The sequence below is a fragment of the Mariprofundus sp. EBB-1 genome (genome assembly GCF_003665155.1).
In the GTDB taxonomy this organism is placed as follows: domain Bacteria; phylum Pseudomonadota; class Zetaproteobacteria; order Mariprofundales; family Mariprofundaceae; genus Mariprofundus.
The window spans coordinates 1-57,671 of record NZ_RCFQ01000003.1 but is presented as its reverse complement, the minus strand read 5'-3'; the positions used below and the strand labels follow the sequence as shown (position 1 = coordinate 57,671).

The 57,671-nt window shown below is 48.8% G+C and carries 51 protein-coding genes; 31 read left to right on the top strand and 20 right to left on the bottom strand.

Annotation, left to right across the window (positions count from 1 at the left end; translation table 11 throughout):
- Positions 1 to 156 precede the first annotated feature (156 nt).
- The 3 genes from D8Y20_RS02090 to glmM are packed head-to-tail and all read left to right on the top strand — an operon-like array spanning position 157 to position 2,986.
- Positions 157 to 951, top strand: coding sequence for a diadenylate cyclase (locus D8Y20_RS02090; protein ID WP_121541382.1), 795 nt, complete (start codon positions 157 to 159; stop codon positions 949 to 951).
- The gene (locus D8Y20_RS02085) at positions 951 to 1,646 is read left to right on the top strand and encodes a YbbR-like domain-containing protein (RefSeq protein WP_121541381.1); all 696 of its coding nucleotides are present in this window, start codon (positions 951 to 953) and stop codon (positions 1,644 to 1,646) included. The genes D8Y20_RS02090 and D8Y20_RS02085 overlap by 1 nt, the downstream gene beginning before the upstream one ends.
- Positions 1,640 to 2,986, top strand: coding sequence for a phosphoglucosamine mutase (gene glmM, locus D8Y20_RS02080; protein ID WP_121541380.1), 1,347 nt, complete (start codon positions 1,640 to 1,642; stop codon positions 2,984 to 2,986). The genes D8Y20_RS02085 and glmM overlap by 7 nt, the downstream gene beginning before the upstream one ends.
- 12 nt (positions 2,987 to 2,998) lie before the next feature.
- Here the strand turns inward: glmM and D8Y20_RS02075 are convergent, their stop codons facing one another.
- The 9 genes from D8Y20_RS02075 to D8Y20_RS02035 all read right to left on the bottom strand — a co-directional run bounded on the left by D8Y20_RS02075 (position 2,999) and on the right by D8Y20_RS02035 (position 10,894).
- Positions 2,999 to 4,327, bottom strand: coding sequence for an anthranilate synthase component I family protein (locus D8Y20_RS02075; protein ID WP_121541379.1), 1,329 nt, complete (start codon positions 4,325 to 4,327; stop codon positions 2,999 to 3,001).
- Positions 4,328 to 4,459: 132 nt separating this feature from the next.
- Positions 4,460 to 5,704, bottom strand: a complete 1,245-nt coding sequence (fabF, locus tag D8Y20_RS02070) for a beta-ketoacyl-ACP synthase II (RefSeq protein WP_121541378.1) — start codon at positions 5,702 to 5,704, stop codon at positions 4,460 to 4,462.
- A 6-nt stretch (positions 5,705 to 5,710) separates the two neighbouring features.
- Positions 5,711 to 5,950 carry an acyl carrier protein gene (gene acpP, locus D8Y20_RS02065; RefSeq protein WP_121541377.1) on the bottom strand — a complete coding sequence of 80 codons (240 nt, stop codon included), beginning with the start codon at positions 5,948 to 5,950 and terminating at the stop codon, positions 5,711 to 5,713.
- Between the two features lie 105 nt (positions 5,951 to 6,055).
- Positions 6,056 to 6,796, bottom strand: a complete 741-nt coding sequence (gene fabG / locus D8Y20_RS02060; protein ID WP_121541376.1) for a 3-oxoacyl-ACP reductase FabG — start codon at positions 6,794 to 6,796, stop codon at positions 6,056 to 6,058.
- Positions 6,797 to 6,809: 13 nt separating this feature from the next.
- A complete protein-coding gene (fabD, locus tag D8Y20_RS02055) occupies positions 6,810 to 7,751 on the bottom strand; it encodes an ACP S-malonyltransferase (protein ID WP_121541375.1) in 942 nt (313 codons plus the stop codon).
- A gap of 145 nt (positions 7,752 to 7,896) precedes the next feature.
- Positions 7,897 to 8,916: a beta-ketoacyl-ACP synthase III gene (locus D8Y20_RS02050; RefSeq protein ID WP_121541374.1), complete on the bottom strand. Its 1,020-nt coding sequence runs from the start codon at positions 8,914 to 8,916 to the stop codon at positions 7,897 to 7,899.
- Positions 8,913 to 9,950, bottom strand: a complete 1,038-nt coding sequence (gene plsX / locus D8Y20_RS02045) for a phosphate acyltransferase PlsX (RefSeq protein WP_121541373.1) — start codon at positions 9,948 to 9,950, stop codon at positions 8,913 to 8,915. Before plsX ends, D8Y20_RS02050 begins: the two co-directional genes overlap by 4 nt.
- Positions 9,951 to 10,088: 138 nt before the next feature.
- Entirely contained in the window at positions 10,089 to 10,271 is a 183-nt protein-coding gene (gene rpmF, locus D8Y20_RS02040; protein WP_121541372.1) for a 50S ribosomal protein L32, read from the bottom strand.
- Positions 10,272 to 10,336: 65 nt separating this feature from the next.
- Positions 10,337 to 10,894 carry a DUF177 domain-containing protein gene (locus D8Y20_RS02035; protein WP_121541371.1) on the bottom strand — a complete coding sequence of 186 codons (558 nt, stop codon included), beginning with the start codon at positions 10,892 to 10,894 and terminating at the stop codon, positions 10,337 to 10,339.
- A gap of 527 nt (positions 10,895 to 11,421) precedes the next feature.
- On the opposite strand from D8Y20_RS02035, the gene D8Y20_RS02030 reads away from it, so the two are divergent.
- The 17 genes from D8Y20_RS02030 (at position 11,422) to lpxC (ending at position 30,459) form a co-directional block, all read left to right on the top strand.
- On the top strand, positions 11,422 to 11,895 hold the full coding sequence (locus D8Y20_RS02030) for a division/cell wall cluster transcriptional repressor MraZ (protein WP_236075190.1): 474 nt from the start codon (positions 11,422 to 11,424) through the stop codon (positions 11,893 to 11,895).
- 1 nt (position 11,896) lies between these two features.
- Positions 11,897 to 12,892: a 16S rRNA (cytosine(1402)-N(4))-methyltransferase RsmH gene (gene rsmH, locus D8Y20_RS02025; protein ID WP_236075189.1), complete on the top strand. Its 996-nt coding sequence runs from the start codon at positions 11,897 to 11,899 to the stop codon at positions 12,890 to 12,892.
- Positions 12,892 to 13,155, top strand: coding sequence for a cell division protein FtsL (locus D8Y20_RS02020; RefSeq protein ID WP_236075188.1), 264 nt, complete (start codon positions 12,892 to 12,894; stop codon positions 13,153 to 13,155). Before rsmH ends, D8Y20_RS02020 begins: the two co-directional genes overlap by 1 nt.
- The gene (locus tag D8Y20_RS02015; protein WP_121541368.1) at positions 13,152 to 15,062 is read left to right on the top strand and encodes a penicillin-binding transpeptidase domain-containing protein; all 1,911 of its coding nucleotides are present in this window, start codon (positions 13,152 to 13,154) and stop codon (positions 15,060 to 15,062) included. The genes D8Y20_RS02020 and D8Y20_RS02015 overlap by 4 nt, the downstream gene beginning before the upstream one ends.
- Positions 15,055 to 16,605, top strand: coding sequence for a Mur ligase family protein (locus tag D8Y20_RS02010; RefSeq protein ID WP_121541367.1), 1,551 nt, complete (start codon positions 15,055 to 15,057; stop codon positions 16,603 to 16,605). Before D8Y20_RS02015 ends, D8Y20_RS02010 begins: the two co-directional genes overlap by 8 nt.
- Positions 16,602 to 17,984, top strand: a complete 1,383-nt coding sequence (gene murF, locus D8Y20_RS02005; RefSeq protein WP_121541366.1) for a UDP-N-acetylmuramoyl-tripeptide--D-alanyl-D-alanine ligase — start codon at positions 16,602 to 16,604, stop codon at positions 17,982 to 17,984. Before D8Y20_RS02010 ends, murF begins: the two co-directional genes overlap by 4 nt.
- Positions 17,974 to 19,044 (top strand): phospho-N-acetylmuramoyl-pentapeptide-transferase, encoded by a 1,071-nt coding sequence (mraY, locus tag D8Y20_RS02000; RefSeq protein ID WP_121541365.1) that lies wholly within the window; start codon positions 17,974 to 17,976, stop codon positions 19,042 to 19,044. Before murF ends, mraY begins: the two co-directional genes overlap by 11 nt.
- Positions 19,041 to 20,456, top strand: a complete 1,416-nt coding sequence (gene murD, locus D8Y20_RS01995) for a UDP-N-acetylmuramoyl-L-alanine--D-glutamate ligase (protein ID WP_121541364.1) — start codon at positions 19,041 to 19,043, stop codon at positions 20,454 to 20,456. The genes mraY and murD overlap by 4 nt, the downstream gene beginning before the upstream one ends.
- Entirely contained in the window at positions 20,449 to 21,660 is a 1,212-nt protein-coding gene (ftsW, locus tag D8Y20_RS01990) for a putative lipid II flippase FtsW (protein WP_121541363.1), read from the top strand. Before murD ends, ftsW begins: the two co-directional genes overlap by 8 nt.
- Entirely contained in the window at positions 21,657 to 22,799 is a 1,143-nt protein-coding gene (murG, locus tag D8Y20_RS01985; protein WP_121541362.1) for an undecaprenyldiphospho-muramoylpentapeptide beta-N-acetylglucosaminyltransferase, read from the top strand. Before ftsW ends, murG begins: the two co-directional genes overlap by 4 nt.
- The gene (gene murC / locus D8Y20_RS01980) at positions 22,796 to 24,169 is read left to right on the top strand and encodes a UDP-N-acetylmuramate--L-alanine ligase (protein WP_121541361.1); all 1,374 of its coding nucleotides are present in this window, start codon (positions 22,796 to 22,798) and stop codon (positions 24,167 to 24,169) included. The genes murG and murC overlap by 4 nt, the downstream gene beginning before the upstream one ends.
- On the top strand, positions 24,166 to 25,104 hold the full coding sequence (gene murB / locus D8Y20_RS01975; RefSeq protein ID WP_121541360.1) for a UDP-N-acetylmuramate dehydrogenase: 939 nt from the start codon (positions 24,166 to 24,168) through the stop codon (positions 25,102 to 25,104). The genes murC and murB overlap by 4 nt, the downstream gene beginning before the upstream one ends.
- Entirely contained in the window at positions 25,101 to 26,036 is a 936-nt protein-coding gene (locus D8Y20_RS01970) for a D-alanine--D-alanine ligase (protein WP_121541359.1), read from the top strand. The genes murB and D8Y20_RS01970 overlap by 4 nt, the downstream gene beginning before the upstream one ends.
- Positions 26,033 to 26,800, top strand: a complete 768-nt coding sequence (locus D8Y20_RS01965; protein ID WP_121541358.1) for a cell division protein FtsQ/DivIB — start codon at positions 26,033 to 26,035, stop codon at positions 26,798 to 26,800. The genes D8Y20_RS01970 and D8Y20_RS01965 overlap by 4 nt, the downstream gene beginning before the upstream one ends.
- Positions 26,800 to 28,032, top strand: coding sequence for a cell division protein FtsA (ftsA, locus tag D8Y20_RS01960; RefSeq protein WP_121541357.1), 1,233 nt, complete (start codon positions 26,800 to 26,802; stop codon positions 28,030 to 28,032). Before D8Y20_RS01965 ends, ftsA begins: the two co-directional genes overlap by 1 nt.
- Before the next feature lie 66 nt (positions 28,033 to 28,098).
- Positions 28,099 to 29,286 carry a cell division protein FtsZ gene (gene ftsZ, locus D8Y20_RS01955; protein ID WP_121541356.1) on the top strand — a complete coding sequence of 396 codons (1,188 nt, stop codon included), beginning with the start codon at positions 28,099 to 28,101 and terminating at the stop codon, positions 29,284 to 29,286.
- Between the two features lie 273 nt (positions 29,287 to 29,559).
- Positions 29,560 to 30,459, top strand: a complete 900-nt coding sequence (gene lpxC / locus D8Y20_RS01950) for a UDP-3-O-acyl-N-acetylglucosamine deacetylase (protein ID WP_121541355.1) — start codon at positions 29,560 to 29,562, stop codon at positions 30,457 to 30,459.
- A 114-nt stretch (positions 30,460 to 30,573) separates the two neighbouring features.
- Here lpxC and ampD read toward each other — a convergent pair whose 3' ends face one another.
- Positions 30,574 to 31,116, bottom strand: a complete 543-nt coding sequence (gene ampD / locus D8Y20_RS01945) for a 1,6-anhydro-N-acetylmuramyl-L-alanine amidase AmpD (RefSeq protein ID WP_121541354.1) — start codon at positions 31,114 to 31,116, stop codon at positions 30,574 to 30,576.
- A gap of 132 nt (positions 31,117 to 31,248) precedes the next feature.
- On the opposite strand from ampD, the gene D8Y20_RS01940 reads away from it, so the two are divergent.
- Both D8Y20_RS01940 and D8Y20_RS01935 read left to right on the top strand, forming a co-directional pair.
- On the top strand, positions 31,249 to 32,157 hold the full coding sequence (locus D8Y20_RS01940; RefSeq protein ID WP_236075187.1) for a cation diffusion facilitator family transporter: 909 nt from the start codon (positions 31,249 to 31,251) through the stop codon (positions 32,155 to 32,157).
- Complete coding sequence (locus D8Y20_RS01935; RefSeq protein WP_121541353.1) at positions 32,154 to 33,068, top strand: type II and III secretion system family protein; 915 nt, start codon at positions 32,154 to 32,156, stop codon at positions 33,066 to 33,068. The genes D8Y20_RS01940 and D8Y20_RS01935 overlap by 4 nt, the downstream gene beginning before the upstream one ends.
- A gap of 106 nt (positions 33,069 to 33,174) precedes the next feature.
- Here D8Y20_RS01935 and D8Y20_RS01930 read toward each other — a convergent pair whose 3' ends face one another.
- From D8Y20_RS01930 to D8Y20_RS01895, 8 genes are all read right to left on the bottom strand, one after another.
- Positions 33,175 to 35,178, bottom strand: a complete 2,004-nt coding sequence (locus tag D8Y20_RS01930) for a sodium-translocating pyrophosphatase (protein ID WP_121541352.1) — start codon at positions 35,176 to 35,178, stop codon at positions 33,175 to 33,177.
- Positions 35,179 to 35,283: 105 nt separating this feature from the next.
- Positions 35,284 to 35,823: an inorganic diphosphatase gene (gene ppa / locus D8Y20_RS01925; RefSeq protein ID WP_121541351.1), complete on the bottom strand. Its 540-nt coding sequence runs from the start codon at positions 35,821 to 35,823 to the stop codon at positions 35,284 to 35,286.
- A gap of 31 nt (positions 35,824 to 35,854) precedes the next feature.
- Complete coding sequence (ychF, locus tag D8Y20_RS01920; RefSeq protein ID WP_121541350.1) at positions 35,855 to 36,949, bottom strand: redox-regulated ATPase YchF; 1,095 nt, start codon at positions 36,947 to 36,949, stop codon at positions 35,855 to 35,857.
- 68 nt (positions 36,950 to 37,017) lie between these two features.
- Positions 37,018 to 37,599, bottom strand: coding sequence for an aminoacyl-tRNA hydrolase (gene pth / locus D8Y20_RS01915; RefSeq protein WP_121541349.1), 582 nt, complete (start codon positions 37,597 to 37,599; stop codon positions 37,018 to 37,020).
- Between the two features lie 6 nt (positions 37,600 to 37,605).
- A complete protein-coding gene (locus D8Y20_RS01910; RefSeq protein ID WP_121541348.1) occupies positions 37,606 to 38,241 on the bottom strand; it encodes a 50S ribosomal protein L25/general stress protein Ctc in 636 nt (211 codons plus the stop codon).
- A 263-nt stretch (positions 38,242 to 38,504) separates the two neighbouring features.
- Positions 38,505 to 42,635: an NACHT domain-containing NTPase gene (locus tag D8Y20_RS01905; RefSeq protein ID WP_147434006.1), complete on the bottom strand. Its 4,131-nt coding sequence runs from the start codon at positions 42,633 to 42,635 to the stop codon at positions 38,505 to 38,507.
- On the bottom strand, positions 42,557 to 43,813 hold the full coding sequence (locus D8Y20_RS01900) for an ATP-binding protein (protein WP_121541346.1): 1,257 nt from the start codon (positions 43,811 to 43,813) through the stop codon (positions 42,557 to 42,559). The genes D8Y20_RS01905 and D8Y20_RS01900 overlap by 79 nt, the downstream gene beginning before the upstream one ends.
- Before the next feature lie 269 nt (positions 43,814 to 44,082).
- Positions 44,083 to 44,922, bottom strand: a complete 840-nt coding sequence (locus D8Y20_RS01895) for a peptidylprolyl isomerase (RefSeq protein ID WP_121541345.1) — start codon at positions 44,920 to 44,922, stop codon at positions 44,083 to 44,085.
- A 98-nt stretch (positions 44,923 to 45,020) separates the two neighbouring features.
- Between D8Y20_RS01895 and D8Y20_RS01890 the strand changes: the two genes are divergently transcribed.
- From D8Y20_RS01890 to hemC, 7 genes are all read left to right on the top strand, one after another.
- The gene (locus D8Y20_RS01890; RefSeq protein ID WP_121541344.1) at positions 45,021 to 46,724 is read left to right on the top strand and encodes a carbon starvation protein A; all 1,704 of its coding nucleotides are present in this window, start codon (positions 45,021 to 45,023) and stop codon (positions 46,722 to 46,724) included.
- 150 nt (positions 46,725 to 46,874) lie between these two features.
- A complete protein-coding gene (locus D8Y20_RS01885) occupies positions 46,875 to 47,297 on the top strand; it encodes a hypothetical protein (RefSeq protein ID WP_147434005.1) in 423 nt (140 codons plus the stop codon).
- Positions 47,298 to 47,494: 197 nt separating this feature from the next.
- Positions 47,495 to 49,087, top strand: coding sequence for an ABC-F family ATPase (locus D8Y20_RS01880; protein ID WP_121541465.1), 1,593 nt, complete (start codon positions 47,495 to 47,497; stop codon positions 49,085 to 49,087).
- Positions 49,088 to 49,158: 71 nt separating this feature from the next.
- A complete protein-coding gene (locus D8Y20_RS01875) occupies positions 49,159 to 50,508 on the top strand; it encodes a pitrilysin family protein (RefSeq protein ID WP_121541342.1) in 1,350 nt (449 codons plus the stop codon).
- Positions 50,505 to 51,845, top strand: coding sequence for a pitrilysin family protein (locus D8Y20_RS01870; protein WP_236075186.1), 1,341 nt, complete (start codon positions 50,505 to 50,507; stop codon positions 51,843 to 51,845). Before D8Y20_RS01875 ends, D8Y20_RS01870 begins: the two co-directional genes overlap by 4 nt.
- Positions 51,846 to 51,879: 34 nt before the next feature.
- Positions 51,880 to 52,413 carry a 16S rRNA (guanine(966)-N(2))-methyltransferase RsmD gene (gene rsmD, locus D8Y20_RS01865; protein ID WP_121541341.1) on the top strand — a complete coding sequence of 178 codons (534 nt, stop codon included), beginning with the start codon at positions 51,880 to 51,882 and terminating at the stop codon, positions 52,411 to 52,413.
- A gap of 27 nt (positions 52,414 to 52,440) precedes the next feature.
- Positions 52,441 to 53,376 (top strand): hydroxymethylbilane synthase, encoded by a 936-nt coding sequence (hemC, locus tag D8Y20_RS01860; protein ID WP_121541340.1) that lies wholly within the window; start codon positions 52,441 to 52,443, stop codon positions 53,374 to 53,376.
- A 21-nt stretch (positions 53,377 to 53,397) separates the two neighbouring features.
- Here hemC and D8Y20_RS01855 read toward each other — a convergent pair whose 3' ends face one another.
- Positions 53,398 to 55,176, bottom strand: a complete 1,779-nt coding sequence (locus D8Y20_RS01855; protein WP_121541463.1) for a long-chain fatty acid--CoA ligase — start codon at positions 55,174 to 55,176, stop codon at positions 53,398 to 53,400.
- Between the two features lie 162 nt (positions 55,177 to 55,338).
- On the opposite strand from D8Y20_RS01855, the gene serB reads away from it, so the two are divergent.
- On the top strand, positions 55,339 to 55,992 hold the full coding sequence (serB, locus tag D8Y20_RS01850) for a phosphoserine phosphatase SerB (protein WP_121541339.1): 654 nt from the start codon (positions 55,339 to 55,341) through the stop codon (positions 55,990 to 55,992).
- A gap of 16 nt (positions 55,993 to 56,008) precedes the next feature.
- On the opposite strand, the gene D8Y20_RS01845 is transcribed toward serB, so the two are convergent.
- On the bottom strand, positions 56,009 to 56,809 hold the full coding sequence (locus tag D8Y20_RS01845; protein ID WP_121541338.1) for a ferritin-like domain-containing protein: 801 nt from the start codon (positions 56,807 to 56,809) through the stop codon (positions 56,009 to 56,011).
- Between the two features lie 38 nt (positions 56,810 to 56,847).
- Between D8Y20_RS01845 and hflD the strand changes: the two genes are divergently transcribed.
- Entirely contained in the window at positions 56,848 to 57,489 is a 642-nt protein-coding gene (gene hflD, locus D8Y20_RS01840; protein WP_121541337.1) for a high frequency lysogenization protein HflD, read from the top strand.
- Positions 57,490 to 57,671: the final 182 nt, after the last annotated feature.

The window sequence follows — 57,671 nt, the reverse complement described above, 5'->3', positions numbered from 1 at the left end:
AGTTCGTCATTTACAGATTCGGTTCAACCTGTTCCGCTTTGCTCTCATCATGTACAGCGAAACAGACAAAAGAAGCTCTGTGCATACGTCATTGAAAGCGTCAGGCATCAACGAACTTCTACAGCTTAAATAATGTTATTGAGGTGCATCACGCCCATGTCCAATTGGCAATTCGGCATTACAGACTTTATAGATATCGCGGTTGTTGCCGTTGTTGTTTATTTTTTCCTGCACCTCATTCGTGGTACCCGTGCCGTACAAATGCTCATCGGCGTTGCTGTCGTTGTCATCACTTATCAATTGGCACGCACCTTTGGCCTGTTCACTGTAGAGTGGATGTTCGGTCATTTCTTCTCAGCCTTCATGGTCATTTTAGTAGTACTGTTTCAGCAAGAGATCAGACGCGCATTGATGCGTGTCGCTATTAATCCACTGGCTGCTAACGCTGGCCCCATTGAAGGCATGATTGATGCACTGGTTGAATCCTCTTTTTCATTGGTGCATCGCGGCTGGGGCGGCTTAATCGTAATAGAACGCGACACCGGCTTAAGACATCTGTTTGATTCAGGTGTCACCATGGATGCACCACTGAGTGCTGACATGATTCAGTCGCTATTTTGTCCTGAGGCTCCCATGCATGATGGTGCCATCATGGTCGCCAGAGATGAGCGTGGAAGCCGAATATTGGCTGCACGCGTCTTGCTTCCGCTAGCACAATCCAACACTGTATCAGGCCACTTTGGTACCCGCCACCGTGCTGCTGTCGGCATTTCAGAAGAAACAGATGCACTGGTCATTGTCATTTCTGAAGAAAATGGTGATGTACACTTGGTAAAAGAGGGGCAAATGGGTAGCCGAATGGATAGCAAGACATTGCACAAGGCACTGGAAGACCAGCTCTTTTCAGGAGCGCGCTCTCAAGTCAGCAATTCCATAAGCGGAGAAGCATAGTGGCTAAGTCACTTGCACTGTTCCGGCGTTATAACTTACATTTCTGGGCCATTGCTATCGCCTTATCCCTGTGGCTACACGTACATGGGCAAGGAGAAGGCTCTGTCAGCATGGATGTGCCTTTGCAGGTACATGGCCTTCCTGCAGATATGGTCATCGTGAATGATTTCCCTGATCATGTTCGCGTATCCATCAATGGATTACAGTCCCGCTTAAAAGATCTGCGTGAACGCAACTTATCGATACCTATCAATGCATCTGATTTAACCACTCCAGGGGTGGTTGAAAGAGCACCGCAATTGTCGGCGGTCTCTCTACCGGTGGGGTTACATATTGATAAAGTACAACCTGATCGACTTCAACTACAAGTGGATCGATTGGTCACGCGCTCCATTCCCATTAAAGCCAGTTTTGAGTTACCCGAAGGCTGGTACGTTGATGACATCAACATTAAACCACAGCAAGTCAAACTCACAGGCCCTGAAGTCTGGCTGGAACCATTGCGTGAAGTGGATACTGCACCTATTCGCCTAACCTTAAAGGAGGGCGCTTTTAAGACCAGCACAGGTATTGAAAGTCCTTCCGGCAAGGCAATCCGCCTGACCGATAACAATACCGAAATCATTATTCAGGGCACTTTGCTGAAAAAATCAATACGACCAACACCGGCCACTGTGCCAGGAGACCCATTATGAGACGTTATTTTGGAACCGACGGGGTTCGCGGCACTGTCAATAAACCACCTATGACTGCCGAATTTGCATTAACATTGGGGAGAGCAGCGGGGCATGTGTTAACCCGTCATATGGATCATCAGCCGCAGATTCTTATCGGTAAAGACACGCGTCTCTCAGGTTATATGATCGAATCAGCACTATGTGCAGGGCTGACGGCACAAGGTATGAATGTGCTACTTGTAGGGCCAATTCCCACTCCCGCAGTAGCTTATTTAACACGCAGCTTACGTGCCGATGCCGGCGTGATGCTCTCTGCATCACACAATCCGGCCGGCGATAACGGCATCAAATTTTTTGCCTCCGATGGATTCAAATTACCTGACAGTATCGAGCTTGAAATTGAAGCATGTATCGATGATCTTCCAGCCCTGCCAGCGGCACTGGAAATTGGTAAAGCGTTCCGTATTGATGATGCCCGTGGCCGCTACATTGAGTTTCTCAAAGGCTCATTACCGCGCGGCATGCGCTTTGATGGCATTAAAGTCGTTATCGATTCCGCCAACGGAGCGGCTTATGACGTTGCTCCTCGCATCTTAAAAGAACTTGGCTGTGAAGTGATCCGCATGTTTGATAAACCGGATGGTTACAATATCAATCGGCAGTGTGGCTCCACATACCCTGAATATATGATGCAACAGGTCATAGAAAAAGGTGCGGACATTGGTCTGGCTCTCGATGGAGATGCTGACAGATTGATTGCCTGTGATGGCAATGGCCAACTTATTGACGGTGACAGAGTCATTGCGATTCTAGCGGAACATACCCATAACCATGGCCTGTTAACCGGTGGTGGTGTTGTAACAACATTGATGAGCAATATGGGCTTGGAGCGTTACCTGAAAGATATGGGGCTTACCATGCACCGCGCGGCAGTTGGTGATCGATATGTGCTTGAGGTGATGCGTGAAAAAGGCTGTAACCTTGGTGGCGAACAATCCGGCCACATGATCCTGCTCGACCATAACACCACGGGTGACGGCCTGATGACAGCATTGCAACTACTCTCAGCCATGAGTGAGCAGAACAAACCACTGTCAGAAATGGCCGCAGATATGACTCTCTTTCCTCAAAAATTGTGGAACATCGTTATGCCCGAGCGCAAGGATGTATTGGCTGACAAGAAAGTGCAGGCTCTCATTACTGACGCCGAAGAACGCTTAGGTGCCGATGGACGCATCAATGTGCGTATGTCGGGTACAGAGCCTAAATTACGCATTATGATAGAAGCTGAAGACGAATCACTGATGCTTGATATTGGCGAACCACTCAAACAAGCGATTTCCGAGCTTATCTGCTAACTTACAAGCGCTCTAAAACAGGGCGCGCAGCAGGCCTTCAGCTTTATGATCTGTTTCAATCAATTCGTGTTGGGGATCAGAATCAGCCACAATACCAGCACCGGCGGCCCAGTTGAGCTGGCCCTCAAAGTGCCAGAAGGTACGGATAAGAATATTCATATCCGATGAACCATCCCAGCTAACATAACCCAATCCACCGGTATAAGGGCCGCGGGCACTGTTTTCCAATTCATGGATAATTTCCATACAGCGCACCTTGGGACAGCCGGTTATTGTACCGCCGGGGAACATGGCTTTGAACAGATCAACGACATCCATCCCCTCAGCCAGATATCCACGCACATTGGAGACAATATGTTGAACTGTCGCATACTGCTCAATAACCATCTGTTCATTTACTTCAACACTGCCCGGCCGACAGACTCGCCCCAGATCATTACGCTCAAGGTCAACGAGCATGATATGCTCAGCACGCTCTTTTTCAGACAATAGAAGCTCTGCTCTTAGCGAATCGTCCATCTCCCCTTCAGCGCGCCTTCTCGTGCCTGCAATCGGACGAGTATCAACCTCCCCATCGGCGAATGTGCGAAACAGTCGCTCTGGAGAAGCTGATATTAAATGCAAGGTGCTCTCTTGCGATTCGTCATCGCAGTCGATCTGAACATAAGAAGAGAAAGGGGCGGAATTCACCTGGCGCAGCTTATGATATAAAGCCTGCAGATCAGCAGATCGAAACGGCAAGGACCAGAATCGAGCGATATTAGCCTGAAACACATCACCACCAGCAATGTATGACTTCACAGCTTCCACTGCCAATGTATATTGCTCCGATGCCAAGCCCGAAATCTTTGACAGGTCAGCAGAGCATGTTTTATGCGCAACAGACTCGCCTGCATGGCTATCCAGCATATCCAATACAGTCCGGATTGTATGCTCATTTCTGGCAGCCAGATGAATCTGATCACCATCAAAGCAAATGGAATAATCCGGTATCAATGTCCACAATACCGGCCCGGGCACATCGCTTTTAGCACTTGGTAAATGCTCAATCAATAAAGATGCCTCATAAGCAGCATAAAAAAGGCAGCGAATTGCAGGCGATGGTTCAATATCACCAGCCAACGCCTGCTTCCATGCGTGAAAGAATGATTCAGCAGCTTGTTGATCAGTACCTTGCCGCAATGACGTAGATGACCCTGCTTTTGAAACAAGGAACTGGCGTCCATTACCAGAAGGGTCTTCAAGCAAAGCTGCAAAACTATCCGGGGATGCAGAAAAAAGGCCGTAAGCACTAAGCTTACGGCCTCGATTTTTTATGACGCGGAATATCACGTCAGGCATCTATCTATAGTAACTGTTCAGATTGCCTCTGATTTTTCTAAGGACAAGGTAAAAAAGCGGAGCTTACTAGTGTAAGTGAGCATTTTTAACACAGGCATTAGGAAAATCAGGGGGTGAGCTGAATAGTTACTGTCAGTCGAACTTGCGAATAACAACTGAAGCGTTGGTACCACCAAATCCGAAGGAGTTGGAAATAGCCACCTTGATATCCGCATGACGCGCTTCATTCGGAACAAAATCCAAATCACATTCCGGATCTTGATTCTCCAAATTGATCGTAGGAGGCACAATACCATGATGCAACGCCAACACAGTGAATGCAGCTTCAATACCACCGGCAGCACCGAGCAGATGACCAGTCATCGACTTGGTCGATGAAACCATCAGTTTGGCAGCATGGTCACCGAACAGATCCTTGATACCCTGTGTTTCACAGATATCACCGGCAGGTGTTGAGGTACCATGAGCATTGATATAATCAACATCTTCAGGCTTCACACCAGCTGAATCAAGCGCCATCTTCATGCAACGACCACCACCCTCACCGCGTGGCGATGGTGTGGTAATATGATAGGCATCTGATGACATACCAAAACCGGACAATTCAGCCAGAATAGTAGCACCACGGGCCTGAGCGGACTCCAAGGATTCCAGCATCAAAATACCGGCGCCCTCACCCATAATAAATCCATCACGATCAACATCCCATGGACGGGATGCACGTTCAGGTTCGTCATTGCGTGTGGAAAGCGCACGAGATGCACTGAAACCACCCACAGCCAGTTCACAAATACATGCTTCTGTACCACCGGCAATCATGGCGTCTGCCTTGCCACTGGCGACAATTTCAAATGCTTCACCAATCGCATGGGTAGCTGTAGCACAGGCGGTAACCGTTGCCACATTCGGCCCCTTGGCACCAGTCAGCATGGAGACCCAGCCAGATGCCATATTGATAATGGTCATGGGAATAAAGAATGGTGATATCTTGCGAGCACCACCTTTCTCATAGGCACGCATGGTTTTTTCAATCGCCGGCATACCACCAATTCCAGAACCGATCGCTACACCTACTCGATCTGCATTGGCATCGGTAATTTCCAGACCCGACTGTTTGAGTGCCATATCAGCCGCAGCGATACCGTACTGAATAAAGGTATCCATTTTACGAGCATCTTTGCGATTCACATAATCCTCGACTTTAAAATCGGGAACTTCGCCTGCAATAGTGCAGGCCATGCCGGTTGCTTCCGCATCAAAATGGCTTATTCGGCGAATACCGGACTTGCCGGCAATCAAATTATTCCAAGTAACATCTGTACCAGTGCCGAGCGGAGTAACCAGCCCAACACCAGTGACGACTACGCGTCTGGTCATAAGGAATTATTCTGCTTTAGCAGCGATGTAGTCGATTGCGTTCTGCACGCTTTGGATGCCTTCAGCATCTTCGTCTGGAATTTCAACACCGAACTCTTCTTCAAATGCCATTACCAACTCAACAGTATCCAGTGAATCTGCACCCAGATCGTCAACAAAAGAAGAATCAGGGCTGATTTCACCTTCATCAACATTCAACTGATCAGATACAATTTTAATAATTTTAGCTTCGATTTCTGCAGACATAAGTCCTCCCGAAATTTTTATAGTGCGGCTTCTATCATAAGGTTTATATCCACACAAGTACCGCACAAGTGTGAAATCTGTTTTACAGCTACGCCATAAAACGAATTACATGTGCATGCCGCCATTTACATGCAACACCTGTCCGGTAATGTAGCCCGCTGCATCACTGGCAAGAAAAGCAACTGCTGCTGCAATATCTTCTGGCTGTCCAAGGCGTCCTAAAGGAATTTGGCCAGTTAACTTCGCATGCGCATCGTCACCCAAATCCGCAGTCATATCCGTGGCAATAAAACCCGGAGCAACTGCATTAACGGTAATATTACGCGAACCAATTTCACGCGCTAATGAGCGTGTCATTGCTTCCACACCACCTTTACTGGCGCAATAATTAAGCTGACCGGGATTACCCATGCCCGCCACAACCGATGAGATGTTAATAATGCGGCCACCACGGGCGCGCATCATGGGTTTTAATGCAGCCTGCATGGCATGAAACACCGAAGAGAGGTTCGTATCGATCACCGCGTTCCACTCATCTTCTTTCATACGCATAGAGAGATTATCACGGGTGATGCCAGCGTTATTAACCAGCACATTCAAGCCACCGAAATGTTTAGCTGTCTGCTGCACAAAGCTCTGCATCTGTTCACGATCAGATACATCCACCGCTTTAGCCAGCACTTCAACGCCAAAGTCTGCACGCAGGGTTTCAGCAGCTTTATCAATGGTGGCCTGAGTCGTACCGCAAATAGCCAGATTAAAACCAGCTTTTGCCAATGCTCTGGCAACCACGTTACCAATCCCCCGACTAGCGCCGGTCACCAATGCTGTTTTAGAATCACTCATGCTAGCTCCCTTCTTAATCAGCATTCATCAAAGCAATGCTGCTTTCAATCTTATCAGGCCCAAAAGCAGGACCAACAACCATGTTACGGTCAATGCGTTTAACAAGACCGGCCAACACCTTGCCCGGGCCCATTTCAACGGCTTTGCTAACACCAGCATTGGATAACTGCTGAACAGTTTCTGTCCAGCGCACTGGTGATACAAGTTGCGCTACAAGTGCTGCTCTAATGTTATCAACATTCGTTTCCGTTGTCGCATTTGCATTACCCCAAACAGGGCAGGCTGGAGTATTAAATGCCACGTCCTGTAAACGCTGTGCCATTTGATCTGCAGCCGACTGCATTAATGGCGTGTGTGACGGAGCACTCACAGCCAATGGTAATGCACGTTTTGCACCAGCCTCTTTGGCCGCTACAATTAAACGTTCTACTGCACTCGCGTGGCCGGCAACCACCAACTGGCCGGGACAATTATAATTCGCCGCCCACACTTTATGCTCTGAATCAGAAACAGTGCTACACAGATCGCCAATCACATCATCCGCTAATCCTAAAATCGCTGCCATGCTACCCACACCAGCAGGCACAGCTTCTGTCATCGCTTTGCCGCGAAATGAGACTAATTTGACAGCGTCAGAGAAAGCGATCACGCCAGCAGCAACCAGCGCTGAGTACTCACCCAGCGAATGGCCAGCCACCTGAACGGGAGCAGGGCCGCCCTGCTCTTGCCACAAGCGTAGCATCGCAGTCGATGCCGTTAACAGAGCTGGCTGGGTAAATTGCGTTTGACCAAGCTTATCATCCGCATCATCACGAATAAGAGCGGCCATATCAAAGCCCAGGGCATCAGACGCCTCTTCAAGCGTACGCGCTACAATATCAATGCCATCAAACGCATCCAGCATACCTTTGGATTGTGATCCCTGACCGGGAAATAAAAATACAAAATCAGCCACGTTTACATCCTTCATTCGTTTTAATCATTCAACTATAAAACTTTTCACCGCAAAGTACGCAAAGTAAAGGTCAAACCATCCAGAATGAAATGCTTAAAGGATTTCTTTGCGTCCTTTGCGGTAAAAGCCTTTGACTATTTATTCATCACTTCGACCAGCGTAAGAGGTTTGCACCCCAGGCAAATCCACCCGCAAATGCTTCAAGCAGAATCAACTGGCCTTTTTCAAGTTTACCTGAACGATAGAGATCATTGAGTGCCAGCGGCACACTGGCAGAAGAGGTGTTGCCATGGGTCGCCACGGTAAGTGCCACCCGGTCCATATCCATCTTCAACTTTTTTGCTGTCGCCTGAATAATGCGAATATTGGCCTGATGCGGTACCAGCCAATCAATATCAGAATCGGTTAATTCATGTTTGGCGAGAATCTCTTTCACTACACTACCAAGCTTGGTAACAGCAATGCGAAAGACTTCATTGCCTTTCATTTCAACGGCAGCCGTACCAGCAGAATCAATGCGAAAATCAATTTTCTGATGATGCATTTCAGGGCTTAACTTAGGATGAGTATGATGCGCCTTTAACAATTCACGATAAGAACCATCGGCGTGCAAAATAGAACCAACCATACCATTTTCAGCATCCGGCCCGCCCGCTTCAAGCACAACCGCACCGGCGCCATCGCCAAACAAGATACAAGTACCACGGTCGGTCCAATCAACAATACGGCTCATCGATTCAGCACCGATCATCAGTACACGTTTATACATACCAGCGCGCATCATGCCTTCAAGATGGGCTAATCCGTAAACAAAACCGGAACAGACAGCCTGAACATCCCAGGCAGGAAACTCTTTGCCACCGAGCTTGCTCTGCACCACTGTTGCCGTCGAAGGAAAAATCATATCCGGTGTAGTTGTCGCAACCACCAGCGCATCAATATCATCAATCGTGATGCCTGCATCAAGCAGTGCCATTTTGGCAGCCTCAACGGCCAAATCAGAGGTCATCTGATCTTCTGCAATAATATGGCGCTGACGAATACCGGTGCGTTCAGCGATCCATTCATCCGTCGTATCAACCAAAGCTTCCAAATCCGCATTGGTCATAATGCGTTCAGGCAGATAACCGCCGACACCAATAATATGCACTGAGGAAAGAGTCATGATTCTATCTGCTCCTGTACTGATTCGGAAATACGACTTGTAAGGTTTTCACTGACTTCGCGAGCGGCAACAGCTATCGCACTGACAAAACTCTCGGCATCTGCTCCACCATGACTTTTCACCACAATACCATTCAAACCAAGCAATGGAGCACCATTATATTTACCCGGATTCACTTTATCTTTAAAGCGCTTCAATGCACGTTTGGCAATTAACGCACCCGCCTTGGAAACAAGACCGGATGTAAGCTCCTGCTTCATACTATCCGCCAGGAAACGCGCCGTGCCTTCCATGGTTTTCAAGGCCACATTGCCAACAAAACCATCACATACAACCACGTCCACCTTATCACCAAACAGATCGGTACCTTCAACATTACCGATATAATTCAGCGTTGTGTCAGACAACTTACTCGATGTTAACTTGATAACATCAGTTCCTTTAATGTCTTCACTGCCAATATTCAACAAACCTACACGCGGACTTTCAATGCCCTCCGCAGCCTGTAAATAACAGCTACCCATGATAGCAAACTGAACCAGATGATCAGATGTACATTCCGAGTTGGCGCCGGCATCCAGCATCAAGGTACGACCATTATCAACGGCCGGAATCATGGAAGCGATCGCCGGACGGTCAATGCCCGGAACCATTCTCAATAGCAGTTTGGAAATAGCCATCAGTGCGCCGGTATTACCAGCGCTAACCAAGGCATCCCACTCACCATCACGCACCAGGCGCGCACCCACATGAATGGATGAATCTTTTTTCCGTCGCAAGGCATGCGACGGTGAATCACACATGCCAACAACGTCTGTAGAAGCAACCAAAACAACACGGTCTTCAAGACCGTGCTGCTCTAAAAGCGGGCGAATGAGTTCTTCCTGACCGACAATGCCAAACTTGATAGGACTATCAAACTGACGTGTAAATGTTTTAGAAAGCGCCATCATTAGCGCTTCAATCACCATGCTTGGCGCACTATCGCCGCCATGACCATCAACCAATAATCGAATTTCGCTCTTTGTTAACATGTAACAAACAACGCGCTTGCATGCTTTTTTTCCACCCTGTGATGATATTTCATATCATAGAGTGGGTAAAATGCATGCGCGTTAAAGCAGTCGCACTGGAGTCGCGGTCAGATTCAGCCAAGGCAATTATCCTTTAGATCAATCTTCAGCTGAAGACTTTACAGCACGGCCCTTATATGTGCCGCAATGCGGACATGCGTGATGTGGACGCATCATTTCGCCACACTCAGGACATTCAGACATGCCTGCTGGAACGATTGCGTGATGCGAACGACGCATTTTACGCTTGGATACACTGGTTTTTCTCTTTGGTACTGCCATCTTACTCTCCTACAAGATTGATCCAACCGGACCCGTCTTAAAAACTAAATCTAACTAACACTTTCTTAGCCATCCAACTTCAAGCTGCGCAAAGCAGCGAAGGGATTATTACTATCATCCTGCTCGCACTGACACGTGTCGGTATTTAAGTTAACACCGCAACCCTGACACAGCCCTTTGCATGAATCACTGCAAATCACATCAGCCTTCCATGCCAGCCACACATCTTCTCGCAACACGTCGAGTAAATTAATGTCACCCGGCTTGGCAATAAAATCATACGCCCGTTCGTCTTCCTCATCACTATCCTGCTCGTCACCCTTCTCTTTGATCGGGGAGCCAAACTGAAAAAAACGTTCCGTCTTGCCTGTTGTTGACCATTCAAACTCGGCATTACAGCGACTACAGTCGCGCATTAGGCCAGCCTTCCAATCACCACTAAGGTGAAAAAACTTAGCCACACGAGTCAACTCCAATCGCCAATGCACATCACCGGTCAAGCCCGGCAGCACATTTACCGAACCGCAGGTCTCATCTTGTAACAAGGCCTTCGGAACATCCGCATCCCAGCTTCTTCCGGAAGACGAAATATTTTGCAATGTCACCAGCCAGTGTCGCTGCATATTTCCTCCGAGCCATTTTCAAGCAGGCGCGCATTATCGTGAAAGTCCTTAACGGGTCAAGTTTCATAAACCATTCAAACACATAATCTATTTTAGAGGGCCTTTAAATTTTCGCTCAGAATCGTCAAAACGACAAACGCATCTTAGCTTTATTCGGTCATTTGCAGCCCACACTCTTCACCCAACAGTACAAAAACGATGAATTGATTGAATTCAGAACACGTTACAATAGCACTTCAGCAGCGGGTAGATTATGGTCACCTTCACAATGGGTCACAACCGCATCCACTGCCAATAAAACGCATTAGCAATGAAACATAAATTACTGAATGATTGACTGAATCACATCTCTTCCAACAACTCGGCAATGGATTATCATTCTCCACACCCACAGATCCCCACCCATCAAAAGCACGTAAATAACGGTTAAATCACCTACAACTAAACGCTTTAAGCCGGTTACAATAAATGAAAAGTGGGTTGACAAGGCTTGCACAGGGTACACTATTGGGATTTAGTGGGGAATCGTGGGGAATTTAACCACACGACCACAGGGAGAGGCCAGCAGCGCAATGTTTCAGGGTGAGTTCAGCAATAACATGGATGAGAAGGGGCGCGTTAGCATCCCTGCTCCTTTTCGTGACACCCTAAAAACCCACCATGCCGATGGACAATTGTTCATCACACGCTCGCACAACACCGATTGCCTGATTGCCTATCCCACGCGTGAGTGGAAACGCCTCCAGGCAGCCGTCAAAGAGATGCCTGCCAAACTAAGGCCTCATTTCAAACGCGCTGTCATCACCCCATCGCAACTGTTTTCACCAGATAAACAGGGCCGTATTTTATTGGCCGGCGTGCTGCGTCAACATGCATCACTCTCTCGCGCCGTCCATTTTGCAGGCACCGGGGAAACCTTTGAAATATGGGACAAAGCCAGCTGGGACAAGCAGCTTGTAACCGATCTGGCAGCGCTGCAAGACTTCGAACTGGACATGTAACGTGGATATCACCGAACAGTATCCCGAACACATCCCGGTGCTCCGCGATGCATTTATCGATGCCATGTTTTCCGATCCTGATGGTTCCTATCTCGACTGCACCTTTGGTCGCGGTGGGCACAGCCGACTTCTCCTTGAACGCCTGTCAGACAAAGGCAAACTCATTGCTTTTGATCGAGACCCGGAAGCTATTACAGAAGGCAAAAGGCTTGAGCAGCAAGATGTTCGCTTTACCATTTTTCATAGTGACTTCGCCCAAATTGCTTCCGTTCTTGAGCAGGAGAAATGTGACAAGGTGATCGGCATCGGCTTTGATCTTGGTGTCTCATCCCCACAAGTGGATAACGCTGAGCGTGGTTTTTCATTCCGGAAAGATGGCCCGCTGGATATGCGTATGGACTCCGAAAGTGGCCAGCCATTAAGTCGCATGCTTGATCACGTATCTGAGCGTGAGCTTGTTGATATACTGCATAACTTCGGGGATGAACGGTACGCACGTCGCATCGCTAGCGGCATACTAAAAGCTAAACATAACAAGGAACTGAACACGACATCCGACCTGGAAAACATCTGCTTTCACGCTGTACCCAAACAAGCGCGATACGGCAGCACCCACCCGGCCACGCGCACCTTTCAAGCCCTGCGCATTTGGGTGAATGGCGAAATGGATCAGATCGACACGGCCATAGAAGCGGCAATCACTCTGCTGGCTCCAGGCGGCAAGCTGGCTGTCATTTCATTCCATTCGGGAGAAGATCGACGCATTCGTGATCTCATCGAATCAGCGGTACGCCCCTGCACATGTCCACCGGAAATGCCCATGTGTGTATGCGGCAAAAAACCTAGCATGCGCTGGCTGCAGAAAAAGCCAGTCAGAGCCAATGAACAAGAACTGCTGGAAAACCCTCGCAGCCGCTCTTCCATGCTGCGAGTCGCACAGCGTTTAACAGACGAGGAAGCCATCAAACTTGCCGGCTACAGCGGCGGATTACACTGATGCGCGCGTGGTTGAAACCCTGGGTATGCATCCCCGCTAGCGTGGCGGTATTGGCCGGCTGTTTAATTTGGCTGTCACATGTTCGTTATGAACTTTCGCTTGAAAGTCAGCGCATGATGGCTGAAAAAAAATCTATCGTGCAGGAATCCAGTCGTTTTCGACTTGAAATAGCCAGTCTGACTCGGCCTGAACAGCTACGCCAATACGCGCGCGACACTTTAAACATGGCTCCACCAAAACCCATGCAGGTGATACAGCCGTGATTAACAAGGAACACACATATATTCGTCGCCGCATTGAAGCAATCGCAGGGCTATTGGTGCTTGGTGTCCTGTTGTTGGCAGTGCGTGCAGTCGATCTGCAATGGTTTCAATCTGAGCATCTAAGTAATTTAGCCGAAAAACAACGCTATCGTCAGTTTACCACTATAGCGCCACGCGGCCCGATTCTTGATCAAAAAGGACGCATGCTGGCTGAAAGCCTCCAAACACCGTCGCTGGCTGCAATAGCGGATGAAGTCCCCTCCGATCGTATCGCTGAACTGGCCCGAGCACTTGGCATGTCACATAAAAAATTACAGCGCAAACTGGGCAAGCGCAAAGGATTTGTCTGGCTGGCCCGACAAATACCACCAGCGGTCGCTGCAAACGTAATGGCACTAAACATTCCTGGCGTACGCCAGGAGTCTGAATGGCAGCGTTATCATCCGCTAGGCCCTGAAACAGGCCATCTACTCGGTTTTGTTGGCGTTGATGGACGTGGACTTGAAGGCATTGAACGCACATGGAACAAACAACTCTCTGGCGAAGCGGGTTTAAGACAGGTTCGCCGCGATGCCCGCGGCCATTCATTGCCTGACGGACGCTGGGTGCGCGCTCCAAAAGCAGGGCAAGCCATTACCCTGACACTGGATTCATCTATTCAAAGCGTTGCCTATGCTGCATTGGCCGAAGGTGTTCTCAGCCAAAATGCCAAGGGTGGGTCAGTTGTTGTCATGCGTCCGAAGGATGGCGCTATTTTAGCGATGGCCAGCTGGCCTGGTTATAACCCGAACAACTTTCGCCATTATCATCCAAGCGAGTGGCGCAATCGCGCCATCACAGATGTCTTCGAGCCCGGCTCAACACTGAAGCCTTTCACCATTGCCGCAGCGCTTGAAACGGGTCGCTGGCAGCCGGATACAAAAATTTATTGCGAAAAAGGCTCCATGAAAGTCGCTGATTACACTATTCATGATGATCATCCCGAGGAATGGCTGGATGTGACCGGCGTATTGGTTCGCTCAAGTAATATCGGCTCTGCTAAAATGGCTCTGGATATTGGCGCTCGATCTCTGTACGAAATGATGACCAAGGCAGGGTTCGGCACCAGAAGCGGAACAGGATTGAGTGGAGAATCCTCTGGCATTGTCCTTCCCCCCGAACGCTGGGGGCCAGTCGAAACTGCCAATATAGCTTTCGGACAGGGTATCGCTGTCACGCCGTTGCAACTCGCGACGGCATTTTCCGTATTGGCCAATGATGGCCTGTACATGCCCCCGACGCTGTTTGCTAATCGACTAGATCAACAAACGCCAACACGCATCATGAGCAGCACCATTGCGCATCAGGTTAGTCAAATGCTGGAATATGCAACCAGCACAGAGGGTACTGGCTCAAAAGCCGTTCCAAGTGGTTACCGCGTGGCAGGAAAAACAGGCACGGCGCAAAAACCAAATCCAAGAGGCGGATACAGCAAGGGAAAATATGACGCAGTATTTGCCGGCTTCGCCCCTGCATATGACCCTCAAGTAGTCATTGTGGTGTTGGTTGACGAGCCTAAAAAGAGTATTTATGGCGGTCAGGTTGCAGCACCGATATTCCGTAATATTGCAGAAAATGTACTGCCTTATCTTGGTATTTCCGCCCACAACGATGGTCTCGGTGATCATCAGACAGACGAACATGATAACGGTACCTCCACATGGCAAACCATGCCTATTGCCGCAGAACATTCGATGATTGATGCTGAGTCGGTCTTTGGCATGTCCATGCGTGAAGTTAGACGTTTTTCCGCCCAACGCGGGCTGAGATTGCATGTGCATGGATCCGGCTGGGTGACACGACAAAAACCAACCGCTAGCAGCACATTAGAACATGGTGAAACACTTGAGGTTTGGTTAAATGAGTGATGCAAGCTTGAAGCAATCGGCGCAAACCCGTGCGACTGAATTTAATCGCGGATTTTCTCTAAATGAGCTGGCTTATCAGCTTGGCCACATCCATTTTGGTGATCATTCACAGGAAGAAGATGTCAGTATCCTTGGCATATGTGATGATTCACGTTTTGCCAGAGCCGGATATGCACTACTCTGCTTACCGCGCAGTAAGGAACAGGCCAGTGCATATGCAAGTGCCGCAGAAGCAAAAGGCGCTGTCGCTATCATTGCCGTCGGCGTAGAAGTACAAACCAATCTACCGTTATTACAACTTGATAGCATGTTGCAAGCAGGTCAATTGCTGCGCCGTATGTTTCACACTGAAGGTGCAGGTAGCCATTATTACGGCGTTACCGGCACAGATGGAAAAACCAGTGTAACTTGGATGTTACGTGAAGCATTAACCCGCCTTCAGGATAAACCAGTCTGGAGTTGTGGCACCTTAGGCTGGATGCGTGATAATGATGATATTCGTGACATCGGTAATACCACGCCTTCACTGTTGACCATGCATGCCATGCTGGCCTCTGCCTGTTTGGCCGATGTGCATGCAGTTGCTTGTGAAATATCATCGCATGGTATTGCGCAAGAGCGCATCGCAGGTCTTGATTTCAACACCGCTATATGGACCAACATGGGCCATGATCATTTGCAGGATCATGGTGGTTATGCCCCATATCTTGCGACCAAAGCCAGCTTTATTCAGCAGACAGCATCGCATGGTGGCAATGTAGTGGCCAACGCCGATCATAAAGACATCCGCGAATACGCACCCGAGCAAACCTGCTGGTATGGGCATGGCTTGTTCCGCGATGATGTTGATCTGGCATGGGAACAGGAACTGCCTGGTTTATTGCGTTTAAAAAGCCGCGATGAAGAGATTGTGATTGAAGATATCCCTCTCGGTGACTTCCATGCTGAAAACGTAGCCTGCGTTGCATTAACGCTTATGGTTTCTATGGCAATTCCACTCACAGAATTACCATTGTTATTGCGCAACATCAGTGCTCCTCCAGGCCGCATGCAAGAGCTGGATGCAAGTTTAGGTCAAGTTTACATCGACTATGCCCATACACCTGAAGCATTGGAAAGCTGTCTCAAAGCCACCCGCAAGCTGGCACGCAAGCGCCTGATTGTGTTATTTGGCTGTGGAGGAGAACGCGATCGGGAAAAGCGGCCTAAGATGGGCGAAATAGCCGTTAATCTGGCCGATATGGTGTGGATCACCTCTGACAATCCACGCGGAGAAGTGCCGGCTGTAATCGCATCCGAGATTGAAGCAGGTATGCGCCAAGCCGGTGCACATCAAGCTTATAAAGCTGAAGTGCATCTACAATTGGACCGAGAGCTTGCTATCGCAGAATCCATCGCGGCCATTCAAGACGGCGACGTATTAATCATCGCAGGCAAAGGGCACGAAGCCTACATGGATGTTGGTGGTCAACGTCTGCCATGGAGCGATGCCAGCATGGCAGACAAATATCTGCACCAGAAACACGAGGCATACGCCACATGAAATTAAGCGGAGCTGATATCCAGCGCGCTACTGCCGGCCATTGGCATGGCCCGGTACCGGAGTCCCTGCACAAGGTGACGACCGACACGCGTGATTTTCAAACAGGCGAAGCATTTCTGGCGTTGCGCGGCCCTAACTTTGACGGCCACAGTTTTGCTGCATCTGTAGCAGACCGCGCCCTGGCATTCATCGGAGATAGCACCGGGGTACGCCTATGGTCTGAATTACAATTGAATAATAGTATATTGGAAGTCAATGACACCTTGCAAGCCTTTGGTGACATAGCCCACGCATGGCGCTCACGCTTAAACAATACCACTGTCATCGCTATTAGCGGTTCATATGGTAAAACCAGTTTACGCTCCATACTTGAGACTGGCTTTCGCGCATTGGATCTCAATATCGCAGCCACGCATGCCAATCTCAACAACTTAATTGGCGTACCACAAACCTTATTGGCCGTGCCTGAAAATGCTGATATCGCCATTATTGAATGTGGCATCAGCGAAACAGGCGAAATGTCGCGATTGGCTGCCATTGTACAACCAGATATCGCGGTGCTTACCGGTATTACGGCAGCACACACTGAAGGCCTTGGAGGGCTCTCTGGAGTCGTTCGTGAAAAAGCACTATTGCTGGAAAATGCACAATGGTGTGCGCTCGGAACAGGTGTTGCTGATCTACTACAAAGCAACCATATAGCACTGCCGGAACAGGGGTTCTCCATTGATCAAAGCGAGGATGAACCTGTTCGTTGGAACTTAAACGGTTGTGAATTGACGTTGGCATACCACGACCAGCAAGCTTCTCTGCAAGAGGCCTCCATCACATTGCGTTTACCTGCGGCACACTGGGCTTCCAATCTTGCTTTTGCAGCCTCCATCATGCTGCGCCATCTCAATGCTAATGGTGAAAAAGTATCCCTTAGCCGTGTCGCTAATGCCATTGCAGGCTGGCAACCGTCGGCGGGTCGTTTACAGCCCTCAATAGGTAAAAATAACTGTGTGATTCTGGATGACAGCTACAATGCCAATCCGGTATCCATGCAGGCTGCCATTGATACTTTATGTGCGCTTGAAGGGCATAAAGTCGCCATTCTGGGTGATATGGCTGAGCTGGGTGAAACGGCTGTATCAGCACATCAAAACATTGACCTGAAAGGCGTTGATAGTGTTTATCTCATCGGCTCCCACATGCAGGCGCTGGCTGCATTGCATTCCCATGCGCATTGGTTTGCCAGCACTGATGAAGCACTTGTGGCTTTAGCAGAAGTCAGCTTCTCATCCGACGAGACTGTACTCATCAAAGCCTCACACTCAATGGCATTAGAAAAAGTTGTGCAGCTATTACAGAAACAGGGGGGCACACATGCTTTATAGCCTCCTTTATCCACTGGCCGATCAATATTCATTTTTTAATCTGTTTCAGTACATTACGTTCCGTACCGTGTACGCGTTAATCACCTCTCTGGTGCTGTGCTGGTTATTGGGCCCACTTTTTATTCGCTGGCTAAAAGCCAATCAGGGCAAGGGCCAACCGATTCGCAATGACGGCCCACAAACACATTTGGTCAAACAGGGCACTCCAACCATGGGTGGCCTGCTCATTTTATTCTCCTTAACCATCACAACATTGCTATGGACCGACCTCAGCAACGGCTTCATCTGGTTGGCGCTGCTGGTGACACTGGGTTATGGCCTGATCGGCTGGTGGGATGATTATTTGAAGATCATTCGTCGCGATCCCAAAGGTTTAGCGGGGCGCTGGAAGCTGTTATTACAATGCCTGTTTGGCGGCATCGCAGCAGGCGGATTGATGATGATGACAGACCCGATTGTCGATATCCCATTTCTTAATATGCAATGGGATATGGGCTGGTTCTATGTGATATTCGTCCTGTTTGTGCTGGTAGGTTCCTCCAATGCAGTCAACCTGACCGATGGTTTGGATGGCTTGGCTGTGGCACCGACATTCATGGTGGCCAGCGCACTGGCTGTAGTCGTATATCTGGCCGGACATGCCAAGTTTTCAGCCTATCTAATGATTCCATTTGTTCCCGGCTCAGGCGAGTTGGCAGTATTTTGTGGTGCCCTGGTAGGTAGTTGCCTTGGTTTCCTCTGGTTTAATTCTTATCCCGCACAAGTGTTTATGGGTGATGTTGGCGCATTGGCACTTGGTGGCGCCTTAGGTTTTGTTGCCTGCGCAGTGCATCAACAGTTATTGCTCGCCATTGCTGGCGGCCTGTTTGTATTGGAAGCGGTATCGGTAATGGTACAGGTGGCAAGCTTTAAATTAACCGGTAAGCGCGTTTTCCGCATGGCTCCCATTCACCATCATTATGAATTAAAGGGTTGGCCGGAACCCAAAGTGATTGTGCGCTTCTGGATCATCTCCATTATTTTAGCATTGGTGGCACTGTCCACCCTGAAGATCCGATGAACAGTCCATTGAATCATTCAAACGCCACATCCCCTCACATGCCAAGTGAAGCTGGTGCAACAGCTATTATCGGCCTGGGTAAAACAGGTCAGGCTGTCGCCCGTTTTCTTCTCGAACGGGGTGTTGTTTGCAGCGCATTTGATGAATCAGCTGATGCCTGCATGGATTTCCCAATGCAGGATAATGTGAAGTTTGAACTGCATACCGGCCCCTTCAATGCCGAACTGTTAAAACAGTATTCCCAAATCATTGTCAGCCCGGGTATCAATTGGCATCACCCTGTATTGCAGGAACTGCGCCATGCCAACATCCCTATGTATGGTGATTTGGAGCTGTTTTCTCAACAATATCAAGGTGATTTGATTGCCATCACCGGCACCAATGGAAAAACCACAACGGTATCGCTGATTAATACCATGCTGGATGTATTGCATGGTGGTATTGAAGCTGGCGGCAATATTGGCACTCCGATGCTGGACCTGATTCGTGACGGACAACCGCAACGCGTAGTACTTGAACTCTCCAGCTTCCAAATTGAACGCGCCAACCCTATTCATCCTCATTGGGCTGCTTTGCTCAACGTGCAACCTGATCATGCCGACATGCATACAGATATGGCAGCCTATGAAGCTGCAAAAGTACAGCTCTTTGCCCGTCAAAGTGAGGGTGATAAAGCGATGTTACCCGCCGATAGTCATTGGGATAAACTGGCCAACACATTAGTGGAGCGTGGTGTCTTTGTGCGCCGCTTTGGCATCGGTTCTTCTGACACCCTCGATTCAGGAGTGCAGTTACATGATGATGGTTCATGGCACCTGTTCTGGCATCATTATGATATTACACATGAAATCGCTTCTGATGACGTGCCTGCACAAGGTATGCATCAGCATTTGAATCTTGCTGTCGCTGCACAGGCTGCCGCCGATCACGGCCTTACAGCCAGTGTCATTCGTCAATCTTTGACTTCATTCAGAGGACTGCCACATCGATTGCAATCACTCGGTATCGTAAAGGGTCGCGAATGGTTCAACGATTCCAAAGCCACCAATCCTGATGCCGCAAAAGCGGCATTAACATCCTTCAATCAGGTCGTCTGGATTTGCGGTGGTCTGCGTAAAGGGCTCGATGTCATGCCTTTACAATCAGCCGTATCCAACCATGTCGAACATATGTTTATTATAGGCACCGAAGCCAATCCATTTGTCAAATTGGCCGAATCGTCCGGTGTCTCGTATAAATTTGTGAAAACCATCGAACAGGCAGTCAAACAAGCCGCGCAATTGCAAAATGGTGTGCCTGTACTGCTCTCACCAGCTGCAGCCAGTCAGGATCAGTTTAAAAACTATATGCAACGTGGCGATGCCTTTGCAGCAGCAGTGCAAGCACTTGAGATGGATAAGCACAATGAGTAAGCCTGTGGTTAAGACCTTATCTCCACTGGATCCGGTTCTTACAGGCTGTGTGATCGCACTGTTAAGCTTTAGCATCTTAATGGTATATAGCACCAGCATCAGTGTCGCAGAAGTACGCTATGGAGATCCGCTGCGCATTATCAGCCATTGGCTGATCTATATTCCTATTGGTCTTGTTATCATGTGGAGCTTATCCCGCGTCAATGTGAACTGGTGGCGTGCGATTGCATTGCCACTACTTGGTTTCGGCGTATTGCTCATGATCGCTGTGCTGATTCCAGGGCTAGGTCGGGAAATTAATGGTGCCCAACGTTGGTTCTCACTCTTCGGCCTGACCCTACAACCCGTCGAGTTATTGAAACCAACTGTCATTATATACATGGCCTATTATATGAGTTCCCATTCCGAACGTTTACAGCATTTTGCATCAGGCCTTGCGCCAATGCTGGTAGTACTTGGCGTTTCTCTCTCTCTATTGTTGCTTCAGCCTGACTTCGGCAGTGCCGTTCTGCTATCAAGTGTCTGTTTCGCCATGTGGTTTGTCGGAGGAGTACCTATTCGTCACATGTCACTATTGTTGCTTACATTTATACCTATTGCAGGCATCGCAATGGTTGCCGCCCCGTATCGCATGCAACGCCTGACCAGTTTCCTTGAACCATGGAATGACCCCTATGGTACGGGTTATCAGTTGATTCAATCGATGATTGCTTTTGGCAGTGGTGGCCTGTTTGGTACAGGTGTTGGTCAAGGGGTGCAGAAACTGTTCTACCTTCCCGAAGTGTTTACTGATTTTATCTCGGCCAGTATTGGTGAAGAACTGGGATTAGTGGGCATTATAAGCCTGCTTATACTCTTTTCAGTGCTGCTTGGCCGTGCAATCTGGCTGGCAATTCGTTGCGAAGATATGTTCTCCCGCCTGCTTATTATCGGTTGTGTGGTGATGCTTGGTACAGCCCTGATGATTAATCTGGGGGCCGCCATGGGCTTGCTACCAACCAAGGGCATGCCGATGCCATTTGTATCCTATGGCGGCAGCGCCCTGTTTGGTGAATGTATCCTGCTGGGCTTAGTCTTATCTGTGCAACGCCATATGCCTGGCAACAAGCGCCATGGAAAACGTGCCACAACAAGTCAGCAGCGCAAAAGTACAATGCCGGCAAGCACAACACCCTCCCAAGATGGCCTGGAGCACCTGTTTTGAGTCGCACTCCTATCCTCTCTATCGCTGGCGGCGGCACTGGCGGCCATGTCATGCCTGCACTGGCACTGGCTGATGCTGCACGTGCAAAATGGCCTGAATTGCAGGTGAACTTTATTGGTGCTGAGCGTGGGCTGGAAGCAAAACTACTGCCTGAACGCGGAGAGAACGTTCTGCTGCTGTCCATGCATGGCGTGAAAGGCGCAGGCCTGTTCCAACGCTTACGAGTATTGCTGTGGGAGTTACCGAAAGCAGTACTTACCATTCGTCGAGCCTGGAAAACTGAACGCCCTGACCTGTTGGTAGGTGTAGGTGGTTATGCCAGTATTTCCGGCGTTGCGGCGGCTTTAATCAGCCGGATCCCCGTCGTTTTATATGAACAAAATGCCATGCCTGGGCTCGTCAATCGTACGCTGGCCAAATTCAGCCGCTGCATGATGCTGGGCTTCTCTGATGCCACTGAGCATATGCATTCACACGTCCACAGCATTGTCACTGGCAATGTTGTCCGAGAGCATATTATGGCGACCCGTTGGCAGCCACATAGCCCACCACGTCTATTGGTCTTAGGCGGTTCTCAGGGTGCATTGTTTTTGAACAATAACGTACCGGAAGCATGTCAGCATCTCATACGCGAAGGTCGTGAGTTTGTAGTCACCCATATCGTCGGGTCTGATAAAGAGACATTAAAAAAGGTAACTGAGATGTATGCAGAAGCAGATATCAAAGCAGACATACTGCCATTCTGTGATGATATGGCAGCCTTTTATGCCAGCGGTGACCTCATGATTGCACGCTCCGGAGCTATGACCGTATGTGAAGCGGCATGCTCTGGTATGCCCACGCTTTTTGTGCCCCTGCCAAGTGCTGCAGATGATCATCAGCGCCACAATGCTAATGTACTGGCAAATGTCGGTGGTGCTTTAGTGTTGGATCAGCGTGCCATGACAACAGACCTGCTGGCGCGGCAACTGGACACACATCTGTTTGATACATACTTGTTAAACCGCATGAGTAAAGCAGCTCTGGATGCAGCGCCATTTGATGCCAGCGAAAATCAACTGAAGGTGCTTGGAGAATATCTACCGGGGCCGTTACTGTATTTACCGAAAAAGAGACAAAACAAAGGGGTGCAAGCATGAAAACACGCGTACAGTGCATCCATTTGATCGGCATTGGTGGTATTGGCATGTCCGGTATTGCTGAACTGTTACATAACCAAGGCTTTCATGTGCAAGGCAGTGATGCGGCTGAAAGCCCGAACGTCAAACGTTTGCGTGAGCTTGGTATTGATGTCTATATCGGCCATCGGGCAGAAAATCTGGGTGATGCACAAGTTGTGGTTGTCTCCTCAGCAATCAACTCAGCTAACCCGGAGATTGCTGCCGCACAGAAAAATGGCGTCGCAGTCATTCCTCGCGCCGATATGTTAGCCGAACTTATGCGCATGAAGCAGGGCATCGCTGTTGCAGGAAGCCATGGCAAAACGACCATGACCTCTCTGATTGCCCATGGTATGGAAGCCGCGGGGCTCGACCCCACCTATGTCATTGGTGGTCGCTTAACCGCCTGCGGCAATAATGCCCGCCTCGGTGCCAGCCCCTGGCTAGTGGCAGAAGCAGATGAAAGTGATGGTTCATTTCTGCGCCTCTCTCCCACAATTGCCGTTGTTAGCAATATTGATCCCGAACATCTGGATCATTATGGCGACTTCGAAACACTGATGCAGGCCTTCACGACGTTCGTCAATCTGGTGCCATTTTATGGTCGTGTTGTACTGCACCATGAACATCCCAATGTCGCGGCACTCAGAGCGTCATTGCATAAACCGGTTACCAGCTACGGCAGTAGCCCGCAGGCAGACATCCATTTGCTGCAAACAAATGCTGATGGCAAAGGACAGATATTTACCGCCGCCAGCAGGGAACTCGGTCATTTAGGTAGTTTCAGGCTTCCCATGCCAGGACGCCACAATGCTGAGAATGCACTGGCCGCTATAGCTGTATTATTGGATCTGGGCATTGGTATTGAAACTATTCGTGATGCATTGGAATCATTTGAAGGCATTCAGCGTCGCTTTCAACGTACTCAGGTTGGCGATGGGGTATTGGTTGATGATTATGCCCATCATCCCAAAGAGCTGATGGCAACACTTTCTGCAGCCCGTGATTGCTGGCCGGATCGACATATCGTAGCCATTTTCCAGCCGCATCGTTTTACCCGCACACGTGATTTAATGGATGAATTCATGGGCGCATTTGATGCGGCTAATGACGTAGCACTACTACCCATTTATGCAGCCAGTGAATCACCTATCGAAGGCGTGAATAGTGCATGTCTGCAAGAAGGTATGGTCGCTCGTGGCCATCACGGCGTATCGCTATTGAACGATCTAAACGACGCCCATACGATGGCCAATGCAGCACTGGCCGCCGGTCATATCGTATTGATGATGGGCGCAGGCTCGATTGGCAGCTTGGCCAGCCAGCTGCGTGAAGAGGTGACGATATGAACAGTAGCATCGCCTCTACAGCCATGACACAAGAGTGGTTACAACAGATCAGCCTGCTTGGTACATTCCTTGAACATGAACCCATGGCACGCCATACCACCCTGGCCGTGGGCGGCGCAGCGCGATGGTTTTTCAGGCCCACAGATCGTACTGCAGCGATTGAAGCCATGCGCTTATGCCCTTCTGATGTGCGAATTTTACCACTTGGACGGGGCAGTAATATGCTCATTCAGGACACAGGCTATGATGGATTGGTCATCGATTTGAGTGATCTGAACAGCACTGAATTTAACGGTTTCACCGTGCGTGCTGAAGCAGGGGGGCGCATGAGTCGGCTTGCTCGTCAATGCGCTGACCATGGCTTGAGTGGCTGCGAATTTATGGCCACTGTACCCGGTGATATCGGTGGTGGAGTAGCCATGAATGCCGGTTGTTTTGCACAACAGGTATCTGATAGTTTGATAGAAATTGAGGTGCTGCTGCCCAATGGGGATGTGCAGAGTATCAAAGCCGAAGCCTTGCATTTTAGTTATCGGCACACGGATTTACCTGCCGGTAGCATCGTGCTATCTGCCAGTTTCACCTTGCACCCGGATAGCCCTGAACAGATCCGCGAACGCATGCGCAGCATGCGCAGCCGTCGTTCGGCCACACAACCATTAGCACAACCGAACTGTGGTTCAGTGTTCAAGAATCCGGATGGTGATCATGCGGCACGATTGATTGAAGCGACCGGATTAAAAGGATTTAGCATTGGTGGCGCGCGCATTTCAGAAAAACATGCCAATTTTATCGTCAATGAAGGAGATGCCAGCAGTGCTGACATTCTAGCCTTAATTGAACGCGCGCAGTTACTCGTGAAAGAGCAGACCGGCATCGAACTGGAACCGGAAGTACGCATGATCCGCGATAGCGAAACCGGAGGCCAGATATGACGCATACTTCTTATGGCCGTGTTGGTGTGTTGATGGGCGGCAACTCTGCTGAACGCGACATCTCGTTAAAATCAGGTAACGCCGTATTTGCTGCATTGCAATCAGCAGGCCTTGATGTGGTAGCGATCAATTTAGCCAGTCAGACATCAAGCCAGTGGGCTGCGGAGATTCAAGGTGCCGAAATCCAAACTGCCTTTATCGCATTGCATGGCACACTCGGTGAAGATGGATGCATACAGGGTTTGCTTGAAACCTTGGCTATCCCATATACAGGCTCTGGTGTTACCGCTTCGGCATTGTGTATGCATAAACTCTTGTGCAAACAGATACTCAGAAATGCCGGCTTACAAACACCTGTAGATATTAACATTACAGCAGAAGGGCCTGCTCGCTATCCGGTTTTCATTAAACCTGTAGCTGAAGGTTCAAGCATCGGTTTACATCATCTGCATTCGCCATCCGACTGGCAACAGTTAACCTTACAGGATGCAAGCCAATGGATGGCAGAGCTACCTGTTCAAGGGGTGGAAATTGCAGTATCCGTATTGCATGGAAAAGCGCTGATGCCGGTTGAAGTCGCTCCCCATTCCGGCGTGTATGATTACGCATCCAAATATACTGCGGGGGCGACCAATTATTTCTGCCCTGCCCGTTTACCCGCAGAAACATTGCGCCATTGCATGCAGCGTGCTGAGCAAGCGGTAAAAGCATGCGCTTGTAGTGGAGCCCCGCGTGTGGACATGATTGTGCCATCCGGTGGTGAACCGATGATTCTGGAAATCAACACTATCCCCGGCATGACCGAAACCAGCCTGCTGCCGAAAGCCGCTGCTGCCGCAGGCATTGATTTTGGCGCGCTATGTATGGCTGTGCTTGAAAGTGCACAACTTGAACACGCCACCAGCACCAATGATCAGGGGGGTGTCGTATGAGTAGATCCAATCAACGTCGCATCAACCCTAAAATAAAAAAACAGGCACGCCGCATCAGTTTCAAACGCATCGGCCGCATCTTCATGTTCGCAGTTGTGATCACAGCAACGGCAAGCAGTGCTGTTTGGCTGAATGAAAAGTGGAGCACTACAGTTTGGCAGATTACGGCAGATGCACCAATCAAGGCAGCCATTGAAGCACAACTGGCAGCCATTCCTACGAAAGATTTCATTACCATGATGCCTGACCGGTTACGCCAACACATGCTGCAAGAAATCCCTGACCTGCAAGCGATACGCATCACACGCGTACTGCCCGACACGCTCTACATTCAAGGCGATGCCCGGGTTCCCACTGCACTTTGGCAGGATGCTCAGGGCCAGTTACATCTATTCGATGAACTGGGCGTTGCTTATCGACCACTTAGCAAAGGTGAATCACCTGATTTACCTCTGTTGCGTGTCAACCTGAAACAGCTCCCGCAAGCCAAACAGATGATCGAAATGATTGCTGAACAGGATCAGCTGCAAGGCAGACATCAGTTAGCAAGCTTGAGCGAAATTCGTGCTGGTAATCAATATTGGCAAATCTATTTCTCACGCGGCGTTTCGTGGACCATTCCGCAAGATAATGAGGTAAATGTGATCAAGCACATCAATGATTTAATGCAACAACCCCGCTGGCGTAATCAACAATGGCGCGTCGATGCACGGCTGCAATCTCGCTGGTTTATTCGACCCGCAGGCCATGGAGGAGTGATTTAATGTCCAAACATGATCAAGTATTGGTTGGGCTAGATATTGGTACCAGCAAAATAGCATGCATCGTGGCAGAAGCAGGGCCGGATGGAAAAGTCGATGTTATCGGCATCGGCACCCATCCCTCGCGCGGACTGCGCAAGGGTGTTGTGGTGAACATTGAAAGCACCGTGGAATCCATCCGTTTAGCTGTCGAAGAAGCGGAGTTGATGGCAGGTGTTGATATTCAATCCGTATTTACCGGCATCGCAGGTTCTCATATTCGTGGTTATAACAGCCATGGCGTGGTTGCAACCAAAAACAACGAAGTGGGCCGCGAAGATGTCGATCGTGTGATTGATGCCGCGCGTGCCATGAATATTCCTGCCGATCAGAAAATTCTGCACATCCTGCCGCAAGAATATATCATTGATAATCAAGATGGCATTCGTGAACCGATTGGTATGTCCGGTGTTCGTCTGGAAGCAAAAGTACATGTGGTGACAGGCGCTGTCTCATCGGCTCAGAATATCATCAAGTGCTGCAACCGTTGTGATCTGGATGTATCCGACATGGTGCTTGAGCAGGTGGCATCGGCAGAAGCTGTATTGATGCAGGATGAGAAGGATATGGGCGTCGTGCTGATTGATATCGGTGGCGGCACAACAGATGTAGCTATTTTCCTTAACGGTTCAATTCGTCATACCCATGTCATCCCTATCGGTGGGGATCATCTTACCAACGATCTGGTGATTGGCCTGCGCACATCGGCGCGTGAAGCCGACCAGCTCAAACGCAAATACGGCGCTTGTATGACATCCTTAGTCTCTCCGGAAGATCAGATTGAGATACCCAGTGTTGGCGGCCGCTCACCGCGACCAATGCCACGTCAGGTGATGGCACAGATCCTGGAACCACGGGTGGAAGAGATGTTTGAAATGATCCGTGATGAATTGCAGCGCTCAGGTTATCAAGAGCTGGTTGCTGCAGGCATGGTACTCACAGGCGGTTCATCCCTGCTGGAAGGCATGGTAGAACTGGCAGAGGACGTCTTTGATATGCCTGTTCGTCTTGGTCGGCCGGTAGGCGTAGGTGGACTGGCTGATGTGGTATCAAGCCCAATGTACGCCACTGGTGTCGGTCTGATTTTATACGGTCACCGCTACAGGCAAAGCGCACAACCCATCAAATCAACAGAGCACAACATATTCGCTCGCGTATGGACACGCATGCGAAGTTGGTTCGGAGATACATCGTAATAAATAACACGCAGCAAACCACACACACACGCACACACACACACAGAAAAATACAGGAGAAGGGGTATGACAACATTATTCACATTTGAAGACACCGCAGCGCAATCAGCCAAAATCAAGGTTATTGGTGTTGGGGGCGGGGGCGGTAACGCCCTGAACAATATGATCAGTCAAAAATTGCGTGGCGTAGAGTTTATCGTTGCCAATACCGATGCACAGGCAATTGAACGCAATATGGCAGACCATAAACTGCAGCTGGGTGCAGACATTACACGCGGTCTTGGTGCAGGTGCTAATCCACAGATCGGTCGCGAAGCCGCTGAAGTAGAGCGTCAGCGCATGGCTGACTTCCTACTGGATACTGACATGGTATTCATTACCGCTGGCATGGGCGGCGGCACTGGTACAGGAGCTGCTCCCGTCATTGCAGAAGTAGCACGTGAAATGGGCATCCTGACCGTTGCAGTTGTCACCAAACCCTTCAGTTTTGAAGGCAAGCGCCGCATGAAGCAAGCTGATGCAGGCATCGCGGAACTACGCAAATCTGTCGATACCTTAATCACCATTCCAAACCAGAAACTCATTGGTGCTGTTGGTAAGAACACCAGTATGCTGGAAGCCTTCCGCAAGGCGGATGATGTACTATTACAAGCCGTACGTGGTATCGCTGAACTGATTACGCATACCGGCTACATGAATGTGGATTTCGCCGATGTGAAAGCAGTCATGAGTGAAACCCGCGGCGTTGCCATGATGGGATCCGGTTTTGCATCGGGTGAAAGCCGCGCCATTGAAGCGGCGGAACGTGCGATCTCTTCGCCACTATTGGAAGATATCGATATTCACGGTGCTCAGGGTATTCTCGTCAATGTTACCGGCAATGAAGATATGACATTGGCAGAATATGATGAAGCGGTTTCAATCATTCATAATATGGCTGATGAAGATGCCAACATCATTTGCGGCATGGTCTATGATCAGGAAGCAGATGACAGCATTCGCGTTACCGTAGTTGCAACCGGTCTATCCGGCGAATCATCCATCAACCTGGCCAGCATCGAGCAACGCGAACCTGTTGCTGCGCCACAGCAACGTATGCCAAATATTCAACCGATTGCGGCAGCACCGACTCAGCAGCATATGCCGAGTCAGCAACCAGCTACGCCACAGGCGCAACCTCAATCATTTGGCGACATTGGATTTAATGATGATGAATACGCTGTGCCTACCTTCCTGCGCAGGCAGGCTGACTAAAGCATAGACAGATCAACCTAATGAATCATTAAGACTTCAGAGTGCTGTGGTTTTCCAAATGCAAAGGAAAACCATGGTATGCTGGAATCTTAAAAGATGTAAAATTTTTATTTTATGGTTATTTATGCCATAATACGGCGCTTGATAGTTATAGAATCATCGTAGCTATTTTATTTAGTGATATAAATCACTGCATTTCACGCATGCCCTGTAAGGTTCACGCACGACATGGGCACTTGCATTTGCTGTGTCAGCCAATTGAAGGAGGCATTGATGATAGCACAAAGAACGCTGGATCATTCGATACGCTGTAGTGGTATTGGACTTCATTCCGGCCGAAAAATTGAGCTTATTCTGCATCCGGCGGAAGAGAACAGTGGTATCACATTTATTCGTTCTGATCTGGGTGTTGAATTTCCAGCCAAAGCTGAATATGTCACGGATACCCGTTTATGCACCACTATTGGTAAGGGTGATGCACAAGTATCCACTGTTGAACATCTGTTATCCGCTTTAGCGGGCCTGGGCGTGGATAATGCACGCATCGAAGTCAGCGGCGCGGAAGTGCCAATTATGGATGGTTCATCTGCTCCGTTTGTATTTCTCATTCAATGTGCCGGTATTCGTGAACAGTCGGTTGCCAAAAAGGTTTTACGCATTCTTAAGCGCGTTGAAGTCGTTGACGGTAACAAACGCTGTGCGCTCTACCCATCGGCCGGATTCAAAATTTCATATCTGTTAGATTATGATCACCCTCTGCTGCGTAAACGTCAGGTCAGCGTCGACTTTTCACGTCAGGCTTATACCCGTGAAATATCACGCGCCCGCACCTTTGGTTTTTTGCATGAAGTTGAAGCCTTGCAAAAAGCTGGCTTAGCGCTTGGTGGTTCATTAGAAAATGCTATTGTTTTAGACACGCATCGTGTCGTCAATGAAGGTGGCCTGCGTTACGAAGATGAATGCGTACGCCACAAAATTCTGGATACGCTGGGCGATCTATCACTGTCCGGTTATCCCATCGTAGGTGCCTTTGAAGGCGAACTTACCGGCCATGATATGAACCATCAGCTGGTTACAACACTGTTAGCCGATCCATCAAGCTACCGTATTGAAGAACTCCAGGAAGAATCTTCTTCCAGCCAAGAAGTCGTAGGTCAACCGCAACAAGCTTAACCTTTCTGTAACTCTGTGTTTCTGTGTGTATTCAGGCCGGCATTCTTTAGGAGTGTCGGCCTGTTTCGTTTTACCTGTTCACAATATAGCTAAAGACTCGTCGTTAAAGATCGGTTATTTAGTGTTCAGATGCAGCTTGTGAATATGGCGCAACGCACGATGAAAACGGTGCCAATCCCACTGCTTCCCTGGATCCCATTTGCGACCAGGTGCAATGTCCTGATGCCCTACAATGCGCTCGCTAGAAATAGCCGGATAACGCTGCATTAATACCCTGCACAAACGTGCTGTTTCCCGGTACTGCGCACCGGTAAATGTTTGTTCCTCATCACCGATCATTTCAATGCCTATAGCAAAGTCATTGCACTCCACACGCCCTTCCCATAAAGAAGCACCGGCATGCCAGGCGCGGCGATCTGTAGCCACGAACTGGGTAATTTTCCCATCCCGATCTACTACAAAATGTGCTGAAACCTTTAAGTCTTTCAAAATAACAAATTCAGCGTGTGCTTGATGATCCAGACGGCCCATAAACAGGTCTTCGATATATTGCATCTCAAACACACCGTCTGGCATGCTAATCGCATGCAAGACAATCAAATCTATCACTGTCTCGTCAGGGCGCGCGTTTTGATGGGGGGAATTGAGATAACGCATAGGCTTATCATGGTCTGGAAAAGCAACGCGCACAAGTCACATGCCTTTCCAGCCTCTCTCGCTTCCCCCCTCACACCTCAGCGTTCAGTATATTTACCTTTATTCATCCTTAGTTTCCGGCACAATTGCTGCATGTTTTCTAATATGGATCACGATAAAGCTCAACTGATGCGCATGGCGACCTACGCATCCACTACCGTCGCCGTCAGCCTCATCATCATCAAACTCATTGCCTGGTTTATGACTGGATCGGTCAGCATCATGGCAACGCTGCTGGATTCATGCCTTGATGCACTGGCCTCAATATTGAATCTATTTGCCGTTCGTCATGCGCTGGCACCGGCAGATAAAGAGCATCGATTCGGACATGGTAAAGCAGAAGCATTGTCGGGCCTTGGGCAGACCACCTTTATCACCGGCTCCGCCCTTTTTCTCATATTGGAAGCCGCTTCACATTTTTTGAACCCTGTGCCTCTTACCGCCATGTCAACGGGTATCTGGGTCATGATCATCTCTATTGTCGCCACGCTCGGGTTACTGATGTTTCAGAAACATGTCATCAATAAAACCAATTCCACCGCCATCAAAGCAGATCACATGCATTACAAAACAGACCTACTGGTTAATATTGGTGTGGTGATAGCCCTACTGCTAACCTACTATGGCTGGCCCGGTTTCGATCCGCTGTTTGCCATAGGTATTGCTGCTTTCATCCTCTACAGTGCCTGGGAGATAGCCAGGGAGTCGCTTGATCTCTTGATGGATCGGGAGTTACCCACCGAAGAGAGAGAGCAGATCAAATCCATCGTGCGCAATCATCCGGAAGCACGGGGTTTGCATGATCTACGCTCCCGCAGATCGGGTACAACCACATTCATTCAATTACATTTGGAACTTGATGGCCACCTAACGCTGATGCAGGCCCACGCAATATCAGATGATGTAGAAGCCTGTCTGTTAGCAGCATTTCCTGATGCTGAGATCATTATCCATGAAGATCCCGCCGGCTTGAAAGAGCCGCGTCCCGAGTTTGCACCATGAAGCGTCTGCTCGCTGCAGTGATGCTATTATGCTTTAGCTTCACGCTACCTGCCTTTGCCGCCACCGATGTCGTGAACGTCTATTTCCTCTCACTGCAAGAAGCTGCCGATGCCGCCCGCAGTCAGCTCTCAGACACAGGTAAAGTTGCTACTGTACCCTCACAACGCCTGTTGATCCTTGATGATGACACCACACATATCAACAAAGCCAAAGCCCTGCTCAAGCGCATCGATCATGCGCCCGGCCAATATACGGCTCATGTCAGCATCGAAGATATCAGAACAAACGCCCGCAGCAGCCTACAAACCTCCGGCGCCGCCAGCTTCGGACAGCTTTCAGGTGGCTGGATGAGAGTGCAATGGCAACAACAGAAACAACATTCCAATCACCGCCAAACATTTCAGCTACGCGTCTCAAGTATGCAGCAAGGCAGCATTGAGACCGGTACCATTCAAAGCTTTACGCGTGAAACCAGACTGTGGCTATCAGGCTATGGGGTGGTGCAAGCCAATAGCGTTGAGCTAGTGCCTGTCACCTCAGGATTCCATATTACCACATCGGCCGTCGGCACAGATCAGGTACGTGTACGCATCGTGCCATGGATGCAGCGTCTGCAAACTAACGTGCAGGGCCAGCAAGAGATGTTGATGGATCTCGGCAGCAGTAATGCGCCAAGCATTCCGGCCGGCAACCGCGCCAACATGCGCTTCAATGCCCAACCTCGCATGGCAACACAACCCGTGATTGAACTGCTCGGTGCAGCTACCGAAATAGTCATCCCCGTTGATCAGCCCGTCACCATCGCAGCCACGAACAGTGAAGCTCAGAAGCTTGGTAGCGCGCTGCTCTCCAGCAGTTCGCGTGTGGGTAAACGCCAGTTTGTTATTCAACTGCGTGTATCCAGAAACTGAACGGCTAAGCGTTTCACGCTCTGAGTAGAAAAGGGTTCCATTCCCGGACGTCTCTGTACGTTTTGATGCATAGATACAGGCAGTAGCGGCCTGTTGTGCTGCGCTCTTAACTAAGCAGAGGTGCGATCACCAGCGACACAATCGCCATCACATTGATCAGAATATTCATCGCAGGGCCTGAGGTATCTTTGAACGGATCACCAACGGTATCTCCGACCACAACGGCAGCGTGCACATCCGAGCCTTTGCCTCCGAGATTACCTTTTTCTACGTGTTTCTTGGCATTGTCCCACGCGCCACCCGCATTAGCCATCATCAGTGCCATCAACACACAGCAAACCAAAGCTCCGGCTAACATGCCGCCGAGCGCTTGTGCGCCGAGTCCGAAACCAATGACAACGGGCGCTGAAACAGCCAGCACACCTGGCAATACCATTTTTTTCAAGGCTGCGTTGGTGGCAATTTCAATACAGCGGGCATGATCCGGTTCTGCTTTACCCTCCATCAAGCCGGGAATATCTCGAAATTGACGACGAATTTCCTTGATCATTTCAAAGGCGGCATCACCAACGGCTGTCATGGTTAATGAAGCGACAAGGAATGGGAAAATACCACCGATAAACAGACCAATAAGCACCAGTGGTTCATTCAGGTTAAGTGAGAAACCCGGATGATGTAGCGATACGGTTTCAACAAAGGCAGCAATAATGGCCAACGCCGCCAGTGCCGCTGCACCAATAGCAAAGCCTTTGCCGATAGCTGCAGTAGTATTGCCCAACTCATCAAGCGAATCGGTGATTTGTCGGGGCTCTTCTCCCAAACCAGCCATCTCAGCAATGCCTCCGGCATTATCGGCAATAGGGCCATAAGCATCAATCGCCATGGTGATGCCCACCGTTGCGAGCATGCCGACAGCGGCAATACCAACGCCATAAATACCCACCAAATCAGTAGAGACATAAATGATGGCTGCAATGGTCAGGACGGGAACCACCACCGACTGCATGCCGATAGCAAGGCCTGAGATCATGACCGTGGCAGGACCGGTCTCACCGGACTTGGCAATATCAAGAACAGGCTTCCCACCGGTATAATATTCCGTAACAATACCGATAATAATGCCTCCGGCAGCTCCGGATATTACAGCTCCCCAGACTAATGCGGAGATACCTGTGATGGAGATCAGAAAATAGGTGCTGACAATGAACGCTAGTGAGGCCCCGATGGTTCCGATGCGTAAAGCCAGTTGTGGCTCTTTGTTGGCAAACATCTTGACCAGTGCGATACCAAGCACGGAACAGATCAGGCCGGCACTGGCCAGAGCCAAAGGCAGAAACATCAGTGACTGCTGGCTGCCAAGAGGCTGGTATAAATCCAGAGTCATGGTGGAAGCGATGGCGATGGTGGCAATAATAGCCCCACAATACGATTCGAAGATATCGGAACCCATGCCAGCCACATCACCGACATTGTCCCCGACATTATCGGCAATAACGCCGGGATTGCGTGGATCGTCCTCCGGAATACCTGCTTCAATTTTACCCACAAGATCAGCGCCAACATCGGCGCTCTTGGTGAAAATACCACCACCCACACGTGAGAATAACGCTACAGATGAGGCCCCCATGCCAAAACCATGAATGGCATGCGCTGTTTCAGGATCACCACCAAAAAATAGATACAGTGTACCAAGACCAATCAAACCAAGTGATGCAACGGTTAAGCCCATAATAGAGCCGCCGTAGAAGGCAACTTCCAAGGCTCGCGCTGTTCCTTCATTCTCCGCTGCAGTAGCAGTACGCACATTCGCTTTGGTGGCGGCAAACATACCAAAATAACCAGCCAGGGCAGAACATATCGCTCCGACCAAAAATGAGATGGTCGTATTGGCCCCCAGAGTAAAGGCCAGAACAGTGGCGACAACGATAATAAATACCGACAAAATAAAGTATTCACGTTTCATGAATACCATGGCACCGAGATGAATGGCCTCGCCAATTTCAATCACCTTGCCTTCACCAGCAGGGTATTTTTTCACCTTTTGATAAAGTAATAGCGCAATGATTATTCCTACTGCACCAAACAGAGCTGGAATCATGTTTTCTGCCATGTGTGTACCCCTATGATTTTTACAATGTCATTAATTTAAGCAATAAAAAAGGCGATTGATTACTCAACCGCCTTTCTACAATATGTTATGCGTGAGACACTAAACTCACTCGCTACATTGCGCTTCGTAAGAAGCTACCGATTCCAGGACTTCTTTCTGGGCTGCTTCTTTATCACCCCAGCCAAGCACTTTTACCCATTTATTCTTTTCCAGGTCTTTATAATGTTCAAAGAAGTGTTTAATTTGAGCCGTCAGGAATGAGGGCAGATCTTCAGGACTATGCACACGACAATTCACAGGTTTTAATTTTTCCGAAGGTACTGCCAGTATCTTGCCATCCATACCCGCTTCATCTTCCATTAGCAGTATGCCAATTGGACGACAGTTAATCACGCAGCCCGGAATCAGAGCGAACTGAGAGACCACCAGCACATCTGCCGGGTCACCATCGCCGGACAAGGTGTTTGGTATAAAGCCGTAGTTGCACGGATAGTGCATGGCGGTATGCATAAAGCGATCAACGAATACGGCACCGGACTCTTTATCCAGTTCATATTTTATCGGATCACCATGCTGTGGCACTTCAATAACCACGTTGATGTCTTCAGGCGGATTATTGCCGGCAGGAATTTTTGTGATGTCCATGTTTTAAATCTCCCCTATACCTATACTTAGGTTATACGTTGAATCTGAAGTGCATAACATCGCCATCCTTGACGATGTACTCCTTTCCTTCAAGTCTCATTTTACCAGCCTCTTTGGCTTTGGCCTCGCCACAAAACCCTACAAAGTCTTCATAAGCGATGGTCTCTGCCCGAATAAAGCCCTTTTCGAAATCATTATGAATCACTGCAGCAGCCTTGGGAGCCGTATCGCCGCGATGAATAGTCCAGGCACGCACCTCTTTTACACCGGCAGTGAAATAGGAGATCAGATCAAGCAACGTGTACGCTTCACGAATGACTGTATTAAGTCCCGGTTCAGTAAGGCCCAGATCAGACAGGAATTCTATTTGCGATTCCTGATCCATTTCAGCCAATTCGGATTCAATTTGGGCTGATACGACAACCACACGAGCGCCTTCCTGCTCTGCAAAGGCACGCACCTTTTCAACGTAGGCATTACCATCAGGTAGTGCGCTATCATCAACATTGGTAACATAGAGAACCGGTTTCACTGTTAACAGGCATAGCTCATTGATAGCGTTTAATTCATCAGCGCTAAGGTTCTGACGGCGTACAGTGGTGCCATCTTCAAGTCCGCTTAATACCTTCTGCTGTAACTCAAGAGCCTTCTGGGCCTCTTTGTTGCCTGATTTGCACTGTTTTTCTGTGCGCATGACCGCTTTCTGGACTGTTTCCATATCTTTGAGCATCAGCTCTGTATCAATGACTTCGATATCCGATAGTGGATCAACAGTGCCTGACACGTGGGTGACGTTTTCATCGTCGAAACAGCGCACAACATGGGCAATAGCAGCGCATTCACGAATATTGGCTAAGAACTTATTACCCAGCCCTTCGCCACTGGCCGCCCCTGCAACCAAGCCGGCAATATCTACAAATTCAATAATCGCATGTTGCATCGCTTGCGGCTGAACAATCTCTGCAAGTGCATCCATGCGCGGATCAGGCACTTGCACGATACCAACATTGGGATCAATGGTGCAGAACGGGTAGTTGGCTGCTTCAGCCCCCCCGCCATTTAATGCGTTGAACAGCGTAGATTTGCCTACGTTAGGTAGTCCTACGATTCCGATACTTAATGCCATGTTTTATAACCTCGTTAAGGGTGGGTGGTGAAGAGATGTGGGGAAAGGCGTTATTATCCTCTTACCCTTTACTCCTTACCAGAACTGATTGCCAAATGAATACGGTTTGCAGCGGTGTCCGTGTCGCCTTCAAGCAGACTGTCGATCTCTTTAAGCAGCGCGCTAAAGACGCACGCTTCATCAGCCCGATCTCCTTCATCTGCACGGCCAAGCACCCAATCTGAAATGTCGCCATGAGTAGGGCGGTTGATGCCAATTTTTACGCGTACATAATCAGATGTTGGTAAATGGGCATGCATCGAGCGCAAACCATTGTGGCCACCGTGGCCACCGCCTTTCTTGATGCGCAATTTACGTGTGGGTAGATCCAGATCATCGTAAACAACAATGATATCTTTCTCTTCTATTTGATAATATCGTGCCAAAGCACCAATGCATTCACCACTGTTGTTCATGAATGTTTGTGGTTTGATCAGCATAATTTTATCTGCCTTATGATTCCAGGTGGCAGTCTCTGCATGAAAACGAGGGGCCGCGTCAAAACGCAGCCCCTCATGTTTTGCTAACATATCAAGGAAACGGAAACCGATATTGTGACGTGTTTCCTTATACTTGTTGCCCGGATTACCGAGGCCGACAAGCAGTTTCATCTTATATTATTCTGCTGCTGGTTCTACTGCAGTTTCTTCTACAGTTTCAGCTTCGTCTTCATCTTCATCACTACCTGTTTTCGGTGCAGCGATATTCAATACTGTGAAGTTAACGTCGTGATGTACTACAGCGCCTTCAGGCAGGGTAATATCTTCAATATGTACAGTGTCGCCAATTTCCATGTTATCACAATCTACTTCAATGCTATCTGGAATGGTGTCAGCACGACAAGACACTTCAAGTGAGTGACGAACCAGATCAATCAGGCCGCCTTTCACAACGCCAGGGCATTTTTCAGCGTTAATGGTAACAACCGGAACATCCACTGTGACGGTATCTTTGGCGGATACACGGAAAAAGTCGAGATGAGTGGCTGTGTCCATGACTGGATCCCACTGGGCATCTTTCAACAAAACTGTGTTTTTAGTACGTGAGCCTTTTACCTTTACTTCAAGCAAAGATGTGTGGAACTGCTCATCATTCAGCTGTTTGGAAACAGTGAAGTACTCCATTGTAATAGCGATGTCAGGTTTACCACCACCATAAATGATACCAGGCATTTTGCCTGCACGGCGTAGGCGGCGTGTAGCCGAACGGCCGGTTTCTTCGCGAAGCTCTGCTTCAACAACAAGATTAGTCATGTGTATCCTCCAAAATGCACCGTCGGGTTGTCCCGTGACGGTGTGCGCCTAGCTGCTATGCAATATAGCGGTGCCAGATGCGGGCGCGCACTCTATGTCCAGAAATGAAAATGTCTATGCTGGCAATGAGTTGGGCTTCGGGACGCCCGGTTATTCAACCAAGGGTTGGCCTCTGTCGGAAAAGCACGACGTCACGACTGTCTCAAAGCAGCCAAAAGCGGACATTTAGATCTCCATTACTAGAGTAAAGTTTGACTGAACACCTATGGCAAAGCGCAATCAATCACGCATATTCTTATTTTCCGTCTTTCTTCCAGTGAAAGCGTTTCCAGTAATTTCTCTTTGAGTTCTTTTGCAGTTTTTGGCCTCTTCCCATCATGTGGAAGGGGCATGCCCTTGCCGCCAAACCAGAATACGAGGTAGATGCCAAAGCCATCGGTGTCAGGGTCACGGGTGTATTTGGCGATCAACTGTTCTCGAATCGATCTCCATAAGGCCTTATGCGAATCTTTTTTGACTTCGACAGGTATGCTGAATCCGTCAGTGCCTCCAAACGAAACTCGGATATCAGCCCGTTTATCATCTGCATAACGAGCTTCTGGTTGAGCATCAACACCTAGTTTTCCAAGCCGCTCTTTCAGGTCGGATAGCAAGGCATCTCGGCTATCGTTCTCCGACTTGGGTTTAGGATTGATCATTTTTTGGTGCTTCTCTTCGTAGCTCCAGAACTGCTTGTAATCATTGGTACTACCGTTGCGAATATTATCTGCAACGCCCTGAAGATGAGCCATGACAATGGCTGCAAGATCGGCTGCATTAGCTGGCTGGAGGTCGGCAAGTGTGTGATCCACTTCTGCAATGCTTGGTTGGCGGAAGGTTACCTTGCGTCGAATGATTTGCTGATCATGCTGGGCTATTCGCAAACGAGTGTGCCAGTTTGAAAGAGAGGGGAGGTCGAGCAATCGTTGCAGTTCATGTGAAGCCTCTTCAGATGGTTCGCGCCCAAGCACCTGAATATATGAGCCGACCATCTCCGACATGCGCATTTCGTTGGTAACCAGGCCATCCATGCGGATATCTGAAACATCTTGCCCCAGCATTTCGATCAATTGGGAACGGGCGTCAATGGAAACCTTCACCCATTCGGGAAAGCTGTCATTTCTAAAGCCCGAATATAAAAAGTTTGTCAGGTGTGCTTTTCGCTTTTGGCTTTTACCCACGAATGTGAACAATTGGCTTTCGTAGACCTTTGGGTCGAGCAATATGCCGCAAGCCAGCCAATAGACGCGTTGTGCATCATCCATGCTTTTCAGGGATACTTTTCGACTCAACAGATCCGAGAGCTGTTTTTTATTTAGATAACGGAGTGCGCCTTTAAGCAGATCGTTGAATATAAATGGCAGTTGTTTGACATTGGCACGGACAGGAAAGCTTTCTAGCAGTTTTGAGAGCGTAAGCTGAGACACTTCAGTATAGGCATTTTTACCTGTAAGCAAATGCAGACCGTGGATATGTTCTTTTTTTGCACGCAGCATGGGAAGTACATAGGCAAGAAAAGCATTAGCAACGAGTTCTGACCTTGTGTTTACCAAGGCTTCAAACCACGCTGGTTCATCGCCCATACCATCCGTTAAACGAAATAAGAGCATCCGGGAAAGGAGTTCATCGGGAAGAATCAGAGCCTTATCCGAATCAAGGCTATAGCGCTGATCCATGCCCACCAGACATGCCGGACGGATATAGTGCATTCTGCCTTCTAACCCTAGGTCGGCAATTTCCTTGACGGTCGGGAGGTCGGGGCGATCAAGCGTATGCCTGAAACTTATCGCCGCTGCTTCAATCAACTCCGAATCGCCACCGAGGAACTGATACAACCTCTCTTCTGGTGTGTCGCCGTTTGCATCATGGATATGCCCGTTATACGCCAAAGCAAGATCGTGAAGAATTTGTGGGTAGGCGCTACCATCCCGGATGGCCTCAATATGCTCCCGATAGACAGCAAGTAGTTTGTCTCTTTTCTCCTCTTCTTCTCCCTCCTGTTTTTGTTGACGCTGGGCGTGCTCCTGTTCCCAATCTCCGAGCTTGCACGAAATAAATGGCTCAAAATACGGTTCAAACTTTGGATTGTATTCCAACCAAGCTTCAAATATCTGGGTTTTCGTTAATGGCAAAAAGCCATTACCTCCATCATGAATCAATGACGGACGAACAGCCTGAACGAAATAAAAATGAGCTAACTCTTCATTTGATTCTGTAGCTGCTTTTTCAAGCCACCATGTTTCAATATCCGTCGGCACATTTGCCAACTGAAGCCTGAACATCATTTTATTCAAGCTGCCTATTGGATCAGGCTTGGTTGTGCTCAATGAGGCTACCAACTGGATTAAAGACTTGTATCGATCTGGTCTGCCACCAAACCATGCCGCGATTCGCTCAACATCTTCCTTTTCCAATCTTGGAATATCAAACTCATCCGAACCGACCCCCAACCATGTGAGGAGCCGTTCATCTGATATGGCATCGCCATGCGCTTCGATACTGCGCGCCAACAGATTGCCATCCATGCGATCGAAACGACTTGAGTGGAACGTTTCTTTATTCTTGCTTCGTTCTATTACCAATTGATCGAGTACAATTGGTAGCCGTTCGTCTGGCGTCTGTCTCTCAAGGTGATGACGCCAAAACATGCTATAGCTGTTAACCGCCTGAGTTTTTGGTGAATGGAGATATTCGAACACCTCTGCCGGCTGGATAACTGATGGGTAAAGTTCTCTAAGTAATGTGCCGATCAATTCATCTTCATTGTCCTCGACAAGCCCGTCACGAATGTCCTTTGCCAGTTGATGTAGCGAAAGTATCTCGGCATGAACTCCGTGAACCAGTGCTTCAAAAGCATTTCTTCGGATATATCCCAAATAACTGCTATCTCGCACGATACGTTCGAGCGGTTGAGAAAGTGACTGCATTGACTCACCGTAACGAATGGCATCAAGCACACAATTCAACAGAGACTGATCGGCAATGATACGGGAGGGTGAGGAGAGTATGGCGAGAAAGGTCTCCTCCATGTCTCTGGTTCCCAATGCTCCAAACGGAGAATCGGCCCAATCATCCGAGCGGAACCAGGTATATCGCTCTGCTTCGGCATACAGTGCATCCAGGACTCGCTTCTTGTCCTCCACCGAAAAACTGCGTACATCACCATAAAGCACGACACCGAGCACATCCCGCTCGATCAATGCGGTTCTGGCACTTCGATTGTGAGCAGCAAGCCATGCAGCAAGCCCCCTCAGATCGGGGATGATGCCGCCATCTTCCCCGCAGATAAGCGCCAATATACGATGGCATGGCAACCCTTGATCTATGCGCTCCGATATACACCTCGCTCCTAGAAACTCGGCCACGCTGCGATGAACAGGAGTACGCATATCACCTTCAAGCCGAAACAGATTACTTTTCAATACGGGGAGTAAGGGGAGTTGTGATTCTTTCAATTCTCTCCAGCAAACAAATTGATCTGAACTATCATCGCAATCAAGGTCGAAACCTCCACGACCAGCAATCAGATGGATGGCATTGAGATAGCCTGCTGCGTTTAGCATTGCTTCGACTGAGGGGTCGTTATCTTTGGTTGCCTGTTTGTGCACTGGGTTCTTTTCCCGCACAAGTTTCTTGCAAGCCATCTCATATATTTCGGTTCGGCTGCTTGGCCATGAGCCATCACCCACAGCTTTAATCAGCATGTCGAGCATTTGTGGGTTTCGAAGCAATTCGTGAAGGCCATGAAGCCTTGCTTGTTTCATAAAAGCTGAGGGGGCAGTTACGGCCTGATTATGTTCAAGAATTTCGATAATGGCATCGTCATTCAGTGCATCCAGATAAAGTGTGGCGATTTGACCACCAGGTGACACTGCCTGCATGTCTGTTTCGCCACTTTTTCCCAGCCAATCAGCCTCACGACAGGAAAGACGGAACCGGGGACGACCCATTGCCACCAATCTTTCCCGAATCCGATCAAGCGGGTGGCGCTGATCTCCTGCTGAGGGCACCTCATCCAGCCCATCGATAAATATAGTTTCATCCTTTTGAAGATTACAGAGTCCCGGAATTACAAAATCCCGCGCCCGAACATACTTGCCGCCTGACTCTTCAGCTTCCAACTTGAACGATTCCGTTTTTCCGGCCCCCGGATCACCCAGTAACACATAAGCAGGGAGTTGCCTATACGATTCAAACGACTGACTTTCTTCCTGCTGATTGTTCTCAGCTTTACGAGTGCAGGAGCGACGAACAAGAAATGGCTGAGAGGCTGAATTCATAGCCAATGCTCTGCCGGATAAGAAAGAAATTCGACCAATGGGATGCCACCATCGCCGACTAGATGTTTTTGACAAGCGCCAAACTTCTTTTCAAATAATTCTAGGCCTTTGGCACGTATCGGCACTGTGCCGCTCTTGACTTCGATGGCGGCAATTCGATTGCCTCGCTCAATAACAAAATCAACCTCATTCGGTTCTTCACGCCAATAATGCAAAAAACAATCAGGTCTACCGGAATTGTACAGGTGCTGACCAACTGCGCTTTCAACGATTCTTCCCCAGTATGTTCGATCCGCTATAGCCTCCACTTTGGAATATCCCGATGTAGCCGTCATCAAAGCATTGTTCAGAACGTTAAGCTTTGGTGGTGACTTACGCCTCTTTATCTGACCCCGATAATACTTTTGCATGCCTACTAATAGTCCAGCGTTCTCCAGCAGATCCAGATAGTGAGCCAATGTTGTTTCATTGCCTGCATTCTGGAGCTGACCCTTCATATTACTTAACGCCACAATCTGCCCCGAATAGGCGGCTCCAAGATGAAAGAGCTGTTTAAGCAAGGCTGGCTTATCAACTCTGGTCATCTCAAAAATGTCTTTCTCAATGCTCGGCTTGATAAGACTTCCGGTTACATAATTGCGCCATCGCGACTCATCCTGAATGAGCGGAGCCGCCCCCGGATAACCACCAAAGTAGATGTAGTCATCACGATCGAAACCAAAGGCATCATGCATTTCTACAAACGACCAATGGGTGAGGGGAATCAACTCAAAGCGCCCGGCTAAGCTTTCGCTCATCCCTTGCTGCATGAGCAAGGGAGATGAGCCGAGAAGAATCACATGCAGGTTCAACCCTTCTGCACGGTCAGCGTCCCATAAGCCTTTCACAGCTTCCGACCATTGCGGAACTTTCTGAATTTCGTCGAGGATAAGAATATGGCCGCTTTCAGATTGTCGTGCTGCTATGCGTGCTTGTTGCCATTTACCTACTAGCCATCGGGCATCACGAGGCCCAAAAGAAAGATCAATAGGTTCACTGGAAGAGCTGGTTATGCTTGACGCGGGTGCGTCATCTGGTCGATCAACCGGGATAAAGCTGTATTGTGCAGAGGGGTACTGTGCCAAAGTCTGCTGAACCATGGTTGTTTTGCCTACTTGTCGTGGGCCTGCGATAAACAGAAGGAACCTGGGGGGCTCGGAAAGCCTGAGTTGTAGTGCGTCAACTTCTTTGCGCTGATACCCAGCAATAGCCATGATTACTCCGTTGAGTTAATTTACTCATAAGATTAATCAACAAAGAGAGGAAGTGCAAGTTGGGCCTCTATGCAAGCTAAAGAGGACGCTCCCCTTTACGGGTATTAAACTCGGATTCGTCATCTGATTTGATACTGCTCCGGGAAGAAAAGCAGGTATTTTCTCACAAGCACTGACGGTCCAATTTTAACCGTAGATATAAACTCAGTTACTGAATAACAGCGGTGATTGATTGACTGAGATGAAGGCGCACTGGCGAGCACCTTGAACTATTGGTATTCCGGTTTGGTGATGGAGATCTTCATTTCTTTCTCCACTAGTTCATACCATTGTTGCAAACGCTGATGCTCTATTGTGCTGATGATCTCATCACGCACCTCTTCAACAGGCTTTTGCATGGCCGGGCGTTTGCCTAATAGTTCAATGATATGCCAGCCAAACTTTGTTTTTACCGGCGTACTCAGGCCATTTTTTTTCAAAGAAAAGGCGACATCGTCAAATGCCTTTACCATCACCCCACGCGGGAACCAGTTGAGGTTTCCGCCGCGTGATTTGTTGTTACTGTCCAGAGAATGGCTCGCGGCCAGTTTCTCAAACAGGCTGCGATTGCGGCGTAGCTTTTTCAGTACCTGCCAGGCCTCTTTTTCAGAACCCAACAGAATATGACGTGCATGGGCCTGTTCTGGTACGCTGAATTCGTCGTAATGGTTGTTGTAATAGGCTTCTATTTCGCTTGTTTGAATGACCACCATTTGTGCCAACTGCCAGGATTTTGCAGCTCCAATTAAAATCTGGCGTTGCGCAGCCTGCATACGCTGCTTGATGGCCGGATTCATATCCAGCCCCAGGCGTTTGGCTTTCTGGCTGATGGCAATGCGGCGAATGAGTGAACGTAAAATATGCGTGCGCGCCTTGGGGTCATTGCGGTATTGAATCATGGGATCTGGCAGGTTGGCCATTTCATTATCGATATCGGATTCATGAATACTAATGCCGTTGACCACCGCAACCACAGGGCTGCTATTGATGGCTTCAAGTTTTGGTAAATCGCCCTGCTGTTGGCATGCCGTGAAGCTGAGCAGTAAAGCGAATAACATCAGTTGCCGCATAACGGATCCCCTTGTTCAGTTTGGGCGCTAGGGTAGCGTGCTGCGCTTGTACGACAAGCAATCACCCATTTGGTTGCCTTGAAGATGGAGGGTATGGGATGAGTCCTGTAGTAATGACGATTACGGTGTTGTGCCTGTATCTCGTGTTTTTTCACTTTTATGCCAAAGGTATTTTAAGTAAAAAAATATTTGAATTGAATGATGATAACATCACACCAGCGCATAGCATGCAGGACGGCGTCGATTATGTGCCGTCCAACAAATACATTCTTTTTGGCCACCATTATGCATCCATTGCCGGCTTAGCGCCTATGCTAGGCCCTGCCATCGCGGTGATCTGGGGCTGGGTACCAGCACTGTGCTGGGTGGTATTTGGCACCTTGCTGGTGGGTGCAGTGCATGATTTTTCTGCGCTGGTACTCTCCATTCGCCATAAAGGACAAAGTGTTGGTTCGATTGCCCGTGATGTCATCAGTCCACGTACACGCTTATTGTTTCTGTTGGTGATCTTCTTCCTTGTGGCTCTGGCAATGGGCGTTTTTGTGCTGGTTATTTCAGGCCTGTTTGCAGCACCGGATGTAGCCAACATCCCGGCCACAGCGCATCCGGAAGCGGTCTTTCCGACCTACTCATTGATGTTAATCGCCATGGTGATTGGTTTTCTGGTCTATAAAAAGAATTTCCCCTTATGGCCCATGATTGCCGTGGGTTTTGTATTAATGCTGGTCACTACAAGTATCGGACTGGAAATGCCTATCACAGGCTTCACAGCCAGCGACTGGACATGGTCTCTGTTGGTGTATGCCTTTATTGCCAGTATTTTGCCTGTCTGGTTGCTACTGCAGCCACGGGATTTCCTCAATTCTCTGCTATTGTATCTGGCCCTGTTTATGATGCTGGCCGGGTTCTTCTTGCTATCTCCTGACTGGGTTGCACCCGCCGTTAACCCTAATCCTGTCGGTGCTCCGCCGCTGATGCCGTTTTTGTTTATCGTTATTGCTTGTGGGGCAGTGTCCGGATTCCACGGCTTGGTCGCTTCCGGCACTACATCCAAACAGCTGAATAAAGAGAGCGATGCTCCCTTTGTGGGGTATGTTGGCATGATTGGTGAATCGTTGTTAGCACTGTTGGCCGTATTGGCGACCACGGCAGGGGCATTTTCGTCGCGTGCAGAGTGGGAATCTTTTTATGGTTCATGGGAAAAAGCCGCCGGTCTACATCAAAAACTTGGTGTGTTTATTCAGGGCAATGCCAATTTTATTCACCAACTAGGTATTCCCGTGGATTATGCTGCAGCATTTATCTCGGTTGTTGTCGTCGGTTTTGCCATGACCAGTGTCGATACCGGCGCGCGGCTATTACGCTTTAATCTTGAAGAAATCGGTGAAACCATCCATGTAAAAGCATTGGGGAATCGTTATGTTGCGACAACCCTGGCCATTGCTGCGATTGGTTTCTTTGCCTTTTTCACCATGGACGGCAAACCAGCAGGTCTATTTTTGTGGACTTTGTTTGGCACCACCAATCAGATTCTGGCTGGTTTAACACTGCTAACCGTTACCATTTATCTCTATCGTAAGAAAAAACCTATTCTCTATACCATGTTACCGATGTTGCTTGTACTTGGGGCCACCATCTCCGGCATGGTGATGGGCATCTTCAAGGCTGTAGGGAATGGGCAATGGACAGTTGCTGCCGTTGGAGCAGCGATTTTTATGCTGGCATTCTGGGTGTTGGTTGAAGCCTTGCTGGTGGTCAAACAAGTGAGAGATGATAGAAAATTGGATCAAACTACGACCTAGTACAACAACCAGCATGGAAGCTGTTCGCGATGATCAGCACCACCTAATCAAGATTGTATTCTTGAAATTTTATGCTATTAATGAAGATGGTACCAAGAAGCTTCGCGCCAGGAGTTAGCCATCGGCATTCATTTTGAACATTTTGATGATATGAATTTCATGCTGGTCATTCTGCATGGGCTGGTGACTGATGAGCAGTTGGATGCCCATATCTCCAGAATGCTTGAAGATCAATATGACAGCCCCGGAAAACTTGGTTTGGTTGTGATGTGCAAAAGCATATCAACACGCGACCTATCCTTTAAAGCTATTTTCTCTGCTGGAAAACGGATGAAAAAAGCGAAATTTCGTTCGCATGGGAAGGTTGCCTTTGTTACGAAAAGCGCCGTGAGTTTTGGCTTAGCCAGGATATATAAATCAGCAGCAGAAGTGGCTGACCTGGATGAAATACGCATTTTGCGCAGTGATGGGCTTGAAAAAGCGATTCAGTGGCTTGGTGTTGAGCAATATAGTGATCCCATTCATCATCAGATCACGCGTTATGAACAAGTCGCGGAGTACGCTGTTAAGTAAGTCGGGCACCTTGGGCGTAAGCGCTGTTGCATGTGAATTTCAGCATCGGTATTGAAGCTTTCGAGATAGTGCTATGAATGCATTATTCGATCTCTAACTTGTATATATTATGCTCAACACTAAGCTGCACCACTTTTCAAGCCATGTTTTGCAACGACTATTGCATGGTTAAATTTTATGTCTCACGGAATAGTTCATTGATTTCTACATCTGGTATTACTATGCAATTCGGGGATAAGCCCCTGTTTGAAAACATTTCAGTCAAATTCAGCGATAACAATCGTTATGGTTTGATTGGCGCAAATGGTTGCGGAAAATCCACCTTGATAAAAATTCTGGGTGGTGATCTGGAACCTACCAATGGCCACGTCAGCATTGGTGAGCATCAGCGCCTTGGTAAATTGCGTCAGGATCATTTCGCCTTTGAAGATATCAGCGTAATCGATACCGTGATGATGGGTCATGAGAAACTGTGGAAGGTGAAACAGGAGCGTGAGTTTCTCTATTCTCAGGAAGAGTTAAGCGAAGAGGACGGCATGCGTGCCGGTGATCTGGAAAGCGAATTTGCCGACATGGATGGCTATAGTGCCGAACCCGATGCTGGTGATCTGCTTATCGATATGGGTATTCCGGTTGAAGATCACTACAATCTAATGAAATCCATTGCGCCCGGTTTAAAACTGCGTGTATTGCTAGCCCAAGCACTGTTTGGTAACCCGGAGATTATTCTACTGGATGAGCCAACCAATAACCTGGACCTCAATGCAATCCGTTGGTTGGAAGGCGTGATCAAGGAACGCAAAAGTACCATGATCATTATTTCCCATGACCGTCACTTCCTTAACAGTGTTTGCACCCACATGGCTGATTTGGATTATGGCGAATTGCGCATGTACCCGGGCAATTATGACAATTATATGGAAGCGGCAGCACTGGTTCAGGAGCAGCTGTTAACGGCCAATGCCAAGAAGACCGAAGAGATTCAGGAACTGCAGGCGTTTGTACGCCGTTTCTCAGCCAATGCATCCAAGGCTACGCAGGCACAATCACGCGCCAAAAAACTGGATAAGATCAAACTCGATGAAGTAAAACCTTCCAGCCGTGTCAGTCCTTATATGAAATTCTCACAGGATAAACCGCTGAACAAAGTTGCACTTAAACTCAATGAATTGAGCAAAGGTTTTGATGATCAGTTACTGTTTGAAAATTTTGATTTGATGGTGCCTGTAGGTGAACGTGTGGCAGTGATTGGCCCCAATGGTATTGGTAAAACCACGCTATTGCGTTGTCTGGCTGGTGATCTGGCAGCTACTTCGGGTGAAATCAAATGGTCGGAAAATGTAAAACTGGGTTATTACGCTCAGGATCATTCAGCTGATTTTGCTGAGGATGTCACCCTGTTTGACTGGATGACACAGTGGAAGCGGGAAGAGCACGGTGAACAGGAAGTGCGTGGTAATCTCGGGCGCATGCTGTTTTCACAGAATGATATCAACAAATCGGTGAAAGCACTTTCCGGTGGTGAAAAGGGACGCATGCTGTTTGGTAAGTTTATGTTCCAGAACCCCAATGTGATGTTGCTGGATGAGCCGACCAACCATATGGATATGGAGTTTATCGAATCATTGAACGTGGCCTTAGCAGCATATCCGGGCACACTGATTTTTGTCAGTCATGATCGTGAACTCATTGCCACTGTAGCCACCCGTATTATTGAAATTACCCCGGATGGCATCGTTGATTATCACGGAACCTATGAGGAATATCTCAAGTCTCAGGGCGTGCGCTAACATTTCATTGATTTGTAATATGGATGTATCAATATCCCGGCTGCTTGAATATTTAACTCCCTGGAGATTTTATGCCATTGCAAAGAATTGTTATGTTTTTGCTATCAACCTGTCTTTTTATATCCAATGCCAATGCAGGGGAAATACAACAGACTACCTTTAAAAACGGCGCCAAGCTGGTGGTTGAAGAAGATCATTCAGCTCCCGTGGCAATGGTGCAGGTCTGGTTGAAAGTCGGTGGTCGCGACGAAGTGCCCGGCAAAACCGGTTTAGCACATGTATTTGAACATATGATGTTTAAGGGCTCAAAAAAGCTGGACGCAGGTGAATATAGCAAACGCATATCCGCCATGGGTGGTAATGATAATGCCTTTACCAGCACCGATTACACCGCTTATTTTGAAACCGTTCCAGCGGCGCGTGTACAGGAAGTGCTGGCCATGGAAGCCGAACGTTTTGCCCATCTCAGATTGCGCGATGAAGATTTCCAGAAAGAGATTCGGGTGATCATGGAAGAGCGCCGTATGCGCACCGAAGACGATCCGAACTCGCGCATGTTTGAAGAGCTCTCTGCTGCATCTTTGCGTCTGCACCCCTATCGCAATCCGGTCATCGGTTGGATGCAGGATCTGCAAGCCCTGACGATTGAAGATGTGCGTGCTTTTTACAACAAACATTATGTGCCGGGCAATGCTATTGTAGTGGTCGTTGGTGATGTGGACTTTGAGCAGGTAAAAAAGACCGTCGCCAAGACCTTTGGTAAGATAAAGGTACACGGTGATATCCCGGCCCGTTTCAATCCAGTGGAACCAGAACCCTTTGGCCCTAAACGTATTCAAGTGACACTGCCTGCACAGTTGCCTATGTTGGCGGTAACCATTCCAGTGCCTGTATGGAAGCCGGGTAAAAATGATAATGAAGCGGCATCTCTGGCTCTGGCTACGCATATTCTGGCCGGTGGTCGTTCTGCCCGCATGACGCGTGAAATTGTCGATAAACAACGCAAAGCATTTACCGCCAGTGCAGGCTACGATGAATCCTCCATGGGGCTTGATTTATGGTATGCCTATGGTCTATTGGGTCCCAAACAGACAACCGAAGCATTTGAGAAATCCCTATGGGCGCTACTGGATGATATGGCAAAAAAACCGGTAACTGCCAAAGAGTTAGCTGCCGCCAAACGCAATGTTATTGCAGCCAATGTATTTGCTCAGGACTCGCTCTATCTACGCGCCAAAGAAATTGGTCGCATGGAAGTAGTCGGAACCGGTGCTGAAAATCGCCCCTTGTGGCTGAAAGCAATCAGTCATGTCACGGCTGCAGACATTCAGAAAGCGGTGGCGCGCTGGTTGAAACAGGAGCGTTCGACAACAGGTATTATGATGCCTGCTAAACACATGGCAGCGGGAGATAAATCATGATGATACGTGGATATGTAATAGCGCTCTGTCTGTCGTTATTTAGCGGCGTTTCAATAGCACAGGCAGTGCCGGCAATTGAAGAAGCAAAACTGGATAACGGTGTGCGTGTACTGTTAATGGAAGCGCATAATGTACCGATGCTGGCAATGAAGCTGGTGATGCCTGCCGGCAGCCGTTTTGATGCGCCAGAAAAAGCGGGAACGGCCAGTCTGTTGGCTGGCATGCTATCTGATCATACCGCCAAACATGATTTTACAGCCTGGGCCGATCTGCTGGATGCAGATGCTATTCATTTGGGTGCAAGTGCAGGCCGTGATGATTTCAATGTTTCACTCACGGTTCTAAAAGATGCGCTGGAGCCGGGGCTGGATGCATTTGCTGAATTGCTGTTGCAGCCGGGTTGGAATCAGAAACGCTTTGCCATTATGAAACAGGATTCCATTGCCTCCGCACAAAAGGAGAAAGAGGAGCCGGGCGCACAGGCCTCACAAGCCGGTGTCGATCTACTGTTTGCAGGGCATCCCTATGGTCATCGTCCCGGCGGAAGCATGCAGACGCTGGCACGCATTGAGATGACCGATTTAAAACAACTGTATCGTACTCAGATCAAACCCGAAGGTGCTGTGCTGGCTGTCAGTGGTGATATCACCATGCGTGAGTTATTACCGTTATTGAACGCACGCCTATCGTCATGGAAAGGAAAAGCGACCAAAGGGTTACATGATATCGATAGCCCGAAAGTGGTTGCAGGCCAGGAGCGAGATGTGACCTTGCCAACAACTCAAATGCTGGTGCAATTATTGCGTTTGGGCCCGTCACGTAGTGATGCGGATTTTTTCCCTGCTTTTGTACTCAACCATGTGCTCGGTGGCGGTGGTTTTGGTTCCCGTTTGATGGAAGAAGTGCGTGAAAAGCGTGGTCTGGTCTATGGCGTTTACTCGTATTTTATGCCCTTAGCAGTTGAGGGACCCTTTGTGATTACCTTGCAAACCCGTGCCGATCAGGCTGGTGAAGCAGAACAAGTGGTGCGTGATGTGATTGCATCCATGGCAGCAGGTAAGATTAGTGCCAAACAACTTAAAGCCAGCAAAGAAAATCTGATTGGTAGTTTTGCACAGCGCATGGATTCCAACCGTGAACGTGTGGGTCTGATTGCGATGATTGGACTCTATGGCTTACCACTGAACTATTTGAGCGCCTGGACGGAACAGGTAGAGCGCGTGAGTTTGCAGCAAGTTAAAGCCCAGGCCGAACGCTATCTCAAACCGGAACAGTGGAATCGGGTTCGTGTTGGCCCTGCATCTGCTTTTCAGGCAGTTGCTCCTGCCGCACACTGATCATGTTCCACCTCAATAGCTCAGGGCTTTCGATATGCGCATAACGGCAGGCGAGATGCGTAGCCGTATTGTGCCGGTGGCGAATGTGCCGGGGTTAAGGCCGACACCCGCCAAGGTGCGGCAGGCGCTGTTTAATATGCTGGGCTCCGTGGAAGATTTTGATATGCTCGACCTGTTTTCAGGCTCCGGTATTATGGCTCTTGAAGCACTTTCGCGCGGCGCCAAATCAGCCCAATCGATTGAACTTCATCACCTTGCAGCCAAGTGCCTTCAACAGACCCGCGAGCATTTGAAGCTGGAGGATCGCTGGCATATTAAACAGATGAGCGTGGAAAAAGGCATTAAACTGCTTTCTGGATCATCATTTGATCTTATCTTTGCCGACCCCCCTTATGCGCAGGGTGAAGCTGAAAATGTACTTCAACTGCTCGATCAACACGGCATTACAGCCCATCAATTGGTCATTGAAGAGTCCGCGCGCTACCAGCCACTATGGCCTGAAGGCTGGATTTGTCAGGACTCCAGACGCTATGGTGATAGCTGTTTGCATTTTCTTTTGAGAAAATGAGGTCTTAGCGTTACCGTTCGCACAATCATGGAGGTTCCATTGTCCCTTATTCGTATTGCTACCCGTCGTTCCCCGCTTGCTTTGTGGCAGGCAGAATATATTGCATCTGAGCTGGAGCGGCTTGATCCGAACGTCACCACTGAGCTGGTCAAGATTGTCACCCGTGGCGATAAAATCCTTGATGTACCCTTGGCAAAAGTTGGCGGTAAGGGGCTATTTACCAAAGAAATCGACGAAGCGCTGCTTGATGGGCGTGCTGATATCGCAGTGCATTCGATGAAAGATGTGCCGACCGAGCTGCCCGCGGGAACCAGTATTCGGGCGCATCCCAAACGTGAAGATCCGCGCGATGCGATTGCTACAATCACCGGTGGTGGTCTGGATACCTTGCCTGAAGGTGCAACGATTGGTACCTCAAGTCTGCGCCGTATTGCCCAGCTGGCTGGCAAATACCCGCACTTTAAATTTGTTTCTATTCGCGGCAACATCCAGACACGCCTGTCCAAACTGGGTGAAGAAGTAGATGCGGTGATTCTGGCCGCTGCCGGTGTATGTCGCATGGGCATGCAGGATAAAATGCATCAGTTTGTGGATACGGAATTACTCTTGCCTGCCGTCGCGCAGGGCACGCTGGGTGTACAAACACGCGATGCCGATGATGTGATCAATGCTTTGATTGATCAGCTTAATGACACAGACACCGTGGATAGAACCCGAGCAGAACGTTCTTTTCTGGCCCGTCTGGAAGGTGGTTGTCAGGTGCCGATTGCAGCATTTGCCACATTGGATGGTGATACCCTGCATCTGAAAGGCCTTGTCGGCGCTGTCGATGGCTCAGTCATGATTGTGCGCGAAACAACAGGTAATCGTGCCGATGGTGTGGCACTAGGTGCAGCACTGGCGGATGAAGTGCTCGATGCCGGTGCACGCCCTATTCTGGAAGCCCTGTACGCGGAGAGTTAGACCCGTACTCCTTGAACTTTGTTATGTATAGAGTGACCCGATAATGTCGGCATAACGCGTATAAATGACCCGACGTTTGAGCTTCATGGTTGGCGTTAGGGTGCCGCTCTCGATACTGAATGGTTCAGGGCGCAGATGAATGCGACGCACGTGTTCGTATGGATTCAGCGGTTTGAGTATGGTGTTGATACCGTTCTGCAGGTATTTCTTTAAAATGTCCGATTCGCATAGCGATTGCCAGTCCGATGCGGGCAGCCCCTGCTGTTGGGCCCAGGCAATACAAGCATCTTTGTTCGGGCTAATGAGAGCAACCAGATAAGGTTTCTGATCTCCGTAAATAACACATTGATCAATTTCTGGGTGTTCGATGAGCGCCCCTTCTACGCGCTGCGGTGAGATATTTTCTCCACCTGAATTAATAATAATATCTTTTTTGCGATCCGTGATGGTCAGATAGCCCTCGGATGATATAAAGCCGATATCGCCGGTCTGTAGCCAGCCATCAATCAGGGCTTCCTGTGAAGCCTCTTTGTTGTTCCAATATCCAAGCATAATATTCGGACCACTTGCCAGAATTTCACCGTCATCAGCAACACGCAGCTCAACACCTTTACCTGCGGTGCCTACCGTACCGGGTCTTCTATCCGACATGGGGTTTACCGTTAATAGAGGAGCGGACTCGGTCAGGCCATAGCCCTCCATCACCGGAATGCCTATCGCTTCAAAGAATTCAGCAAGGTCAATGGAAAGTGGTGCTCCACCGCACATAAAGGCACGTAAGCTGCCGCCAAAACGAGAACGTATTTTTCTTCCAACGACCCTGTCGAGCAGGTTCGTTAATCGGGCTGTAAATAGACCATTTTTATTCTTTTTTGCCCGACTTATATAAAATTCAAACATTTTCTGTTTCATTAATGGTTGCTGCTTTAGCTGCGCTAAAATACGTGCACGAATCACTTCCAGCATCCGGGGTACAACAATCATAATGCTTGGATGGCATTCCAGCATGTTTTTAGCAATGGTGTCGGGGCGCTCGGCAAAACCCACCGATAGACCAAATGTATAGGGGATAAAATGACCAGCGGTGCGTTCCAGCATATGCGCAAGTGGTAAGAAAGAGAGGAAGCGATCGCCATCACGGTCGGTATTCAGGGTTACAAATTGAGGCACTGATTCAATATTACAGAGGATATTGCCATGCGTGAGCATTACCCCCTTAGGCTGTGCAGTAGTGCCTGATGTATAGGAGAGCGTAGCCAGAGTATTTCTGTCGATATTATTTAAGCGTTGCTCAAGGCTGTTTTCTTCTATCTCTGTAGATTCCAGATCACTGACAGGCACAACCTTCTCGTTGTCACTGCTGTTATTGAGAGCATAAATATGTTGTACGTGAGGACAGGCCTCAACCGCTTCCAGTAGGTTATTTAGCAGTTTGCCATCTGATGTGATGCATATAATTGCCTCGGAATCATTGAGTACCAGAGTGATATCCTGAGCCCGGTATGTGCAATACAGCGGTACTGTGACTGCCCCAATCGCGAGGATGGCATAATCGATCACGGCCCAATCAGGGCGATTTTCCATCAACAGGCCAATACGATCTCCGGCCTGAACACCGGCTCGAATTAAGCCGCAGGCAATGTGTTTAATACGCAATTCCATCTCGGCATACGTGATGGGCTGATACGCACTATCATGACGCTGCCACTGGGCTGGCCTGTCAGCATGCCGTTTCGCAGTGTGAAAAAATGCAGCAGGCAAGCTATCCACGCCTTCTATATTGATTTCGGATTCAGTCATCGCATTGATGGTCACTATTACGTCTGTATAACTTCATAGCGATTAGCATAGACGACTTTTTCTCTGCTCACAATATGTATATAGATATTGGCAAAAGCTGTTTTCATGATCACTCAATAGTTACACCTTTTGAAATATTTTAAAAGTGGCATGATTGCGCTTATGTCATCTCTTCCTTCTTTATCTCAGCCCGGCCTATTGTTTATGGACATGGATTCCACCCTGATTCAGTGCGAATGCATTGATGAAATTGCAGATTTTCTGGGTATAAAACAGCAAATATCTGAGATTACTGCACGCGCCATGCGTGGAGAGCTGGATTTCTCCGAGTCGTTAATCGAACGGGTTCAGCTGTTGGCTGGGCTTGATGCTGAGGTACTCGAACAGGTGTATGTGGAGCGCATTGCCTTGACAGAGGGTGCGGAGAACTTGATTCGTACGGTTCAGAGTCATGGTTGGAAAGTGGGTTTGGTCTCTGGTGGTTTCACCTATTTTACAGATAAGTTTAAAGCGCGTTTAAATTTGGATTTCACCCGCTCCAACGTGTTGGAAATTCATCAAGGTAAATTAACAGGTTCCGTCATTGGTGATATTGTAGATGCAGAAACCAAGCGCCGTTGCCTGCTTGAACAGGCGGAGATATATAGCATCCCGATGTCGCAAACCATCGCGATTGGTGATGGTGCAAATGATTTACCAATGATTCAGGCAGCCGGTTTAGGCATCGCCTTTCATGCCAAACCCAAGGTGGTTGAACAAGCTCCTTATGCTTTTAATGAAGGACCTTTGGATCAGGCTCTCACACTATTAAGGTGATACATCGCGCTCGACTTTATGATGAAGGCTGATTTAAGAGGGATAATTCAGAGGCTGTGAAACCAGCCTGTTCACGCGCAACCATATTATACGGCCCCATCAAGCCTTTAGGATAAAACTCCGCCAACAGTGTGGTAAATGTATCTACTGTATCCAGATCACGCTGATCGCAACAGTATCGATACCATCGATTACCAATGGCAACGTGGTTTATTTCATCGCGTAAAATAATATCCAGAATACTGACTGCATTATGATCGTTCGCCTGCGCTAACTTCTTTTGAATACCGGGTGTGACATCCAGCCCTCGCGCTTCCAGCACACGCGGCACGAGCGCCATACGAATCAATACATCGTGAGCAGTTTTTTCACACATCTCCCATAAACCACCATGTGCAACATAATCGCCATATTCACCACCAAGATGGCGTAGATGGGCGCGCACCAACTCAAAATGATAGGCCTCTTCAAAGGCAACCTGTAACCAGTCGGTGTAATATTGATCAGGCATATTGGCGAATCGCTGTACGGCATCGAGGGCCAGATTGATGGCATTAAATTCAATATGCGCAATGGCATGCATCATAATCGCCCGCCCTTCGGATGTGCCAAAACCACGACGGGGAGTGTCGCTGCCACGAACGAGCGATGGTTTGTCAGGTCTGCCGGGTTGGCACAGTGATGGCATGGCCACCTTAGTATCCAGGCGAACATTGCCCTGCTGCCAGGATCGCATTAAGGCGCGAACGCCGCGCAGTTTTTCATCGGGATCAGCAGCGTTAAGGCACTCTGTTGCCATGTGGCGCATTTCATTCATTGCTTGAGCATCCTCTCTTCCATCTTCAGCATACAGGCATGTCTTCTCACTCTTCAGATTTAACCCAACGTGCTACTGCCCTTGCTGCTATGACGCAGGCTATTTACCTGGTGAATGGTATTGCCCGCAAAGGCGTGGTGGATACTGAAGATAGTCGCGTGATGATGGAAAGTATTTTTTCAGATGCCTCCATCCAACCGAAGCAGACGGTGCTGGATATGTATGGTGGTGTCAGGAATCTGGAAACCGGAATACGTATTTGCATCAAGCTGTTGCAGGGAGAGAAACTGATTGAAGCAAAAGATCTGATGCTTTACAGCGCCGGTTTGACCGCTCTTGAGCGAAAGCTTTCAAAAGATGCCGACATGCGCAACAAACTGGCCAATGGCATGATCCGCATCAGCAATCAACGTCAATACTTCGGTGATGCCATGCATCATAATGTGATTGCTGCGATTGCGGACCTGTATGGTGATACCATCAGTACGATGAAACCACGCATCATTGTGCGTGGTAAATCAGAATTTTTGAGTCAAACGAATCATACACAGCGTGTTCGTGCATTGTTAATGGCGGGCTTGCGTGCCGCGCATCTTTGGCATCAACATGGCGGGGGCCATTTGAGCCTGTTATTACGACGCAAGGCGCTGTTACGTGAGCTCGAGTTATTACAGAAATAATAGGCTGAGAAATCGATATTTTCTGCTATACTTGGTGACACTAGCAAAACAAGGGGGATATATGAAAGCTGTTTTATTATTATTTACACTATTTGCGTTTGCACTACCGGCGACTAGTGCAGGTTTTTTTACCAGTGTGGAAACGCGTGCCGATGCTATGAATGAACAATTAGGCGACAACA

Coding starts and splice junctions, on each gene's coding strand:
- rsmD (WP_121541341.1), top strand. CDS start 51,880: ATGCGCATAACGGCAGGCGAGATGCGTAGCCGTATTGTGCCGGTGGCG.
- murF (WP_121541366.1), top strand. CDS start 16,602: ATGAAATTAAGCGGAGCTGATATCCAGCGCGCTACTGCCGGCCATTGG.
- murB (WP_121541360.1), top strand. CDS start 24,166: ATGAACAGTAGCATCGCCTCTACAGCCATGACACAAGAGTGGTTACAA.
- D8Y20_RS01900 (WP_121541346.1), bottom strand. CDS start 43,813: ATGGCTATTGCTGGGTATCAGCGCAAAGAAGTTGACGCACTACAACTC.
- D8Y20_RS01895 (WP_121541345.1), bottom strand. CDS start 44,922: ATGCGGCAACTGATGTTATTCGCTTTACTGCTCAGCTTCACGGCATGC.
- D8Y20_RS01875 (WP_121541342.1), top strand. CDS start 49,159: ATGCCATTGCAAAGAATTGTTATGTTTTTGCTATCAACCTGTCTTTTT.
- ppa (WP_121541351.1), bottom strand. CDS start 35,823: ATGGACATCACAAAAATTCCTGCCGGCAATAATCCGCCTGAAGACATC.
- acpP (WP_121541377.1), bottom strand. CDS start 5,950: ATGTCTGCAGAAATCGAAGCTAAAATTATTAAAATTGTATCTGATCAG.
- ftsW (WP_121541363.1), top strand. CDS start 20,449: ATGAGTAAGCCTGTGGTTAAGACCTTATCTCCACTGGATCCGGTTCTT.
- D8Y20_RS01930 (WP_121541352.1), bottom strand. CDS start 35,178: ATGGCAGAAAACATGATTCCAGCTCTGTTTGGTGCAGTAGGAATAATC.
- ychF (WP_121541350.1), bottom strand. CDS start 36,949: ATGGCATTAAGTATCGGAATCGTAGGACTACCTAACGTAGGCAAATCT.
- D8Y20_RS01855 (WP_121541463.1), bottom strand. CDS start 55,176: ATGACTGAATCCGAAATCAATATAGAAGGCGTGGATAGCTTGCCTGCT.
- serB (WP_121541339.1), top strand. CDS start 55,339: ATGTCATCTCTTCCTTCTTTATCTCAGCCCGGCCTATTGTTTATGGAC.
- D8Y20_RS01885 (WP_147434005.1), top strand. CDS start 46,875: ATGAATTTCATGCTGGTCATTCTGCATGGGCTGGTGACTGATGAGCAG.
- D8Y20_RS01940 (WP_236075187.1), top strand. CDS start 31,249: ATGTTTTCTAATATGGATCACGATAAAGCTCAACTGATGCGCATGGCG.
- murD (WP_121541364.1), top strand. CDS start 19,041: ATGAACAGTCCATTGAATCATTCAAACGCCACATCCCCTCACATGCCA.
- D8Y20_RS01910 (WP_121541348.1), bottom strand. CDS start 38,241: ATGACTAATCTTGTTGTTGAAGCAGAGCTTCGCGAAGAAACCGGCCGT.
- D8Y20_RS01935 (WP_121541353.1), top strand. CDS start 32,154: ATGAAGCGTCTGCTCGCTGCAGTGATGCTATTATGCTTTAGCTTCACG.
- ftsZ (WP_121541356.1), top strand. CDS start 28,099: ATGACAACATTATTCACATTTGAAGACACCGCAGCGCAATCAGCCAAA.
- plsX (WP_121541373.1), bottom strand. CDS start 9,950: ATGTTAACAAAGAGCGAAATTCGATTATTGGTTGATGGTCATGGCGGC.
- lpxC (WP_121541355.1), top strand. CDS start 29,560: ATGATAGCACAAAGAACGCTGGATCATTCGATACGCTGTAGTGGTATT.
- hemC (WP_121541340.1), top strand. CDS start 52,441: ATGGAGGTTCCATTGTCCCTTATTCGTATTGCTACCCGTCGTTCCCCG.
- D8Y20_RS02090 (WP_121541382.1), top strand. CDS start 157: ATGTCCAATTGGCAATTCGGCATTACAGACTTTATAGATATCGCGGTT.
- mraY (WP_121541365.1), top strand. CDS start 17,974: ATGCTTTATAGCCTCCTTTATCCACTGGCCGATCAATATTCATTTTTT.
- pth (WP_121541349.1), bottom strand. CDS start 37,599: ATGAAACTGCTTGTCGGCCTCGGTAATCCGGGCAACAAGTATAAGGAA.
- D8Y20_RS02075 (WP_121541379.1), bottom strand. CDS start 4,327: ATGCCTGACGTGATATTCCGCGTCATAAAAAATCGAGGCCGTAAGCTT.
- D8Y20_RS01965 (WP_121541358.1), top strand. CDS start 26,033: ATGAGTAGATCCAATCAACGTCGCATCAACCCTAAAATAAAAAAACAG.
- rpmF (WP_121541372.1), bottom strand. CDS start 10,271: ATGGCAGTACCAAAGAGAAAAACCAGTGTATCCAAGCGTAAAATGCGT.
- D8Y20_RS01845 (WP_121541338.1), bottom strand. CDS start 56,809: ATGAATGAAATGCGCCACATGGCAACAGAGTGCCTTAACGCTGCTGAT.
- fabG (WP_121541376.1), bottom strand. CDS start 6,796: ATGAGTGATTCTAAAACAGCATTGGTGACCGGCGCTAGTCGGGGGATT.
- murC (WP_121541361.1), top strand. CDS start 22,796: ATGAAAACACGCGTACAGTGCATCCATTTGATCGGCATTGGTGGTATT.
- D8Y20_RS01890 (WP_121541344.1), top strand. CDS start 45,021: ATGAGTCCTGTAGTAATGACGATTACGGTGTTGTGCCTGTATCTCGTG.
- D8Y20_RS02010 (WP_121541367.1), top strand. CDS start 15,055: ATGAGTGATGCAAGCTTGAAGCAATCGGCGCAAACCCGTGCGACTGAA.
- D8Y20_RS02020 (WP_236075188.1), top strand. CDS start 12,892: ATGCGCGCGTGGTTGAAACCCTGGGTATGCATCCCCGCTAGCGTGGCG.
- D8Y20_RS02035 (WP_121541371.1), bottom strand. CDS start 10,894: ATGCAGCGACACTGGCTGGTGACATTGCAAAATATTTCGTCTTCCGGA.
- ftsA (WP_121541357.1), top strand. CDS start 26,800: ATGTCCAAACATGATCAAGTATTGGTTGGGCTAGATATTGGTACCAGC.
- hflD (WP_121541337.1), top strand. CDS start 56,848: ATGTCTTCTCACTCTTCAGATTTAACCCAACGTGCTACTGCCCTTGCT.
- fabF (WP_121541378.1), bottom strand. CDS start 5,704: ATGACCAGACGCGTAGTCGTCACTGGTGTTGGGCTGGTTACTCCGCTC.
- ampD (WP_121541354.1), bottom strand. CDS start 31,116: ATGCGTTATCTCAATTCCCCCCATCAAAACGCGCGCCCTGACGAGACA.
- D8Y20_RS01870 (WP_236075186.1), top strand. CDS start 50,505: ATGATGATACGTGGATATGTAATAGCGCTCTGTCTGTCGTTATTTAGC.
- D8Y20_RS01970 (WP_121541359.1), top strand. CDS start 25,101: ATGACGCATACTTCTTATGGCCGTGTTGGTGTGTTGATGGGCGGCAAC.
- D8Y20_RS02050 (WP_121541374.1), bottom strand. CDS start 8,916: ATGACTCTTTCCTCAGTGCATATTATTGGTGTCGGCGGTTATCTGCCT.